Origin of the sequence: Sphingomonas sp. S-NIH.Pt3_0716 (assembly GCF_003950715.1) — a bacterium.
GTDB lineage: Bacteria > Pseudomonadota > Alphaproteobacteria > Sphingomonadales > Sphingomonadaceae > Sphingobium > Sphingobium yanoikuyae_A.
The window spans coordinates 1-55162 of sequence record NZ_QLJK01000012.1 but is presented as its reverse complement, the minus strand read 5'-3'; the positions used below and the strand labels follow the sequence as shown (position 1 = coordinate 55162).

Below are 55162 nucleotides of genomic sequence, written 5' to 3'. Positions count from 1 at the left end.
GGCTTTCGGCCTGGCTGGCTGCTGGTTGCCGTCGCCCTGGTCGCTGCCAATGACGCGCTGCTGACCCGCGCCTATCGCCATATCCCCGACCTCATCCCTGCTGCCGACTGGAACTGGCAGGGCAAGCTGCTAGCCCTCGCCCTCACTTTGCTGGTCGCATCCCTGCCCGCCTTCGGCTGGAAGCGGGTCGGCCTGACGCTGCGCCAGGCACGCGGCAGCCTGACCGCCGCCCTGCCCGTCGCCCTCGTCTATTGCGCCTTCTTCACCGCGCTCGCCCTTTATTTCCCCGACGATCCGAGCAGCGCGGAGGAAATCGCCTTCCAGCTCACCATGCCGGGGCTGGAGGAAGAACCTTTCTATCGCGGCATCCTGCTCTTCGCGCTCGATCGCGCCTTCACCCGGCGGGTCCGCTTCCTGGGCGTCGACTGGGGCTGGGGCGCTCTGTTGTCCTGCGGCCTGTTCGGCCTCGCCCATGCGTTCGGCTATTCGGGCGGCCATTTCAGCTTCGATCCGGTCGTGATGGCGCTTACCGCCATCCCCTCGCTGCTGGCTGCCTGGCTGCGCCTGCGTACCGGCAGCCTGCTGCTGCCGATCCTGCTGCACAATTTCGGCAATGCCATCTCGCTGATGCTATGAGTCGAACAAGGCATTGAAAAATCGCCATTTATGAACCGATATTCAGCTTAAATCGGGTTTTGATACAATTTCCGACAAAACTGCCCCACCCTTGGGACAGGCTTGCGACAAGCGCGGCCTATCTCTGTCTTCGACGCCGGAAGCGGCGCCCTCGATTGAAACAAGAGGAGTGAAGACATGTTCAAGAAGATCATCCTGGCCCTGACCGCCACCGCCGTTGCCGCCAGCCCGATCGTCACCGCCCAGGCCCAGGCCGCGCCCCATCGCGAGACCGTCCGGGTCGTGAAGGAAGGTCCGCACCGCACCGTCGTCCAGAAGAAGACGGTGGTGCGCAACGATCACCACTGGGCCAAGGGCCAGCGCTTCGATCGCCGCTATGCGACCAATTACCGGGTCGTCGACAATTATCGCGGCTATCGCCTGTCGGCCCCGCCGCGCGGTTACCACTGGGTCCGCTCGGGCAATGACGCAGTGCTGGTCGCGATCACCAGCGGGATCATCGGCGCGGTCGTCGCCGGCGCCATCCGCTAGAGCATTCTGAAGTCGGCTGGAACAGCCGACGACTCGCAGAATGCGGCAAACAAAAGGAAATTAGAGCATCCCCCCAATTCAACCTAATCGGAGGATGCTCTACCCCCCACTTCCTGAAAAGCGCCCTGGAGCCTTCGCTCCGGGGCGCTTTCGCGTTCACACCAGCCCGGTCAGATAATAGACGGCGATCACGACGAAGACGGTCATCGTCTTGATGAGGGTCAGCGCGAATATGTCCTTATAGGCCTGGCGATGGGTGAGGCCCGTCACCGCCAGCAGGGTGATGACCGCGCCATTATGCGGCAGGCTGTCCATGCCCCCCGATGCCATCGACGCAACCCTGTGCAGCACTTCGCGCGGTATACCCGCCTCATCGCCCGCCGCCACGAACTGGTCCGCCATCGCCGCCAGCGCGATCGACAGGCCGCCCGACGCCGATCCGGTGATGCCGGCCAGCGTCGTCACCGTAATCGCTTCGTTGATCAGCGGGTTGGGCACCGCCTTCAGCGTCCTTGACGACCAGGAAGCCGGGCAGCGCCGCGATCACTCCGCCAAAGCCATATTCGACCGCCGTGTTCATCCCCGCCAGCAAGGCGCCGCCGACCGCCGCCTTCGATCCTTCCGCAAAGCGCCGCGCCACGACCGGGAAAGCGAAGATCAGGATGGTGGCGATGCCCAGCAGCAGCGCCCCCTCCACCGCCCACAGCGCCGCCTGTTGTGCCACCTTCGCTGTCACCGGACCGGGCAGACCCGCCAGCCGAATGCTCACCGTCTCCGCCCCGCCGGTGATGCGCGGGATCAGCAGCGTCAACGCCAGATTGCCAAGCCCCACCACCAGCAGCGGCAGCAACGCGACCAGCGGGTGGACGGTCACCGCCTCTTCCTGCCGATCGGGTTCGTTGACCAGCGTCTCGGGCGCGCCATAGCCCTCCCCCGCGGCCGCCATCGCCCGGCGCCGCCAGTTGAGATAGGCAAGGCCCGTCGCCGCGATCACCACCGATCCGATCACGCCCAGCACCGGCGCCGCCCAGGCGGTGGTGCCAAAGAAGCTGGCCGGAATGACATTCTGGATCTGCGGCGTGCCCGGCAGCGCATCCATGGTGAAGGTCAGCGCGCCAAGACCGATGGTCGCGGGCACCAGCCGCTTGGGAATATCGGCGCGGCGGAACATCTCGGCGGCGAAGGGATAGACGGCGAACACCGCCACGAAGACCGAGACCCCGCCATAGGTCAGCAGCGCCGTTACGATCATGATCGCCGGGATCGCCCTTCCCGCGCCCACGAAACCGATCACCGCCGTCACGATCGCGCGGGAAAAGCCCGATATCTCGACCAGCTTGCCGAACAGCGCCCCCAGCAGGAAGACCGGGAAATAGAGCTTCAGGAAGGTGGCGACCTTGTCCATGAACAGGCCGGAAAAGGCGGTCGGCACCGCCGCCGGATCGGTCAGGAACACCGCCAGCATGGCGAGCAAAGGCGCCATCAATATGACGCTCATGCCGCGATAGGCCGCCAGCATCAGCAAGATCAGCGCCAGTGCCGCGATCGCGACCGCCATCCGTCTCTCCTTCTCTTTTTCTGGCAGGCAGGATAGAGACAGGTGAAGCCTGACTGCAAGCAGGGCCGCTGCCGCCCATGGCTGCACCGATGCTGCTTGCCTTTCCCCCGCTTTTCCGTCATAGGCGCGCCTTCGCTCGGCCCCGGATTCGGACGTCGGACGATTTCGAATGCTTGAGACGACAGCCGGAGGGGCGTTCCACATGGGGTGGGCGTCAGCGATCGGCCAACAGATGAGGCAATACCCATGGCTCTTTACGAGCATGTGTTCCTTGCGCGCCAGGATCTGGCACAGGCGCAGGTGGACGCTCTGGCGGAAACCGCCACCAAGATCGTCGAGGAAAATGAAGGCAAGGTGACCAAGGTCGAGACCTGGGGTCTGCGTTCGCTCGCGTACAAGATCGCCAAGAACCGCAAGGCGCACTACGTCATGCTGAACATCGACGCACCGGGCAACGTGATTGCCGAGCTGGAGCGTCAGACCCAGATCAACGAAGACATCATCCGCTACATGACCATCAAGGTCGAAGAGCTGGAAGCCGGTCCGTCGGTGATGATGCGCAAGCAGGAACGCGCCGAACGCGGCGACCGTGCCCCCCGTGGTGACCGTGGCCCGCGCCGTGAGCGCGAAGAAGCCCCGGCTGCCGAATAAGGAGATCTGAAACATGGCACGCCCGTTTTTCCGCCGCCGCAAGAGCTGCCCCTTCGCCGCCAAGGATGCGCCGAAGATCGATTACAAGGACGTCCGTCTGCTGCAGGGCTTCGTGTCCGAGCGCGGCAAGATCGTCCCCAGCCGCATCACCGCGGTGTCCGCCAAGAAGCAGCGTGAGCTGGCCCAGGCCATCAAGCGCGCCCGTCACCTGGGCCTGCTGCCCTACATCGTGAAGTAAGGGAGAAAGACCCATGGAAATCATTCTCCTTGAGCGCATCGAAAAGCTGGGCGCGATCGGCGACGTCGTCACCGTGAAGGATGGTTACGCTCGTAACTTCCTGCTGCCCAACAAGAAGGCTCTTCGTTCGAACGCCGCCAACAAGGCTGTGTTCGAAGCCAACCGCGCGAAGATCGAAGCCGACAACGCCGCTCGTCGTTCGGACGCCGAAAAGGCTGCCGAAGGCGTCAACGGCAAGCAGATCGTCCTGATCCGCCAGTCGTCGAACGCCGGCCACCTGTACGGCTCGGTCGCCGTCCGTGACGTCGTCGACGCGCTGCACGCCGATGGCGTGACCAACGTCTCCAAGGCGATGGTCGTGCTGGAGCGTCCGATCAAGACCCTGGGCGTCTTCGACGTCAAGGTCGCGCTGCACCCGGAAGTGGCCGTCACCATCACGGTGAACGTTGCCCGCTCGCCGGAAGAAGCCGAACTGCAGGCGCAGGGCGTCGACGTGATGGCCGACCTGTTCGAGAAGGACGAAGCCGGCTTCACCGAGGATTACGATCCGAACGCCGAGCCGGGCGAAATCGCCGTCGAGGCGGAAGAAGCCCCGGCCGAAGAAGCCTGAGCCTCTTCGCTCTGACAAACGAGAAAGCCGCCCGTCACCGGGCGGCTTTTTTTTTGCCTTGGGCGGCTGATCGAACGCTCATCGCGGCGGCTCCTGCTCACCGAGCTTGGCCTGTCGGTCCATGAGCAGTGCCGCATCGCCGTCACCGCCCCATTGCCCGATTTCCTGACGCTCTATCCCAAGGGCCACGTCCAGATCGTCGCGCTCGGGCGCGCTGGCGCAGCCGTTCCCGGAATGGCAGGCGCAGGAGGGGATCGTCCATCTCGTCTTCACCACTCGCACCGGGCTGCCGCCGCTGGTGCGCGCCTGGATCGATCATCTCGCCGCCCATTTCAGCAACGGCGATATCTTCTCGCCCTGATGTCAGCCCTGCACCCGGCGACGGCGCGTTTCCCAGCCCTTCTTCGCCGCAGCCGATCGATCCGCGGCCTTGCGCCGATCCGCGGCATGGCTGTCGGGCTTGCCCCGCCCCGATCCCGACAGGTTGCCCCCGCCCGAATCCTTGTTCACCGTGGCCCAGGCCCGCGCCTCTGCCTCGTCATGCGAGACACCGCGTTCTTCATAGCTTTGCGCGATATGCGCAGCCTTGCGCTTCTGCTTGTCGGTATAGCGGCGCTTGTCGCCTCTGGGCATGTCTGCCTCCTTTTTTCGTCCCATATCGGTTCAAATACCGAGAGGCATTTCCCGAGGATTGCCATTAAGTTGCATGGCGAGAAAATGAGGAACGGAGAGTCGCCATGAACGTTCCGGACATCATGGAGCAACGCACACTGCTTGAGCGCCTCGCCCGGCATCTCGCCGCCGGGGCAACGCATAACTGGCCCTATTGGGTCGAGGACGCCGCCAGCATATTGGCGATGCTCAAGGAGCCCGACCCCGCCATGCGCGAGACCGGCGACGTAACGGCCTGGCAGGCGATGATCGATACCGCCCTGCAACAGCGCTGGACCATCTTTCCGCCCGGCATGACCGGCGCCGACGAGGATCATGCCGGCAGCGCGGACGAAGAGGGCGAAATTCGCCTCTCGCCCGAGGCTATCGACCAGGACGCCGCCAAGTGGGTCCATCTCCACAGTGCGTCGAAGGAGACACCATGAAGGGATTGTTGAAGCTGGCCTTTCTGACCGGCCTTGGCGCCGTTGCCTGGAAGAGCCTGAAGGAACGGGCCGGCAAGGATGATGGTGCCGCGGCCGATGATCCGGACGATCGCGGCCCGGTCGGCTCGTCCGGCATCGTTCGCGACGCCGGGCCGCAGGCGGACGACAGCGATTGGGACATGGTCGATGAACAGTCCGACGAATCCTTCCCCGCCAGCGATCCGCCCGGCAATTACTGATATCGCCGACGCCCGGTCACGAACCGGCAATCATCGCTCCATTGCCCCCACCCTGCCCGCGCATTAAGAAGCGCGCACGGATGATATCCATCCGTTTCAACAGGGGAATTATTCAACCATGCCTTCGGGTCTGATCGCGCTGCTCGACGATGTTGCCGGTATCGCCAAGATGGCGGCCACGTCGCTGGACGATGTCGCCGCTGCCGCCGGCAAGGCCGGCACAAAGGCCGCCGGCGTCGTCATCGACGATACTGCCGTGACACCCAACTATGTCATGGGCCTGTCGCCCGACCGCGAACTGCCGATCATCTGGAAGATCGCGCGCGGATCGTTGCGCAACAAATTGCTGTTCCTGCTGCCGGCGGCGCTGGCGCTTAGCGCCTTTGCCCCCTGGCTGCTGCCGCCGCTGCTGATGCTTGGCGGCGCCTTCCTCTGCTTCGAGGCGGCAGAAAAGCTGCTGGAGGCGATCCAGGGCGGCCATGACGAGGTGGCGGATGCGGCCGCAACCCTGACCTCCAAGGAACTGGAGGACCAGAAGGTTTCCAGCGCGATCCGCACCGACTTCATCCTGTCGGGCGAGATCATGGCGATTGCGCTCGGCACTGTCGCCAGCGAACCGATCTGGGAACAGGCGATCATCCTGGTCGTCGTCGCCATCGCGATCACGGCCGGCGTCTATGGTGTGGTCGGCTTCATCGTGAAGATGGACGATATCGGCCTGCACCTCGCCCAGCGCAGCGGCGCGGCAACGCGCGCCATCGGCCGCGGCCTGGTGAAGGCGATGCCGGTCGTGATGAGTGTGCTGGGTGTGGTCGGTACGGCGGCGATGTTGTGGGTCGGCGGCGGCCTGATCGTCCATGGCCTGCACGAATTCCATTGGGATCTGATCCCCGGCACGATCCATCATCTGGCGCAAGGCGCCGCCCATGCCGTGCCCGCGATCGGTCCGGTGATCGACTGGCTGGTGAATGCGATCGGCGCGGGCATTGTCGGTCTGGTGATCGGCGGCATCATCGTTGCCGTGCTGCATCTGTTCAAGAAGCACTGAGGCGATTAAGGGGAGCGCCCGCGCCTTTTCCGGCGCTTCCCCAGCCCGGACGATCCACGTGACCCAATCTTCCCCCTGGCGCATCGAGGCGCGCGCGCTCGTCACGCTCGCCATTCCCATGATCGCGGGCAATGTCGCCTGGTCGGGGATTGCCGCGACCGATCTGCTGCTCGTGGGCCGGCTGGGCGCGGAAGCTGTCGCCGCCGGGGCGCTGGCGATCAATCTCTTCAACGCGCTGCTGATCTTCGGCCTTGGCCTCGTCACCGCCGCCGCGCCGCTGATCGCCAGCGAACGCGGCCGTCGCCGCCATTCGGTGCGCGACGTGCGCCGCACCGTCCACCAAACGCTGCGCGCCGCCGCCTTCTTCGTGCTGCCCGCCTGGCTGATCCTGTGGCATTGCGAGGCGATATTGCGCGCCATGGGCCAGGAGCCGGACCTGGCGCGCGAAGCCGGCCATCTGATGCGCGGCATGCAATGGGCACTGCTGCCCTTCCTCTGCTTCACCACGCTGCGCAACTTCATCTCGGCACTGGAGCGCCCGCTCTGGGGCCTCATCATCATGCTGCTCGGCATACCGTTCAACGTGCTGGTCGGCTGGGCGCTGATCTTCGGTCATCTCGGCCTGCCCGCGCTCGGCCTGCTGGGTGCCGGCATCGCCAGCACCCTGTCCTCGACCTTCCTGTTCCTGGGCCTGCTGACCGTCATCCTGGTCGATCGCCGATTCCGCCGTTATCGGCTGATGGGCCGCTTCTGGACGCGTGACCGCGACCGGCAGCGCGCCGTCTGGACGCTGGGCCTGCCGATCGCGATCACGCTGGGGTTGGAAGTCACGGTGTTCAATGCCTCTGCCTTCCTGATGGGGCTGATCGACCGGGAATCGCTCGCCGCCCATGCCGTGGCGATCCAGATCGCCTCGCTGGTCTTCATGGTGCCGATGGGCATTGGTCAGGCCGCGACCGTGCGCGTCGGCGTCGCCTATGGCCGATCCGATCCCGCCGCGATCGGTCGGGCCGGCTGGCTGGCGCTGATCGTCGGCACCGGCTTCGCCATGGCGGCTGCGCTGATGCTGGTCCTGATCCCGCGACCGCTGGTGTCGATCTTCCTCGACGTCCATGATCCGGCCAATCTCGCCACCGCCAATCTGGCGGTCAGCTTCCTGGCGGTTGCCGCGCTGTTCCAGCTGGTCGATGCTGCCCAGGCCGTCGGCGCCGGCGTGCTGCGCGGCATCCAGGATACCAAGGTGCCGATGATCTTTGCCCTTTTCGGCTACTGGATCATCGGTATCGGCGTCGGCGCCCTGCTCGCTTTCCCGATGGGGCTGCATGGCGTGGGCATCTGGTTCGGCCTGGCTGCGGGCCTCGGCACGGTGGCGATCCTGCTGATCGCGCGCTGGTCGCTGCGCGACCGGCTGGGGCTGGTTCTGCGCTAGGAAAACGGCCGCACAATTCGTCGTGAAAATCCGGCCGGTTGCACGGCAGGCACATGGTGCGACGCACAAAGCAATTGAAACGGGGCCGTGTTTCTTGATATGGGCGGCCCATCATGGACTCTCCGACCCCTATCTTCGAAGCGATCGCGCTTCAGAAGTGCCTCAAGGCGACCTATAACAAGATGGTCGTCACGTTGGCCCCGCACATCCTCTACACGCGCCATGACGAGATGTTCATGGACGCCGTGACCACGGACCGCGACGGCCGCCCGCCGCGCGAGCTGAAGCTGGGCACGTTCAAGCTGGCGGGCCTGAGCGATGTCGAGATTCTGGACGAGACGTTCGAGGCGATGCACGGCCTCTATGACCAGGGCGACGACAAATATAAGGGCGTGACCCTGTTCGCGGTCGATCCGCAGAGCGCCGCCGCCTGATCGGCACTGGCATCGCATCGACCCGAATGAAGAAGGGCGGCCAATGGCCGCCCTTTTCTTTTTTCGTTACTTCTTGAGCCGATAGCCGGTGCGGAACACCCAGGCGATGATGCCGAGGCATACCGCCAGCATGCCGCCCACGAACAACAGGCTGAACTCGATCCCGACATCGCCCCTGCCAAAGAAGGTCCAGCGGAATCCCGAGATCAGATAGACGATCGGGTTGAACAGGGTGATAGTGCGCCATGGCTCGGCCAGCATGTGGATCGAGTAGAAGGCGCCGCCCAGGAAGGTCATCGGCGTGATGATCAGCAGCGGGATCACCTGCAACTGCTCGAACCCCTGCGCCCAGATGCCCAGGATGAAGCCGAACAGGCAGAAGCTCACCGCAATCAGCAGCATGAAGCCGACCATGGCGAAGGGATGGGCCACCGGCAAATCGACGAACAGATGGGCCGTGGCAAAGATGATGAAGCCGACGATCAGCGCCTTGGTCGCCGCCGCCCCGACATAGGCGATCACCGTCTCCATCGCCGACACCGGCGCCGACAGCAGTTCGTAGATGGTGCCGGTGAATTTGGGCATGTAGATGCCGAAGCTGGCGTTGAAGATGCTCTCCGTGAACATCGACATCATGATGAGGCCCGGCACGATGAAGGCGGCATAGGGAATGCCGTCAATCTCGGTCATGCGTGATCCGATCGCCCCGCCGAACACGATGAAATAGAGCGAAGTGGTGATGACCGGCACCAGCAGGCCGGTCAGCCAGGTGCGCCGGAACCGGTGCAGCTCGAACTTGTAGATGGCGGCGACCGCGCGCAGATTGGGGCCGTTCATGCCGCTTTCTCCTGATGGACCAGGCTCACGAAAATATCCTCCAGGCTGCTCTGCCGCGTGTTGAGATCCTTGTAGCCGATACCGAGATCGCCCAGCTTGCGCAGCAGCGAGGAGACGCCGGTGCGTTCAGCGCGGGTGTCGAACAGATATTCGATCTCCTGCCCCTGCGCCTTCAGCGCCACATCCCAGTCGGCCAGTTCGGGCGGCAGCGCCTCGATCGGCTCGGCCAGCATGATCGACAGCGTCTTCTTGCCCAGCTTCTCCATCAGCGCGGTCTTGTCCTCGACCAGCATCAACTGGCCATGGTTGATGACGCCCACCCGGTCGGCCATCTCCTCGGCTTCCTCGATATAATGGGTGGTTAGGATGATGGTGACGCCGGTCTGGCGCAGTTCGCCGATCAGCTTCCACATGTCGCGGCGCAGTTCGACGTCGACGCCGGCGGTCGGCTCGTCGAGGAACAGGACGCGCGGCTCATGGCTCAGCGCCTTGGCGATCATAACCCGGCGCTTCATGCCGCCGGAAAGCTCGCGGATCTTGTTGTTACGCTTGTCCCACAACGACAGGTCGCGCAGCACCTTTTCGACATAGGCGTCGTTGCGCGGCTTGCCGAACAGGCCGCGGCTGAAGGTGACGGTGTCGATCACTCGCTCGAACTGGTCGGTATTGAGTTCCTGCGGCACCAGCCCGATTGCAGCGCGCGCGCCGCGATAGTCGCGGATGATGTCATGGCCGGCGACCGTCACGGTGCCGCCAGAGGGGCGGACATTGGCGCAGATGATCGAGATCATCGTCGTCTTGCCCGCGCCATTGGGGCCGAGCAGCGCGAAAATCTCGCCCTCCTCGATATTCAGGTCGACGCCCTTGAGCGCCTGAAAGCCCGACGCATAGCTTTTCGTCAGGCCCTTGATTTCGATGATGGATGCCATGCGGCAGCGCCCCCTTTCCTTGTGTCGGCAAGATAGGAGGCGGACCGCGCCATGCAACCGGCAGCGCGGCAAATAGCGAAGCAGGGCAACATATTGGAAAAAGATTGAAGCCGGTAATGAGCGCGCATAGGCTTGACGCCCCACCATGTGGAGAAGGCTATGAAAAAGGCAATTCTCTATCTGTCGATCGCGTTGATCGTCGTTCCCGATATCGCCATTGCCCAGCAGGGCGGCCGACCACCATCAGGCGGCGGCGCTCGACCATCTCCGTCCACGCGCCCTGCCCCCGCCCCCTCACGCCCCGGCGGATCAGTGCAGCCTTCCCGCCCCGGCGGTCCGTCGACACAGCCGTCCCGGCCCGGTGCTTCTCGCCCGCAACCGCCCCGCCCCGGACAGCCTTCGCCCGGTCCGGGCCAGCCAGGTGGACCGGCAGTTCAACCACCCCGTCCGGGTGGCCCTTCGCCCCAGCCGCCCCGTCCCGGTGGTCCCGGCGTCCAGCCACCACGGCCAGGCCAGCCGCATCGCCCCGGCGCCGGCCGTCCGCCCAATTTCCGGCCGATCCCCGGCCCGGCCTTCCGCTATCCCCATGGCTATCGCTATCGGCGCTGGACGGTCGGCCTGTTCCTGCCGGCGGTCTTCTTCTCCAGCTATTATTATTACAATGACTATTGGCGCCTGGGCCTGGGCGCGCCGCCTTATGGCTATCGCTGGGTGCGCTATGGCCCCGACCTGCTGCTGGTCGAGGTCCGGTCGCGCCGTGTGGTCGATGTCGTCTACGGCGCCTTCTACTGAGGCAGAAACAGGAAGGGCCGCATCATCCGATGCGGCCCTTTTCTCTTGCCCCGATCATTCGCCCCGTCGGGTGAAGCGGAAGACCGTCGCTGGCGGGAAATTGCGCACCGTATGGCCGGCGCGGACAACCTCCAAACCAAGCTGGTCCAGCACCACACGGCTGACCGGCGGCCGTGTCGAATAGGTGAACTGCACCAGGCTGCCGCCCGGCTTCAGCATGCGGAAGGCTTCCGACAATATGTCGATGTGCATCGCCCGGTCCATCGCCAGAAGCGGCAGGCCGCTTACCACGGTCTGATAGTCGCCGGGGCCACCGGCGGCCGCGACCGAGACGATCTGCGCCGGCGTCTCCAGGATCGAGACATGGGGGAAATGACGCCGCAGGCCGCGCGCGAAGGCGGGGTTGATCTCCACCACCTCCAGCTGGTCGGCGGCAAGTCCGGTTTCCAGGATGGCGCGGGTGAAGACGCCGGTGCCCCCGCCCAGTTCCAGCACGCGGCCGCCCTGCGGATCAATGTCGGCCACCATCAGCCGCGCCAGATAGCGGCTGCTGGGCACGACAGAGGCGGTCTGCCGGGGCTTCTTCACCCAGGCGGCGAGGAAATCGAGATATTCGGTGGCGCGGGCGCGAAACTCGCTGTTCGGCAGGGCGATTGCCCGGCTGCGCTTCGGCTTGTGCTGCATGGGCGAAATGCGACCGCTCCTTTCTGGTGCCGACTCCCCTTAGCGGGCCGGAACGCCCCCGTCGATTGGCTTAACAAGATTTCATGCCGGACCAGCCACGGCCGGTCCGGCACAAGTCCTTATTTCTGCTTGCCCGCCTCGGCCGCGGCCAGCACGCGCAGCACATTGCCGGACCAGATTTTCTGTACGTCAGCCTCGCTGTAGCCGGCCTTCAGCAGGGCGTCGGTGATCTTGGGCAGATCGACCACATCCTCCATGCCGACGACACCGCCGCCACCGTCCCAATCCAGGCCGATGCCGACATGATCGGGGCCAACGACCTTCAGCGCATGCAGCATATGCGCCATGAAATCGTCGAAGGTCGGCCGGTCGGTGTCGGGATAGAGCCGGTCGATCTCCTGCCGCTTGGCGAGCATCGCGGTCCGCGCCTCGGGCGAAACCTTGGCGTCCTCCCGCATCTGGCTGTAGAGCGCCATCAGCGCCTTCTGCCGTTCCGGATTGGGCTTGGACGCGCGCAGATAGGCGCCATAGGCATTCATCTGGATCACGCCGCCCTTGGCCGCCAGCGCTTTCAGATGATCGTCATCGATGTTGCGCGGATGGTCATAGACGGCCTTGCAGCCCGAATGGGTCAGCAGCACCGGCGTGGTCGACAGCGCCAGCAGATCGTCCAGCACCTGGTCTGAGCTGTGCGAGGCGTCGGGGACGATGCCGAGGCGGTTCATCTCCTTCAGCAATTCCTTGCCGAGCGGGCTGAGGCCGCCATAGCGCGGCTTCTTTGACGGATCGGTCGAGCTGTCGGCGAACTGGTTATGCGCGAAATGGGCAAAGCCCGACACCCGCACGCCCATGTCGTAGAATGTCTTGATCAGCGAGACATCCTCGCCGAGCGGATAGGCATTTTCGATCGACATATAGACGATGCGCTTGCCCGCCGCCGCGATCGGCGCGGCGTCCTTGGCCTGCAGCGCCAGCGTGAAATTGTCGGGGTCGGCGGCCACCATCGATCGGATCGACATGCCGCGCAGCAGCGCGAAATCGCGCGCCTTGCGGAAGCCCTCGATCGTCAGCGGCCCCTGCCCAGTGTAGATCGCCCAGAAACCGCCATCCAGGCCGCCCTTCTTCATCCGCGGCAGGTCGACCTGGGTATAGTCGCTATGGACGCCATGCTCCTCGTCGATCGACCAGTCCGGCAGGTCGAGCGAGGCCGGGGTATCGAGATGGCTGTCGAGCGTGATCAGCTTCTGGTGTAGCTGATAGACCTGTTTCGACACTGTTTTTGGTTGGGCCTGCGCCGCGATCGGGAGCAGCGCGACCAGCGCTGCCCCCATCAGATAAGCATTCCGCATCAGATTTCGCCCGAAATGGTGAACTGGAAGGTGCGTGGGGACAGCGGCCGGAAATTGCCGTCGCCCGTCACCGCCGGCGAGATATAGGACAGCGTGTCCTTGTCGAAGATATTGTCGAGGTTGAAGCGTGCCTTCACCCCCTTGACCGGGCCCAGCGTGATACCATCGCCAATGTCGACATAGGCGCTGAACACGGTGAAACCCTTGACGCTCGACCCGGCCGAATTGTCGAAGGTCGACCAGCGACGCGACGTATATTTGCCGCTGATATTACCCACCAGCCAGCTCGCCGGCTCGATGGTCACGCCGCCATTGACGATCCATTTGGCGCTGTCGGGAATATATTTTCCGTCGGTCCGGTATGTGGTCGCGGCCGTGACGATATCATCCTTGAACTTGGCGATATTATAGGTCGCGTTCAGGTTGAAATAGGCCAGGCCATTCAGGAAGCGCGGCTTGTAGGTGCCGCTGAATTCGGCGCCATAGGCAGAAACCCGACCGACATTCTGATAGAAGGTTTCGATGACGTTGGTCGTGCCCGGCAGGATCGACCCGATCGACTGGATGCGGTTCTTGAACTTGGTGTAATAGACCGCATAGGACGCGTAAAATTCGCCCTGATTGGTGCGGACGCCGGCTTCGAAATTCTGCGACCGTTCCGGTGCTGGCGCGGGCACGCCCGCCGGGCTGCTGTTCAGCGACACAGAGAAGACATCGTCCAGCCCCTTGGGCAGGGCCATATTGTCCGCATAGGATGCGAAGAACTGGCTCTGATTGTCGAACTTGTAGAGGACGCCGGCCATCGGCAGGAAACCATCGCTATAGCTGGTGCGCAATTGCTGCGGCCCCCAGCCCGGCACCCAGGATCCCGCGGTCGCGCCGGCACGATAATAATCGTTGAAATCGCGATAGCCGCCATAGCGATAATCGATGTTCAGCGCCTTGACGCCCAGGTCGAAGATCAGCCTGTCGTCCAGCAGAGCGACGCGATCCTTCAGGAAGGCCTGGGTCGTGTTGCGCTGGCTCTGATAATCGCGGCGAACATAGACCAGTTCATCCAGATTGGGCGCGCTGGCGGGCGAACCGTCCGTCGTGTTGTAGCGCGCCTGGGTGCGATTATAGGTGTCGACTTCGCCCCACAGCCCCACTTCCAGCGTATGCGCACCGATTTCCCAGTGCAGCTTGCTCGTCAGGCCATAGCGGTCGCCACCCACCGTAGACAGCCCATATTGCGTCCCCTTGGGGGCGAACAGGGCAATGCCGGCGGCCGACTGCCGCTGATATTGCAGCAGGCTGTTGGCATAGGTGTCCGGCGACACGCCATAACCGCCCTTGTCTTCATAATAGGCGGTCGCTTCGGCCCAGATGCCATCGGCGATGCCGGCATGGACGGTGCCGCCATACAGCTTGTCGTCGCGCACATTGATCGCCAGCGTATTGGTATAGGCATAGTTGGCGTTGCTATAGGCCGGGCCGCCCGGAACCGGCGCGAAGCCAGGCGTCGTGTTGGGCACGACCGAGATATAGCCGCGATCCCGGCCGCTCTTGCCGCCCACATCGGTGCCGGTCAGATACTGGCTGCGGCTGAGCGACGGGGAGTCGAAGTCGTTGAACTTGTTCGACACGAACTTGAACCGCGCCCAGCTGTCCCCACCCAGATCGGCGTGCAACATGCCTTCCCAATGTTCGCGGTCGACCGTGCCGTCGCCGCGCCACAGATCGGTGTCCAGCTTGGTGCGGCTGACATAGGCCCGGAACGGCCCCACCTGACCGGTGCTGGCGCGGATGAAGGTGCGCTTCATGTTGAAGTCGCCGAAGCTCTGGGACACGAACAGGCCCATCTCTTCCTGCGGCTTGATGCTGTTATACTGCACCACCGGGCCAAGCGTGGAGTAGCTGGGCAGGCCGACATCACCCGCGCCCACGGCCGCTTCCACCACGCCCAGATTTTCATTGTCGACATAGCGGAAGACCGGGCTCCCGCCAAAGGCGTCGCTGCGGCCGGTCGGGATGCCGTCCACCACGAAGCCGATCTGGTCCAGGTTGAAGGCGCGGGTCTGCACGCTGTTACCAAATTCATAAAGGCCCAGCGCGCCGTCGGTCTGCACGTTGAAGCCTGGCAACTGCTCCAGCATCTTGAGGCCCGAAATACCCGATGGCGCCGACAGCAGCGCCTCACGCGTCACCGCGACGACATTGCTGACCTTGTCCTCGCCGATGGCTTCGGCCGATTGCGAGATACGACGACCGGTCACGGTGATGCTGTCATTTTCGTCCGTTGGAGCAGCCTCCTGCGCAAAGGCGGCAGTGGATAAGGCACCCGCGCAGCAGGCAAGCAGCAGCGCAGCGCGAGACACGCGACGGACGGACGAAATCGAAGGCATAGAGGCTCCCTGTAGGCCCTGCAAAAGGGCAGTTCGCGCCAATCAGGAGCGCCCGCCCCTTCGGGCTATCGCGCCGTTCCTCTCCGGACCCTGGCCTGTCGATCATCCCTTCGGGCGAGCGCAGCCATGTCATCCATTTGTCATCTGAAACGAGCCCTTCGGGAAAATCCACCACGCGCTTATGATGATTTCTCAAGCGGAACGAGGCGCCTCAAAGCATTGAGATTTCGCAATCAATGCCCGCTTCCTCGCACACACGCACAAAAAATCCTTCCCAGGCCTGGCCTGGGGAGGATCAAAAATTGCATGCCCTCTTCTTTTCGAAGAAGGATCCCTCAGCGCCCCTTCCAGACGCCCGGACGCTTCTCGACGAAGGCGGTCATGCCTTCCTTCTTGTCTTGCGTCGCAGTCAGGATCTGGAACAGGCGGCGCTCGGTCAAAATGCCCTGGGCCAGATTGGTCTCGAACGCGATATTGACCATTTCCTTGTTCACCATCGCCGCCATCGGCGGCATCGCCGCAATGGCCGCAGCCGTCTTGAGCGCATCCTCCAGCAACTCGGCCGCCGGCACGATCCGCGCGACCAGACCGGCGCGCTCGGCCTCCTCGGCGCCCATCATCCGGCCGGTCAGGCACATTTCCATCGCCTTGGCCTTGCCCACCGCGCGGGTCAGCCGCTGCGACCCGCCCATGCCCGGCGCCACGCCCAGCTTCACCTCGGGCTGGCCGAACTTGGCGGTGTCGGCCGCCAGGATGAAGTCCGCCATCATCGCCAGTTCGCAGCCGCCGCCCAGCGCAAAGCCGGCAACCGCCGCGATCCACGGCTTGCGGGTGGCGACGACCTTGGTCTGCCAGTCGGAGAAGAAATCCTGCAGGAAGAAATCGGCCGCTTCCTTCTCAACCATCTCCTTGATGTCGGCGCCGGCGGCAAAGGCCTTTTCGCTGCCGGTCAGCACCGCGCAATGCTGGGTCGGGTCGGCATCATAGGCGGCAAAGGCCGCGCCCAGATCCGCCAGCACCTGGCTGTTGAGCGCATTGAGCGCCTGCGGCCGGTTGAGCGTGATGAGCGTCACCGCGCCCTGCTGTTCCACCAGGATCGTTTCATATGCCATTGCCGTCTCCCTAAGCTGTCAGCGCCGATCTATGTCGGCCAAAAACGGATCGCCAGCCTTTGAAGTGCGGCGATTTTGCCGATCCTATCGGCAAAGATGCATGAAATCCTGATCATAGCTGCGCATATGGGCGCCGCCATCGACATAGAGGGTCTGGCCCGTCACCGCCGTCGCGCCGGCGAGATAAAGCACCGCCTGCGCGATCTGCTCCGCCTGCGGCAGCCGCCCAAGCGGCATCAGTTGCTCCAGCCGCGCCATCTGTTCCGCATCATAGTCGGGCGTGGCGATGGTAAGGCCGGGCGCCACCGCATTGACCCGCACCTGCGGCGCCAGACTGCTGGCCGCCGTCTTCGTCAGGCCGGCCAGCGCCAGCTTGGACAGCGTATAGGCCAGCTGATCGCCATGGGGATGGTCGATCCGCTGGTCGAGGATATTGACGATGCAGCGATCGCCGGTCCCGGCCGGAACGGTCGCGAACGCCTTGGTCAGCATCGCGGGCGCGGCGCAATTGACCGCATAATGGCGCATCAGATCGTCGGCGGTGACGCTGTCGATCCGGTCCTGGCCGAAGATCGCCGCGCTGTTGACCAGCAGGTCGGGCGGCCGGCCGAACCGTTCGGCGACCTGCGCGACCAGTTCCTCGGCCGCTTCGGGATCAGCGAAGTCGACGACGAAACCTTCCCACTCGGCGCCATTTTCCTCCAGCGCGATCGCCAGATGAGAATCCAGCCGCGTGTCATGGCTGCCATGGATGGCGAGCGAATAGCCGGCCTGCGCCAGCGCCGCCGAAATGATGCCGCCCAGCCGGCGATGGCCGCCGGTCACGAGCGCCAGCCGGCGCGAGGCCAGCGGCAAGGGGCCAGTCGGCCCGGCATCCTTCTTCGCGCCGCCGATCGGGCGATAGACGGGCTCGGCGCCCTCCCCCTCTCCGGTCACATCATTCACGAGGCGATGAGCTTCAGCACTTCCTCGCGCGACTTTTCATCGTCGCGGAAGACGCCGAGCATGCGGCTGGTCTTCATGATGACATTGGGGGTGCGCACGCCGCGGCCGGTCATGCAGCCATGGGTCGCCTCGATCACCACGGCGACGCCCTGGGGCTTGAGGTTTTCCCAGATGCAGTTGGCGACTTCGGAGGTCAGCCGTTCCTGCACCTGCAGCCGGTTGGCATAGGCGTGCAGCACACGGGCCAGCTTGGAAATGCCGACCACATAATCGCCGGGCAGATAGGCGATGTGCGCGCGCCCGACAATCGGTGCCATATGATGTTCGCAATGCGACTGGAACGGAATATCCTTCAGCAGCACGACATCGTCATAGCCGCCCACCTCATGGAAGATGCGCGAAAGATGATAGGCCGGATCATCATTATAGCCCCGGCAATATTCGCGCCAGGCGCGCGCCACCCGCTCGGGCGTTTCCACCAGCCCCTCCCGCTCAGGCGCATCGCCCGACCAGCGGATGAGGGTGCGGATCGCCTCCGACACTTCGGCCGGGACCGGCTCCTTCGAGCCTTCGCCTACGGTTTCCGCATCGGGATCATATGCCATGAACTGGGCCACTCCATAATTGTTGGCCCCGGCATATGGCGACTGCGTGGCCGTCTGACCAGCCTTTTTGCCCCGGCTGGACACAACATCGCTGTGGTGGCAAATCACAGTCTAACGGGAACGCACCACATAAAAATGTCATTACAATCGCAAGATCATGCGCACTGAACGCATCGCCGCCGTCCTTCTGGCAGCCGGCATGTCGACCCGCTTCGGCGAGGAAGACAAGCTGATGGCTGACCTGCGCGGCAAGCCGGTTGCCGCGCACACGCTGGAAACCATCGCCTCCATGGCCTTTGCCGAACTGGTCGCCGTCGTGCGGCCCATCGAATTTGCACCGGTGCTGCACCGCAAGCTTGACCGGCGCGGCTTCGATATCATCGTCAACGAACGGCCCGAGGAAGGCCTGTCGAGCAGCATCCGGCTCGCGGTCGAACATGTGATGGACAAGCGCAAGGTGCGCGGCATCCTGATCTGCCTGGCCGACATGCCCGACGTGCCGCAGACCCATTATAACCATATCTGCATGGCGGCCGAGGACATAAGATCGGTCGTCGCCAGCACCGACGGCTTCTCCTCCTCCCCGCCCGCCTTCATCGGCCGCAAGCATTTCCCCGAATTGCTGGCATTGAAAGGCGACCAGGGTGCCCGCGCCCTGCTGAGCCATGGCATCCAGATCGAGACGATCGGCAATGTGCTGCACGACATCGATACGCCGGAGGATCTTGGCCGCCCCCCGGTGACACCGACCTGAGGCACAAAAGGGGCAGGCGAAGCCGCTTTGCCTTGCCCCGCTTCAGGTCGATCGCGTCGGATCGGTCAGACCGTCGCCCATTTCCCGCGGATCAGGGGCGCGACTGAGCGGCAGCGAGCCGGTCTGGCGTTCCAGCATGCGATGCACCACCGGCGGCTTGCCGCCGCTGTGCAGCGCGTGGATCGTGTCGCTGTTGGTGATGTCGGCGATGGTGCGCCGCTGGTTATGGCGGACATAGTCGAGCCAGGTCGACACATGATAGCGTTCGACCCAGAGTTCCGGATCGCCCAGGTCGCGCATCAGCGACCAGCCATGCGCGCCATCGCGCTTGCGGATGCGGCGGCGCTCGCTCATCGCGCTGAGGAAGGGGACGACCGACCCCACCGGTATGCGATATTCGATGGTGATGACCACCGGGCCGCTGCGCGGCTCGACCGGCACCGCCGTCTCCGGCTCGCGCCAGCGATTCTGGAGATCGAGATTGTCATCGCCGATCTGCGGCAGCGGACGAACGAAGCCGATCAGCGCGGCGACCAGTTGCACCGCGGCGGAGGCATAGAGGGCGTCCACCACGCCATGATCCTCGGCCAGATTGCCGAACAGCCAGGCGCCGATCGCCATGCCACCGAACGCCGTCATCTGATAGATGGCGACGGCGCGGGCGACGACCCAGCGCGGCGCCGACATCTGGACCGACACGTTGAAGGTCGACAGCGCCATGACCCAGCCCGCCCCGGCGAGCAGATAGCCGAGCAGCGCCAGCGCCAGATAGCCCGACATGGCGGTGATCGCCGTTCCCGCCGCCAGCGACAGGGCGGCGGACCGCACGATCGCCTCGATCGAGAAGCGCGCGCGCAGCCGCCGGGTGGAGAGCGCCCCGGCCACCGCGCCGACGCCGAAGGCGCCGCTGGTAAGGCCGAAGGTCAGCGCGCCGCCGCCCAGCACATCGCGCGCCACCAGCGGCATCAGCGCCGACACCGCGCTGGCACCAATGCCAAAGGCGCCGCCGCGCAGCAGCACGAGCTGGATCTTGGGCGACATCGAGACATAGCTGACACCGGCCCACATCGCGACGCCCAGCCGCTCTCGCGGCAGCAGTTTGGGCGGCAATTCCGGTCGCCAGCGCGCCAGCACCGCGACCAGGCCGATATAGCTGACCGCATTGGCCAGGAACGCCGCCGCCGCCCCCGCCGCCGCGACGATCACGCCGCCCAGCGCCGGGCCGGTGCTGCGGGCCAGGTTGAAGCCCATGCTGTTCATCGCGACGGCACTGGGCAGCACGCTGCGCGGCACCATGTCGCCGACCGATGCCTGCCAGGCCGGGCCGTTCACCGCCGTCGCGCAGCCAATGAGGAAGGTGAAGCCCAGCAGCGTCCAGGGCGTCAGCGCACCAAGCCAGGCGACCAGCGCAAGGGCGGTCGACACCAGCAGCATGAACAGCTGGCAGGCCATCATCACCTTGCGCCGATCCAGATTGTCGGCGACCGCGCCGGCCCAGAGCGAGAACAGCATGATCGGCAGCGTCGTGGACGCCGGCACCAGCGCCACCAGCACCGGCGAAGCGGACAGCGAGGTCATCATCCAGGCCGCACCGACCGACTGGATCAACCCGCCGAAATTGGACGCCAGGCTCGCGATCCAGATCGCGCGGAAGATGGGAATGGCAAAGGGCGAGGACGGCTGGGGGGACTCGGTGTCAGGCACGAAAACCATCAAGCGGATTTAGGAACGTCGGTCAAACCCGCGACTCGGCCTTTGGTTCACATCCGTCCGGTACGCAGTGCGCGTGCCCAGTCGGGCCGGCTGCGAGCATCGGCCGTGGCGGCCGCGCGTTCGCCGTCATAGGCGACCAGGACGATCTCCGCATGCCAGCCGTCGGCCATCCGCTCGACCAGTGCATAACGGGCTTCGGGCGATCCGGTCTCCACCTTGTGCGGCCAGGGCCGATCATCGTCATAGGCCGGCAGGCCGACGCTGCCTGGATTGACGATCAGCCCGCCATCGGCGCGACGATGGATGCGCGGCACATGGGTATGGCCGCACAGGATCAACGGCGCGACGACGCCCCCTGCCCGCGCCTCGACCTCCGCCTCGGTCGCGGCGCGCAGCCCGGTCGGCTCGACCGTTTCCAGCCAATAATCGATGTCGCTACCCGGCGTGCCATGGACCATCAATATCTCATCCGTCAGCCACAGCGTCTCGGGCAATCCATCAATCCAGTCGCGATGGCGCGGCGCCAGCAGATCATGGGTCGCCCGGTCCGACGCGCCCATCCGATCGGGCGCCAGCGTCAGCAATTGCCGCTCATGATTGCCCCGGATCGTCGGCATATCCAACGCCATAACCCGATCGGCGGTCTCGCAGGGGAAGAGCGGCCCCGACAGGATGTCACCGAGATTGACACATAGATCGACATTGCGCGCAGCCATATCCGCCAGCACGGCGTCGAGCGCATCGATATTGCCATGAATGTCGGAAAGAACCGCAATCTTCACCTGGTGCTTGTCCTGCTGCAATCGCGCCCCACATCAGGCCCGCACCTGACCTTACGGCAAGGCCATGTCGGCGGAAACCGACCATTTCAGGCTTGCACTTTACGTAAACGTAAATACATTCTGGGCCACTTCCGGTGCGCCAAAAGCCGCCAACGGAGAGGGAAAAGGAACCATGGAAGCCTATATCTACGACGCCGTCCGCACGCCCCGTGGCCGGGGCAAGAGCGACGGTTCGCTCCACGACATCACCCCCATCCAGCTTGCGACGCAGATGCTCGAAGCGGTGCGCGACCGCACCCAGATCGACACTGCCGACGTCGACGACGTGATCCTGGGCTGCGTCAGCCCGGTCGGCGAACAGGGCGCGGACATCGCGCGCGTCGCCGTGCTCAACGCCGACTATGCCCAGACCGTGCCGGGCGTGCAGATCAACCGTTTCTGCGCATCGGGCCTGGAAGCGGTCAACATGGCCGCCGCCAAGGTCTATTCGGGCGAAGCGATGTTCGCGATCGGCGGCGGCGTCGAATCGATGAGCCGCGTGCCGATGGCATCGGACGGCGGCGCCTGGGCGATGGACCCGGCGGTCGCCTACAAGACCTATTTCGCGCCCCAGGGCATCGGCGCCGACGTGATCGCCACCAAGTTCGGCATCAGCCGCGACGATGTCGACGCCTATGCCGTCGAGAGCCAGCGCCGCGCCAAGGCCGCCTGGGACGAAGGTCGTTTCAAGAAGTCGATCGTGCCGGTCCGCGACGTGATCGGCGGCATCGCGCTCGACCATGACGAACATATGCGCCCCGACGCGACGATGCAGTCGCTCGGCAGCCTGAAGCCCAGCTTCCAGGCGCTAGGTGAGGACATGCCCGGCTTCGATACCGTCGCCCTGCTGCGCTATCCCGAGCTGGAAAAGGTCAACCATGTCCATCACGCCGGCAACAGCAGCGGCATCGTCGATGGCGCCGCCGCCGTGCTGGTCGGCAACAAGGAAATCGGCGAGAAATACGGCCTTAAGCCGCGTGCGAAGATCAAGGCGATGGCCTCGATCGGTTCGGAACCGCTGATCATGCTGACCGGGCCGGAATTTGTCGCGGGCAAGCTGCTGGCCCGTGCTGGCATGACCACCGCCGACATCGACCTGTGGGAACTGAACGAAGCCTTCGCCTCGGTCGTGCTGCGCTACATGCAGGCGATGAACCTCGACCATAGCAAGATCAACGTCAATGGCGGTGCGATCGCCATGGGCCATCCGCTGGGCGCCACCGGCGCCATGGTGCTGGGCACCGCGCTCGACGAGCTGGAACGCTCGGGCAAGGGCACCGCGCTCATCAACCTGTGCGTCGGCGCGGGCATGGGCACCGGCATCATCATCGAGCGCGTGTAAGCGGCGGACGCAAGGAGAGACACACATGGAAACCATCCGCTTCGACATCGATGCCGACGGCATCGCCACCCTGACGATCGACGTGCCCGGCCAGTCGATGAACGTCATCGGCCCCGACTTCCTGGCTGACCTCGACACCGCCATCACCCGCATCGCGTCGGAAGAGGGCATCAAGGGCGCGGTCATCGCATCGGGCAAGGACAGCGGCTTCATGGCCGGCATGGACCTCAAATATTTCGGGTCGATGCTCGCCAGCGCCGATGGACAGCGCCCCGCCCCCACCGCGATCTTCGACAATGTGTTCGTGCTGAACCAGCTGTTCCGTCGCCTGGAAACCGCCGGCAAGCCGGTCGCTTGCGCGATCGAGGGCACCTGCGTCGGCGGCGGCTTCGAACTGGCGCTGGCCTGCCATCGCCGCTTCGTCGGCGACAGCCCCAAGACTCAGCTCGGCCTGCCCGAAATCCTGATCGGCCTGTTCCCCGGCGGCGGCGGCTCGCAGCGCCTGCCGCGCATCATGGGCGTGCAGGCGTCGCTGATGTACATGCTGCAGGGCAAGCTGTTCCGCCCGGCCGAAGCCGCGATGCTGAAGGTTGTCGACGGCGTGGTGCCGCAGGGCACGTCGCTCGCCGCCGCCAAGGACTGGGTCAAGGCGAACCCGACCGCCAATACCCAGCCCTGGGACGTCAAGGGCTTCAAGGTGCCCGGTGGCGCCGGCGGCTTCAACCCCGCCTTCGTCCAGACCATGGCCGGCGCCCTGCCGATGACGCTCAAGCAGACCCAGCGCAACATGAACGCGCCGATCGCTTTGCTGTCGGCGGTCTATGAGGGCATCACCTTGCCGATGGACCGGGCGATCCGGATCGAGAGCAAATATTTCGCGAAGGTCGCCGCCGATCCGCAGGCGTCGAACATGATCCGCACCCTGTTCGTCAACAAGCAGGCGGCCGAGCGCGGCGCGCGCCGCCCCAAGGACGAGCCCAAGGCGCCGACCATCAAGCTCGCCATGCTGGGTGCCGGCATGATGGGCGCGGGCATCGCCACCGTCGCGGCGCAGGCCGGCATGGACGTGGTGCTGTTCGACCGCGACCAGGCCTATGCCGAGAAGGGCAAGGCCCATGTCGAGGCGGTGCTGGCCAAGCGCCTGGGCCGTGGCATGACGCCCGAGAAGATGGCCGCCACCCTGGCCCGCGTCACGCCCACCACCGACTATGCCGCGCTCGCCGGCGCCGACTTCGTGATCGAAGCGGTGTTCGAGGATGTCGCGATCAAGGCGGAAGTGACCAAGCAGGTCGAAGCCGTGCTGGGCGCCGACACCATCTTCGGTTCCAACACCTCGACCCTGCCGATCACCAAGCTGGCCAATGCCTGGTCCAAGCCCGAGAATTTCATCGGCGTCCACTTCTTCTCGCCGGTCGAGAAGATGCCGCTGGTCGAAATCATCCTGGGTGAGAGGACCGGCCCGGCCGCGATCGCCAAGGCGCTCGACTTCGTGGCCCAGATCAAGAAGACCCCGATCGTCGTCCATGACAGCCGCGGCTTCTACACCTCGCGCAGCTTCGGCACCTATGTGCAGGAAGGCGCGGAGCTGGTCGGCGAAGGCATCAACCCGGCGCTGATCGAAAATGCCGGCAAGCAGCTCGGCATGCCGACCGGCCCGCTGGCGGTCAGCGACGAAGTGTCGATCGAACTGGGCGTCAAGATCATGACCGCCGCCAGGAAGGAACTGGGCGACGCCTATGTTCCCCAGGGGTCGGACGACATCATGCTCAAGATGGTCGAGGCCGATCGCCTGGGCCGCAAGAACGGCAAGGGCTGGTACGACTATCCCGAAGGCGGCAAGAAGCATCTCTCGCCGGTGCTCGGCGATCTGTTCCCGCGCGCCGACGCCCAGCCGGACGTCGAGGAAGTCAAGGAACGCCTCCTCTATCGCCAGTTGATCGAATGCGCCCGCTGCTTCGAGGAAGGCGTGCTGGAAACGCCGGAAGATGGCGATATCGGCGCGATCTTCGGCTGGGGCTTTGCGCCCTATACCGGCGGTCCGTTCAGCCATATGGACACGGTCGGCATCGCCCATGTCGTGGCCGTGCTGGACCGGCTGGCCGCTGCCCATGGCCCCCGCTTCGCCCCCACGGCGCAGCTGCGGGAAATGGCGGCCAACGGCGCGACCTTCTATCGCCCCGTTCCGTCTCGCGCTGCAGCATGAGCGATTTGTAAATCGTAACGCTTCTGTATTAGGTCTCCCCGGACATATTCGGGGAGACCTTTTCTTTATGAGCAAGCCAACGGTTCTGGTCACGGGCGGCGCCGGCTATATCGGCAGCCATGCGGTGCTGGCGCTGAAGGATGCCGGCTATGGCGTGGTGGTGATCGACAATCTGGTCACCGGCTTCCGCTGGGCCGTGCCGCAGGACGTCCCCTTCGTGCAGGGCGACATCGCAGACCAGGCGCTGGTACAGGCGACGCTGCGCGAACATGGCGTCCAGGCGATCATGCATTTCGCCGGATCGGTGGTGGTACCGGAATCGGTCGAAAACCCGCTCAAATATTATAACAACAACAGCGCCAAGACCCGCGACCTGCTGGAGAGCGCGGTCGCCGTCGGCGTTCCCCATTTCATTTTCTCCTCGACCGCCGCCACCTATGGCATACCGGAGGAAAGCCCGGTCAGGGAAACGACGCCGCAGCGACCGATCAATCCCTATGGCATGTCGAAGCTGATGACCGAATATATGCTGCGCGACGTTGCCGCCGCCCATGCCATGAACTTCTGCGCGCTGCGCTATTTCAACGTCGCCGGCGCCGATCCGCAGGGCCGCACCGGCCAGTCGACGGCCGGCGCCACCCACCTGATCAAGGTCGCGGTCGAGGCGGCACTGGGCAAGCGCAGCCATGTCAGCGTCTTCGGCACGGATTTCGCCACGCCCGACGGCACCGGCGTGCGCGACTATATCCATGTCAGCGATCTCGCCGCCGCCCATGTGCTGGCGCTCGAAGCGCTGATCGCCCACCCCGATCGCAATTACATGCTCAATTGCGGCTATGGCCGGGGCTTCTCCGTGCTCGAAGTGCTGGACGCGGTCGACCGGGTCACGAACATGACGATCGAGCGCCGGTTGGAAGGGCGCCGTGCGGGCGATCCCGATGCGCTGATTTCCGACAATAGCGCGCTGATGGCGGAATTTCCCTGGCAGCCGCGCTATGCCGACCTCGGCCAGATCGTCGACCATGCGCTCGCCTGGGAACGCAAGCTGAGCGACATCCAAAAGGCATGAGGCAGAAGGCATGAGCGAAGCCAGCGTTCGCGCCTTCTTCGCCGCGCAGGCGCCCGATGTCGTCATCATCGACCAGGGCGTCAGTACCGCCACGGTGATCGAGGCGGCAGCGGCGCTGGGCGTCGAACCCGCGCGTATCGCAAAGACCCTGTCGCTGCGCGTCGGCGATAGGGTGGTGCTGGTCTGCGCCCGCGGCGACGCCCGCCTGTCCAATGGCAAGGCGAAGGCGGCGCTGGGCGCCAAGCCGCGCATGCTGGGCGCGCATGAGGTGGAGGAGATTACCGGCCATCCGGTCGGCGGCGTCTGCCCCTTCGGCCTCGCAAGCGCCTTGCCCGTCTATTGCGATGTCTCGTTGCAGGCGTTCGACACCGTGTTTCCGGCGGCGGGATCGCGCACAGCCTCGGTCGAACTGACGCCCGATCGGCTTGCCGCCTTGACCGGGGCGCAATGGATCGACATCTGCACCCTTCCCGAAATCGTCGAGTGAGAGCCATGCCGACCGAACATATCTTTGCTACCGGGGCTGAGGCCGCCACCGATATCGCCGCCCGCATCGCCACCGTGTTGTCGAACGCCATCACCGAACGCGGTGTCGCGACGCTGGCCGTGTCGGGCGGCCGCTCGCCCCGCCCCGTGCTGGCAGCGCTGTCGAAGGTGCCGCTCGACTGGACGAAGCTGATCGTCACTTTGGTCGATGAACGCTGGGTCGATCCGGTCAGCGCCGACAGCAACGAGCGGCTGGTGCGCGAAACCCTGCTGCAGGGTCCGGCGGCGGCCGCCCGCTTCGTGCCGATGAAGAACAGCGCCGCCGACGCCTATGCCGGCCAGAGCGCGGTCGAGGCGGACTTTGCTGCCCTGCCCTGGCCGTTCGACATCATCCTGCTCGGCATGGGCGATGACGGCCATACCGCCTCGCTCTTCCCGGAGGGCGAGGAACTGGTCGAAGGGCTTTCCAGCCAGGCTTATACCATCGCCGCCACCCCGCCGGTCGCGCCGCACCAGCGCCTGTCGCTGACCGCGCATGCGATCCTGCAGAGCCGCCATATCTTCCTGCAGATCGGCGGCGCGGGCAAGAAGGCGGTCTATGACCAGGCGCTGGCTGGCGGCCCGGTGGAAGAACTGCCGATCCGCCTCGCCCTGCTGCAGGACAAGGTGCCGGTCGAGGTGTGGATCGCCGAAGCCTAAAAACTCCTCCCCTGCAAGGGGAGGGGGACCATTTGCGCAGCAAATGGTGGAGGGGTATCCCGCTTGCGATAGGGCGCCCCCCCTCCGTCACGCGCTTCGCGCGCGCCACCTCCCCTTGCAGGGGAGGATTATCGGTCGCGCACCGCATGTTTCGAGATCAGATAGCGCCACACGCCGACCGCGTTGATCGCCAACAGCGCGACATTCTGCCAGCCGATGCCCTCGCTGTCCTTGTCGAGAAAGCCCCAGCCGATCAGCGCGATTGAGCTGGTGACGAACAGCACGAACGCCCAGCCGGTGATCCGCCGCCCCAGGTTCAGCGACACCACCAGCGCCGCAAGGGTGGCGGCGCTGGCACCATAATATTGCAGGGCGGTGAGCAGCGCTTGGTTCATGCCAGACAGAACGTAGCGGCCATGGACATGGTTGCCCGCACAGAATAGGCACCCGGCATGATTGCCCAGATCGACCCCTTCCACGCCATCGCCATCAACCGCGAGGCCCATGCCCTCAAGGCTCAGGGCCGCTCCATCCTGCACATGGAGTTCGGCCAGCCCTCGACCGGTGCGCCCGCCGCCGCCATCGCGCTGGCGCATGAGGTGCTCGACACCGACCCGATGGGCTATTGGGAAAGTCCGGCGCTCAAGGAACGGATCGCCCGCCTCTATGCCGACCGGCACAATGTCGCCGTCGATCCCGAACAGGTGCTGCTGACCTGCGGCGCCTCGCCCGGCCTGGTGCTGGCGCTCACCAGCCTGTTCGCGCCCGGTGCCCGCGTCGCCACCGCGCGGCCGGGCTATGTCGCCTATCGCAACACGTTGAAGGCCCTCTATCTGGAGCCGGTCGAGATCGCCTGCGGTCCGGCCGAACGCTATCAGATCAGCGCCGACGCGCTGGCCGCCATCGAGCCAGCGCCAGACGGCCTGATCCTTGCCAGCCCGGCCAACCCGACCGGCACGATCATCCCGGCCGACGAACTGGCAGCGATCGCCAAAGTGTGCGCGACACGCGGCATCCGCATCATCTCCGACGAAATCTATCATGGCCTCAGCTTCGGCGAACCGGCCCGGTCGATGCTGGAATATGCCCCCGACGCGGTGATCGTGAACAGCTTCTCCAAATATTTCAGCATGGCCGGCTGGCGGCTAGGCTGGATCGTCGTGCCTACAGACCTGATCGGCGCGGCGCGGGCGCGGATGGGCAATCTGTTCCTGACGCCCCCGGTGCTGGCGCAGCAGGCGGGGCTGGCCGCCTTCGACTGCACCGACGAGTTGGAAGGCCATGTCGACACCTATCGCCGCAACCGGCAATTGCTGCTCGACGCCCTGCCCGCGCTCGGCCTCGCCAGCATCGCGCCGCCCGATGGCGCCTTCTATATCTATGCCGACATCAGCCATCTCACCAATGACAGCCTGGCCTTCTGCCAGAAGCTGCTGCGCGAGACCGGCGTAGCCACCGCGCCAGGGATCGATTTCGATCCGGTCGACGGCCATCGCTTCATCCGCTTCAGCTTCGCCGTCTCGACCGACCGGGTCGAGGATGCGATCGCGCGGATGATCCCCTGGTTCCAGGCGCAGCCGGCCCGCTGAAAGGCAGCGGGCCTAAAAAGGTCCGTAACGCCATCTGCAATTTACGAGGAATAGGCGAGGCCGCAAATGGCGGCGCCTGAGGCCAATCAAATATGGTGCGGGCGGTCGGAATCGAACCGACACTCCTTGCGGAACCGGATTTTGAGTCCGGCGCGTCTACCAGTTTCACCACGCCCGCATCTGATCGTGGAAGGGGGCACCTAGCAGGTCATGCACCGGCTGCAAAGCCCCCAAAATCACTCCCGCAACAAAGCCGCCAGGCAGGCGAAACAAGGGCCTAGCGGCGAGCCCGCAACCGAGCGCGCAAGGCGAGGCCATAGCCGATCGTCACGGCCATCCCCGCCCCCACCGCGATGCAGCCGCCGAGGACCGCCACCGGTATCGGCGCGAACGCCCAGAAGCCGGCATAGATAATGCCGCTGAGCGCCATCGACCAGCCGCCAACCCGCACCACCTGCCGCGCGCAGGCGTCGGGCAGGAAAGCCTTGGGCATGCGATTGCCATACCAGGCGATCATCAACCCGTTGGCGCCGATCACCAGCCGCGTGACCATGTCACTGTCCAGCCAGTCGAGCTTGCGCCCCTGACTGGCGGCCAGCGCCAGCAGCAGGATACCGCCGCCCCAGAGCAGGCCCGCCTTCAATTCCCTGTCCATCCTGCCTTCTCCCGATGCTGATCCGGCGCCTCCACGCCGATGCCGAACGACTGGGCAAAGCCCAGCAGCGCCTCTTCCAGCACCGACAGCTTGAGATGATAGATGACCGACTTGCCGGCCTTTTCGGCATGGACCAGGTCGGCCTCCTTCAGCACCGCGAAATGCGCCGACATGGTCGGTTTGGAGACATCGAACTGGTCGCTCAGTTCGCCCGCGCTCATCGGCCCCTGGCGCAGCAATTGCAGCACCCGGCGACGGGTCGGATCGGACAAGGCGCGGAAGACCTGGCTCATGATGAGATAATTAGCTAAATATCAAAATGAGTCAAGCGGCCATGACGATCGCCGTGGCGCTGCCGCGCCGGCTGCGATAGGGAGCGGCCAAAGTTTCCTTCAATCCAGGCAGAGACATGGCCCGCAAATATTCCAAACATGGCCCTTATGAAGATGTACATCGCGAGGAAGCGGAAGCGCCGCCCCCGCCGCCCTGCTGGCTATGCGGGCGTCCAACGGGCACGACCATCGTGTGGCACCATCCCGTTCCCAAGAGCAGGGGCGGCCGCGACGTCGTGCCGATGCACGGCATCTGCCAGCAGACGCTGATCGCCAATTTCACCAATTCCGAATTGCAGCGCCACGGCATGGACGTGGAAGGCCTGCTGCTCCATCCGCCGATCCGCAAGTTCGTCGACTGGGTGGCGAACAAAGATCCCGATTTCACCGCGACCATCACCAAGAAGCAGCGCTGATCGCAGTCAGCGCTGCCACCTGATCGATTGACCGGTCAGAACAGACCCGGCACCTCGCGCTGGGCCGGATTGGGCCGCTGCGGCGCCAGCAATTCGCGCGGGGCGGACACCGGCGACGTCACCGCCTTGCGGCTGAGCGTCGCCACCGCGCCGCCGATCGGCGTACAACTCCGCCCGGCGATGAAGTCCAGCGCCTGCCGGGTCGCCGCCTCGCGCGGATCGCCCAGCGGATAGCTGATATCGTCCCATGCCTGGCAACTGGCCTTGATGCTGCTCGCCAGTCCATCATAATAATCGGCATTGCCCGCGCTGTTCTGGGTGGCGAAGGCCACCACGCGCAACCGGTCGTCACAGGCTTCGCGATCGATCGCGATCTGCCCAACCGGCTTGCCATAGGTGTTGGCGCCGATCAGCGCCGCCTGCGCACCCAGATAGGGGATGAAGGCGTTGATCACCAGTTCGCTCGCCGATGCCGTCCCGCCGCTGCCGATGAAGGCGATGCGCGTGGGCGCCACCGATTGCGCCAGCGGCTCGAAATTATAGGTCTCGTTCTCCGCGCTCTTTTCCGGGCGGAAGGTCATGCGGGTGAAGACGTCGGTCGACGCCCGGTTCGCGCCCATCAGATCGCCCAGAACCTTGGCCGTCGAAACGAGGCCGCCGCCATTATAGCGCAGGTCGAGGATGATATCGGTCACGCCCTGCGCCTTGAAACCGGCGAACGCGTCGCGCAGCGGCTGCTCCGCCGACAGGATGAAGGTGCGCAGATTGACATAGCCGACACGGCGGCCGCCATCGTCGATCACCCGCGCGCCATAGCGGTTCGATACCGGCATCAGGTCGAAGTCGCGCTTGGTCACGGATACGGTCCGCGTGCTGGTCGCATCGGCGATGCGCAGCAGCCGGGTCGTGCCGGCACTGTCCGGCCCCATCGCATCGGCCACGGCATCGGCACCGCCCGACGCGAACAGCGACGATATGCTGCGCATGTTGGTGATGCTGGTGCCGATCTCCAATATCTCCGCGCCGCGATCGATGCCGGCGGCGAGCGCCGGGCCGTTCTCGAACGATTCGATGACGAACAGGCGGGTGACCCCGCTGTCGGTCGCGAAGCGCAGGCCGAAGCCGGCGCTCGACCCCGACTGATAATAGGCATTCTCCGCCTTGATGGAGGTGAGATAGGTGAAATAGCGATCCCGTCGCTGCGACCGCGCGCCCTGTGTCAGCGCGTCGATATAGCTGTCGACACTGGCATAGCCGGCCGGGCTGAGCGCGGACGGCAGGGTTTCAGGGAAAAGATACCATTCCTTGAGCGTCGCCGCCGCCCAATCCTGCCGCTCCCGCACCGAACAGGTGGCGGTCGGCGTGGGTGTGGGCGTCGCCGTCGGCGGCGCAGTGCCTGCGCTGTCGGACCCGCCACCACCACAAGCCGCCAACATCGCCAGCCCACCCGCCAGCAACGCCAGGCGCGCAACCCCATGCTTCATCACTATTCCCCCCAAAGACCGCAGACGGGATAGGCCGCGCTCCGCAGCACGGCAAGATAGCGTTGAAACAAAAGCGCTTTCTGCGCCGTCAACCAATCGCCCCGGCAACGCCTTCCGTCCCCCCGCCCTTGACTTCCCATGCCCCCATATCGATATGGCCGGGGAAAATGTAACATTATATCATTTAGGAAAAATCATGCCCCATTGCGAAGCGCCGGAACCTAATCCGGCCGGCCGCCCCCGCTCCTGGCTCGACGGCTTCGCCATCTGCGCCTCCGCGCTCTGCACCGTCCATTGCCTGGGCCTGCCGCTGCTCTTCGCCTTGCTGCCGACCATCGCCACGCGGATCGATCCGGGCGAATCCTTCCACCTGCTGATGCTCGCCATCGCCGTGCCGACCAGCCTGTTCGCGCTGTTGCAGGGCTGGCGCCGCCACCGCGCCGCGCTGCCGCTCGGCATCGGCCTGGCCGGCCTGTCCCTGATGGCCGTGGGCGCGCTGCTCGCCCGCACCCCATTGAGCGAAGCGATCTGGACCGTCGGCGGCAGCGCCCTGCTGGCCGGGGCGCATATCCTCAACTGGCGCCGGGGCCTGCGCGCCGCCTGCTGATCGACACCATAGACCGCCCCGCCTTCCCGCGAGTCGTTCGCAGTTGCAGCATCATTTTCCTGCCTATAGCCTGCTTGCGTAACGAAGCACGGCCGGTATAAGAGCCGCATCGTGCAGACATAGATAACTAACGGAGAAGGACTGTCCTTTGACCGAACCGTCTGCCACGTTCCTGTTGTTCGGTGCCACCGGCGATCTTGCCCGGCGCATGATTTTCCCATCGCTCTACAATCTTCTGTCGGACGGCCTGCTGCCCGACGACTTCCTGATCATCGCTTCGGCCCGCACCGAAATGGATGACGAAGCCTTTCGCGAGGAAGTCTGCGCGGCGCTCAAGCAGTTCCTGCCGGCCGACCGCTACGATGCCGACATCGCCGCGCGTTTCCGCGCGATGATCCTCTATCAGCCGGTCGATTCCAGCAACGGCGCCCATTTCGCTGAGCTGGCCGAGCGCGTCGATGGACGCCTGGAACGCGGCATTTCCGTCTATCTCTCCACCCCGCCCTCACTGTTCGGCCCGACCGCCCAGGGGCTGGCCGACGCCGGCCTGCTGACGCCCAGGACGCGGATCGCGATGGAAAAGCCGATCGGCAAGGATCTCGCTTCCTCCAAGGTCGTGAACGACAGCATCGGCCACCTGTTCGCTGAAGAGCAGATTTTCCGCGTCGACCATTATCTGGGCAAGGAAACCGTTCAGAACCTGCTGGCGCTCCGCTTCGGCAATGTCATGTTCGAACCGCTGTGGAACGCCACCGCGATCGACCATGTCCAGATCACCGTCGCCGAAACGGTGGGCCTCGAAGGCCGCGTTTCCTATTATGACGGCGTCGGTGCGCTGCGCGACATGGTGCAGAACCATATCCTCCAGATCCTTTCCATCCTGACGATGGAGCCGCCCGCGCGGATGGACCCCACGGCCGTGCGCGACGAGAAGGTGAAGGCGCTGCGTTCGCTGCGTCCGATGACGGCGGAAACGGTCAAGACCCACAGCGTGCGCGGCCAATATACGCCCGGCGCCGTCGGCGGCCAGATCGTCACCGGCTATGCCGACGAACTGGGCCAGCCGTCCGACACCGAAACCTTCGTCGCGCTGAAGGCGCATATCGACAATTGGCGCTGGCAGGGTGTGCCCTTCTACCTGCGCACCGGCAAGCGGCTGCCCGCGCGCCAGTCGGAAATCATGATCCAGTTCAAGCCGGTCCGCCATTCGATCTTCGGCCGTGACGGGCATGGGTCCGGGCTGGAACCGAACACGCTGGTGATCCGCCTGCAGCCGGAAGAATATATCCGCCTGACCATCATGTCGAAGCGGCCGGGACTGGAGCGTCAGGTGCAGTTGGAGGAAGTGACGCTCGACGTGTCGCTGACCGCCGCCTTTGCCGGCCAGCGTCGCCGCATCGCCTATGAACGACTGATCCTCGACCTGCTCGCTGGCGACCAGACCTTGTTCGTCCGCCGCGACGAGGTGGAAGCCCAATGGGCCTGGATCGATTCCATCATCGACGGATGGAAGGAGGCGCACATGAAGGTGTCGACCTATTCCTCCGGGAACTGGGGGCCGTCCTCGGCCATTGCCCTAATTGAACGCGACGGAGCCAGCTGGCATGACTGATCTTCACCCCGTGATCGCCAAGGTCACAGAACGCATCACAGAACGCAGTGCGGCGACGCGCCTCAAATATCTCGACCTGATCGAGCGGGGCCGCGACGCCGGCACCAATCGTGCCCAGCTGTCCTGCGGCAATCTCGCCCATGGCTTTGCCGCCAGCGGCGAGGACAAGGCTGTCATCCGCACCGGCCGGGCGATGAACATCGGCATCATCACCGCCTATAATGACATGCTCTCGGCCCATCAGCCCTATGGCCGCTACCCCGAGCAGATCAAGATCGCCGCACGCGAGATCGGCGCCACGGCGCAGGTGGCGGGCGGCGTGCCAGCCATGTGCGACGGCGTGACCCAGGGCCAGGCCGGCATGGACCTCTCCCTTTTCAGCCGCGACACCATCGCCCTGTCGACCGCCGTGTCGCTCAGCCATGCGATGTTCGAAGGCAATCTGATGCTCGGCATCTGCGACAAGATCGTGCCCGGCCTGCTGATCGGCGCACTGCGTTTCGGCCATCTGCCGACCATCCTGATCCCCGCCGGACCGATGCCCTCGGGCCTCGCCAACAAGGAAAAGGTGCGCATCCGCCAGCTCTATGCCGAGGGCAAGGTGGGTCGCGACGAACTGCTGGAAAGCGAAAGCGCCTCCTATCATGGCGCGGGCACCTGTACCTTCTATGGCACCGCCAATAGCAACCAGATGATGATGGAAGTCATGGGTCTGCACATGCCCGGCGCCGCCTTCGTCAATCCAGGCACGAAGCTGCGCAGCGAACTGACACGCGCCGCCACCCATCGCATCGCCGACATCGGCTGGGACGGCAACGACTATCGCCCGCTCGGCCACTGCATCGATGAAAAGGCGATCGTCAACGCGATCATCGGCCTGATGGCCACCGGCGGTTCGACCAACCATGCGATCCACCTGCCCGCGATCGCGCGCGCGGGCGGCATCCATATCGACTGGACCGACTTTGCCGAACTGTCGGACGTGGTGCCGCTGCTGGCGCGCGTCTATCCCAATGGCTCGGGCGACGTGAACCATTTCCACGCGGCGGGCGGCATGGCCGTCATCATCCGCGAACTGCTCGACGCCGGCCTGCTCCACCGCGACATCATGACCGTCGCGCGCCAGGATCTGACCGATTATGGCAAGGAACCGGTGCTGCAGGATGACGCGCTGGTCTGGCAGGATGTCCCCGCCAGCCGCGACGAGGCGATGCTGCGTCCGGCCTCCAACCCGTTCCAGGCCGATGGCGGCATGAAGCTGCTGCAGGGCAATCTTGGCCGCTGCGTGATGAAGGTCAGCGCGGTCGACAAGGAACGCTGGACGATCGAGGCGCCGGCCGCGATCTTCCACGATCAGGACGATGTGCTGCGCGCCTTCAAGGCGGGCGAACTGGAACGCGACGTCGTCGTCGTCGTCCGCTTCCAGGGCCCGCGTGCCAACGGCATGCCCGAACTGCACAAGCTGACCCCGGCGCTGGGCGTGCTACAGGATCGCGGCTTCAAGGTCGCCTTGTTGACCGACGGCCGAATGTCGGGCGCATCGGGCAAGGTGCCTGCCGCCATCCATCTGTCGCCCGAGGCGCTGGGTGGTGGCCCGATCGGCAAGCTGCGCGATGGCGACCTCGTCCGCGTCTGCGCGGAAAGCGGTCAGGTCGAGGCGCTGGTCGATGCTGCCACCTGGGACGCGCGCGACATTCCCGCCGCCCCGCCGCCACCCTATGACACCGGCCGCGAACTGTTCGCGCTGTTCCGCCATAATAGCGACCTTGCCGAACAGGGCGCTTCCCCGATCCTCGCCGCGATGGACGCCGAACTCGCGATATAAGCACAGCCATTCGTGCCGGCGCACTCGGATGCGCTGGCGCGAATGTCCGGAGAGAGAGACAAATGACCGACATCATCGCCGCTGACATTGGCGGCACCAATGCGCGCTTCACCCGCGCCTCGCTGGACGACAAGGGCGTGCCGACACTCGGCACCGTCCGCAAATACAAGGTCGCCGACTATCCCAGCCTCCAGGCCTGCTGGGGCGCGTTCGTCGAAGACGAAAGCAAGGATAGCGACACCCCGCTGCCCGACGCCGCCTCTATCGCCTTTGCCACCGCCATCGGCCGCGAAGTCATCAAGCTGACCAACAGCAACTGGGTCATCCGCGCCGACACGCTGGCGGAGGATCTGGGCCTGCGCACCGTGCGCCTGGTCAATGATTTCGAAGCGGTCGCCCACGCCGTCTCGCGCCTGCCCGACGAAAATCTGCCCCTGTTGTTCGGCGAGGATCGCCCCTTCCCGCGCGACGGCGGCGTCACCGTGGTCGGCCCCGGCACCGGCCTTGGCGTCGCGATGATCGCCTATGATGATGGCCATCCCCATGTCATCGCGACCGAGGGCGGCCATCTCGACTTCGCCCCGCTCGACCAGATCGAGGTGAAGATCCTCGACTATCTGCGCGACAAGTTCCTGCGCGTCTCGACCGAGCGGATCGTGTCGGGTCCGGGCCTCAACTATATCTACAAGGCGCTCGCCACCATCGGCCATGACCGGGTCATGCTGATGGAAGACCCCGAATTGTGGCAGGCCGCGCTCGACGGCAGCGACGAGTTCGCCCGCCGCGCGCTCGACCGCTTCTGCCTCTGCTATGGCTCGGTCGCGGGCGATCTGGCACTGGCGCACGGCCCCCATGCGGTGGTACTGGCCGGCGGCCTCACCCAGCGGATGAAGGATTTTCTCGAACAGAGCGGCTTCCACACCCGCTTCAAGGCCAAGGGCCGGTTCGAGAGCCTGATGGCGACCGTGCCGATCCGCTGTGCGATCCATGAAGAAATCGGCCTGTTCGGCGCTGCCGCGGCCTTTAGGGAGAAGAATGCATGAGCTTGACCGTCGAACAGGTGATGGAACTGGCCCCGGTGATCCCGGTGCTGGTGGTCGATCGGGTCGAGGATGCGCTCCCCATTGCCCAGGCGCTGGTGAAGGGAGGCCTGCCCGCGCTTGAAGTCACGCTGCGCACCCCCGCCGCGCTCGACGTCATCCGCGAGATGGCGAAGGTCGAGGGCGCGGTCGTCGGCGCCGGCACGGTGCTGAACCCGGCCCAGCTTGACGCCGCGATGGAGGCGGGCGCCCGCTTCATCGTCAGCCCCGGCCTCACCGAACCGCTGGGCAAGGCCGCGATCGCCGCCAACATCCCGTTCCTGCCCGGCACCGCCACGGCCGGCGACATCATGCGCGGCATGGACATGGGCCTGTCCCACTTCAAATTCTTCCCGGCGGAAACCTCGGGTGGTCTTCCGGCGCTCAAGGCGCTGGCCGCGCCACTGCACACCGCCCGCTTCTGCCCGACCGGCGGCATCACCGCCCAGAGCGCGCCCGAATGGCTGGCCCAGCCCTTCATCAAATGCGTCGGCGGCAGCTGGGTCGTGCCCAAGGGGCCGGTCGATCCCGACAAGATCGAGGCACTGGCGCGCGAAGCTGCCGCCCTGCCCCGCTAATCTATCGCGCGGGACCGGACAGAGGGCCATTGCACCCCGTTCGGTCCCGCCCTAGATGCAGATCATGATCACGCGCCGCTTCCTTCCCACCATCGCCCTGATCCTGTCGGGCTGCGCCGGCGCGCATGAAAGCTATCCCTCGCTTGCCAAGCGCCCGGTCGAAAGCGCGCCGATGGCCGAGGCGCCCGCCGCCCCGCTCCCCGCGCCGGCCGACGACAAGCTCAAGGCCCAGATCAGCCAGCTCACGAGCCAGGCCCAGAGCGGCGGCGCCAATTTCGACAAGGCCTATGCCAGCGCCGACCGCGCCGTGAACAGCGCCGGCCGGGCATCGGTATCAAGCGATGCCTGGGTCGCCGCACAGGTTGCGATCAGCGCCGCCGAATCCGCGCGCAACGACAGCGTCTCCGCCCTCGCCAGCCTCGACACCCTGTTCATCGAACGCTCCAACGCGGTCGCCGATGGATCGGAAAAGGGCGGCGTCGCGGATATCGACGCGGCACGCGCCAGCGTCCTGTCGATGGTCGACAGTCAGAATGACCGCATCGACGCGCTGAAGAACCGCCTGCCCCAGCCCTGACCGGAGCATTGGGCATTAGCCCATCTGTCAGCCCGCCAGCCCCGGCAGGCAGGATTTCGCCGACACCGTCGTCGGCAGCGGCACGAGCTGGCTGATCGGCGAGCTGAACGGCTTGTTGATCTCGACCATGCTGGCCTGGCCGACACCGCGACACGCCACATTGGCCTGAATGCTGACATTGGCCGCAGCAATGACGATGCCGTTCGCCTTGGCCCGCGCCACGGCATAGCTGATCTGCTGCTGCGTGGTGCCGCATGCGCTGTCATTGACCATATGGCAGCGCGCCGTGCTGTAGGCGGCCTCGCGCAGCGCCTGCTTGGTCCAGGCCAGCCGCCCCAGTTCGATCACGCCGAACAGGCAGGCAAAGAAGACCGGCGCCAGCAGCGCAAATTCGATTGCAACTGCGCCCGTCTGGTTCGATCGGATAGGGTTCAGCCATCGGGTCATTGCAGGCGCACCGTCGTCTTCTGAGTGATGACCGCCTTTTCCGCGAGCGAGGCCGGGACGAATTGCGGGTTGAACTTGTAGCTCGCGACGATGTCGAGATAATAGCCCGACCGGCTGTTCGCGCTCGCGCCGCTGCCACAGCTCTGGCCGCAACTGTTGGTCGGAATGAAGCTGCCCGTCTGGCTGAGGCAGGCGCAGACGCGGGAACTGTTCGTGCAATTGCCCGTCCCGCCATTGCAGCCGACGGTGACGGTGATCGGGCTTTGCCCCGGCGCCGCCGCCATCGCCTGGACATAGGCGGGAATGGACTGGAACTGCACCGCGTCGCGTGTCTTGAAGGCCGACAGCGATGCACCGCTGACCGCTTCGGCCAGCCGCCCACGCTGGATGGTGAACTGGGCGATGTCGATCGCGACCAGGCTGATGGTGAAGAACAGGGTCAGCCACAGCGCGAACTCGACGGTGGCAACGCCCCGTTCCGAGCGGCGCAGCGTTCGCAAGCCGCCGATCATGCCACCAACTCCACATCGCCGCCGCTGCCGCCGACCAGATCGCTGATCGACTTGCAGGCGGTGCCCGCATTGGCGCCGCCGCTTGCCGTGACGCGATAGGCGATCAGGGTGAAGCACTGGCCCGCCGACAGGCTGTTGTTGCCGCCCGACATGGTCACGGCCGAATTGGGCAGATGGACCACGCCGGAAAAGACATTCTGCGATCCTGCGCCCCAGTTGGTCGCCTGCGATGTCAGGCTGTCGACCAATATGTCGGCGATGGCCGCCCCTTCGACGGTACTGGTGGGGGCGATCAGCTTGGTCTTGGCCCCGCCGGCCAGGTTGATGGTCCCGCCCAGGATGAAGCTGACATTGACGCCGGCCATGTCATAGCCGGACACCGATACCCCCTCCAGCGTCTGGCCCCAGCTCTGGTTGGTGATCGGCGACGTATAGGGCCAGGTGGTGCCACCGGTGCCGTTGGTCAGGCCGCCGCTCACCGTGTAGCGCCCGGCGCCGAACAGCACCGATCCGGCGATCGACAGATTGCCGTTGATCAGGTGATTGGCGGTCTTGCCGAAGACCAGGCGACTGCCACCGGCCGTCACGATATTGCCATTGGCGCTGAACAGCCCGTCGCCCATGAAGAAGCGGCCGCTACCGCTCAGCGTGATGGCGTCGCTGCCGGCATTGGCCAGGGTGTAGTTGCCGGTGCCCGCGATCAGGGTGGAATCGCCATCGATCCTGATCTGGCCGGCAACGTCCAGATCGCCATCGCCCAGCGTCATCCAGCTGCCGCCGCCGACGCTGATCCCCTTGAAGCCGTGACTGCCCGCGCCCACCGCTAGGGACGTGCCGCCCGACAGCGTGATGTTGGCGGCGATCGAGACAGGGCCGGCGCCGATCCGGTTGGTGCCCGCAAAGCTGACCGTGCCGGCGCCGATCGACACTTCGCCATTGCCGAAGGTGACGCCGCTCGATCCACTGTTGAAGCCGCCATTGATCCGCCAGACATTGTCACCGAAATTGACAGTCGAACCGCCACCAACCGACACGCCATTGGCGACGGTGACGGTGGAGCCAGCCTGGAAGGTGACAGTGATGCCACCGTCGATCGTGATCCGCGACAGGCAGTAATTGCCGGCGGGCACGGTGAATTTGGCGCTATTGCCCTGACGGAAGGGCGCCACGCCGGCCGAGGGAGAATTGCCGAACGTCCATATGTCGGCGCAGGCCGGTGTCACCGGATTGGCGATGGTCCGCGGCGTGCGGAAGGTGCCGAGCAATTGCCGCGCGGTGGCGAGATCCATCGAATTGGCGAGCGGGTCGCTGATCGCGGTCGACTGGTTGATCCGCTTGTCCGCCGCCGGGACATTGCCGTTCCAGCTGGGATTGGAAAAGCTGCCGGCATAGCGCAGCAGATCGGCCGACAGCGTGCCATAATTGTTGATGATGTCGGCCGCGCCCGAGACGATTTCCTTGGCCGTGATGCCCGACCCGCCATTGTTGACCGATCCGGCGCCGACCACCGAACAGTCGGTCGCGTTGATTGTCGCGCCGCCCTGTGTCTCGACCGCATTGCCCGACGAGGCGAGGCCCAGAATGCAGGGCGTGGCCGACGCGCTGCCGGCCAAGCGCGCCATCGCGCTAACCTTCACCGGCATGGTCGCCGCAGCGCCCAATATGCGGCTGAGGCTGAGCGGCAGCGGCGTCGTCAGTTCGACGCGCACTGCCTTGGCGCCGGCTTCGGGCGTGTCGGCCAGCAGCGCGACTTCGATCGTCGCATCAGTGATGCCATGGGCGGTGACCAGGTCGACCGCGGTGGGCCGCAATATCGCCTGCGATCCGTCCGCCTTGTAGGCGACGGCTGCGGCCAGCGCCGCCATGTCGGCCACGCGCTGGGTCGCGATCCGCCGCTCATAGCCGCGATTGAGATCGACAGCGAGACCCGCCATGCCAATGACGCCGATCAGCGACAGGGCAGCGACGACACTGACACTACCGTCATGCCTCAGAAATAAATTGCGGAATTTCATAGACAATCCCGAATGAAATGTCGGGACTGCCATTCCGCGCAAAAACTTGATTAATTGCTAATTCACGCAATTTTCGCAAAATAATGTCGGACAATTGGTTGACGACGACGGATCGCCAGAAACCGGAAATGCGCCGATTTTTCAGCCCATCTGGCGCACCGCGCCCTTATGCGCCTTGCCATTATGAACATAATGGTCGACGCCTTCGCGCATGGTGATGATCGCCTCGTCGGTCAGGTCGCGCATATATTTCGCCGGGCGCCCGGCCCAGAGCTGCCGGTGCAGCACCGTCTTGCCGGGCGACAGCAGCGCGCCGGCCGCCAGCATCGCGTCGCTCTCCACGGTGCAGCCGCTCATCACGATCGCGCCCAGCCCCACGAACGCGCGGTCCTCCAGCACGCAGCCATGGACCATCGCCATATGGCCGATCAGCACATCCTCGCCGATGATGGTGGGATAGCCCTCCGCCGGATAGCCCGGACGGCCGTCGCCGGGGCTGTCGCAATGGACAACCGTGCCGTCCTGGATATTGGTGCGCGCGCCGATGCGGATATGGTTCACATCGCCCCGGATCACGCAATTATACCAGATGCTGGCATCCGCGCCGATCTCGACGTCGCCGATGATCCGGCATCCCGGCGCGATGAAGGCGCTGGGGTGGATCAGCGGCGCCTTGCCGTTCAGCGGGATGATCGAAACATCAGGATGGTCGGCGGGATGATCGTTCATCTGCGCCTCAACCATTCAGCAGCCGCGCCGCGTGCAGCGCATGATAAGTCAGCACGCCCGAACAGCCGGCCCGCTTGAACGCCATCAGCGTTTCCAGGATCAGCGCATCGCGGTCCCCCGACCCGGCGGCGGCGCCATGTTCGATCATCGCATATTCGCCCGACACCTGATAGGCGAAGACCGGGACGGAGAAACGATCGCGCACCCGCGCGACGATATCCAGATAGGGCAGGCCCGGCTTCACCATCACGCTATCCGCGCCCTCGGCCAGGTCCAGCGCGACCTCGCGCAGCGCCTCCTCGCCATTGGCCGGGTCCATCTGGTAATTTTTCTTGTCGCCCTTCAGCAGCCCGCGCGATCCCACCGCGTCACGGAACGGACCATAGAAGGCGCTGGCATATTTGGCGGCATAGGCCATGATCTGGACATTGGCGTGGCCGGTTTCCTCCAGCGCCTCGCGGATCGCGCCGATCCGGCCGTCCATCATGTCGCTGGGCGCGATGATGTCGGCGCCTGCCGCCGCCTGGTTGAGCGACTGGCCGATCAACATGTCGATCGTCGCGTCATTGATCACATAGCCGGTCTCGTCGAGCAGCCCGTCCTGGCCATGGGCGGTATAGGGATCGAGCGCCACGTCCGTCAGCACGCCGATATCGGGCACCGCATCCTTGATCGCGCGGATCGCCCGACACATCAGGTTATCGGGGTTCAGCGCCTCGGCGCCATCGTCGCTGCGGCGGTCGGCCTGGGTATTGGGGAACAGCGCCAGACAGGGAATGCCGGCGTCGCGCGCTTCCTTGGCCCGCGCCACCATCAGGTCGACCGACCAGCGCGACACGCCGGGCAGCGCCGCGATTGGCTCCTCGACGCCGTCCCCTTCGGTCACGAAAAGGGGCCAGATGAAATCGCTGGGCGACAGGCGGTTTTCGGCATGCATCGCCCGGCTCCAGGCGGTGGCACGGGTGCGGCGCATGCGCAGCGCCGGATAGGAGGCAATAGTCATGCCGCGGGTGTAGGCCGCAGCCCCAAGCGGATCAAGCCGGACCGATTGTCCTGCCCTTGGCGGGAATGGGTGGAAACAAGACATTCCTCCCCGGCACGGGGAGGGGGACCGCTCGCGTAGCGAGTGGTGGAGGGGCACAGGCCGGATAACGCAGCGCCAAGAGGCACCTGCCCCTCCGTCAGCGCTTCGCGCTGCCACCTCCCCGTGCCGGGGAGGAATGTCCGCTTCTGCTAGATACCCGGCCTACGCCGCCTCAGCGCCCGTCGTCGTCCGCGCCGGCGCTGCCACCGATAACCGTTCGGGTATAATCGATGCGGATGCGGACCCAGGCGCCGACCTGGGGCTTGCCGTCGACGCGGGGCGGCCGCACCAGGAATTGCCAGGCGGCCAGGCGCACGGCGCGGCCAAAGCCCGATCCGGTCGGATATTCGCTGATCATCTGGCAATTTTCGACATGATAATGGTCGATCGTCTTGCACGCGACCAGGCCATAGCCCTGCGCTGGCGCATTGGCGGGCAGATAGGTCGACAATTCGGCATGGGTCGGCCGGCGATACCATTCCGCCTCGAACAGTTGCACGCCGCCCGGCCCCTCGCCCGGCCCGACAATCGCCTTGGCATTGCCGGTGCCGCTGTCGCCGACGCCGGCCGTCTTCTTTTCCATCTTGCCGATGTCGGCCGCCGCCATCTGGCGGCTGTCGAGCGTGATGAAGGGGAAAGGCGATGGCGGCTGCACGCTCGGCGTCTCGACCGGCCGGGGCGGCGTCACCACCGGTTCGCTCTTCTGCTTGGGCGCGGCGGTATCCCGCTCGCGCTTTTCCGCCTTCTGCGCCTTGGACTTCTCCTTGTTCGCCTGCTTGGCCGGCTCGATATCGAAGCTCACCGGATTGCGATCCTCGACCTTCTTGGGATCGATATGCGGCGCCATCGTCAGCAGCGCCAGCAGCAGGATCGCGTTCAGCACCAGCGCGAATGCCAGGCCGCCGGCCCGCTGCCGCAACTTGTCCCAGGGAATATGCGAAATTATCAAGCGTGCCGACCGGTCTGAACAGGAAGTGGGTCATGCCCAGACGGCGCCGGACAGTCAACGCCGTGGCAGCTGACAAATCGGTAATATGGTGGGATTGGCCGCCCGACGCCCTGCCCGTCAGCAGACATCCTCTTCGCGCACCACCGGCCGGCTCTCGCGCGTGGCGCGCATCCGGCTGGCCTTGTCGTCGACATCGGAGGTCAGCACCACATGATCGTCATGCACTTCCAGCAGCACCCCGGCAAAGGGAAATCCCTCCAGGCTGCCGGTCACCCGATAGCTGACCGAATCGCCGACCTTGAAGCTGGCCGGGTCCATGTTGAAGCTGAAGGGGCAACTGCCCTCGCCCATGTCCTGCATGTCACTCTCCTCTTTGACGCCGATCCTATCGCGGCCAGCGCATCCCGATCAAGCATCGCCGCGTCCATTCTTCAGGGCTTTTGCAGCCATCGCCGGCCCGCTAAAGGCGGGGCCATGGATATCTGCCTTGCCGCCCCCGCCGACCTGCCCCTGCTCCACCGCGTGATCGAGCGCGCCTATCGCGGCGACGAGGCGCGGGCCGGCTGGACATTCGAGTCCGACCTGCTGACCGGAGCCCGCACCGATATCGAGGAATTGCAGGAGATCCTCGCCAGCCCGACCGACCGCCTGCTGGTCGCGATCGACGACAAGGGCATGCCCATCGGCTGCGTCCAGATCAGCAAGCGCGACGAGGGCATCGCCTATCTCGGCCTGCTCTGCATCGATCCGCAGCTTCAGGCCGCCGGTCTTGGCCGGCGCATGATCGCTGCGGCGGAGGATCAGGCCGCCCGCGATTTCGGCGCGACCATGATCGAGATGACGGTGATCGACCGGCGGCCCGAGCTGATCGCCTATTATCAGCGGCGCGGCTATGTGCTGACCGACGAGAAGCGCCCCTTCCCCGTGCCGCTCGATCCGCCGCTGAAAATGGTCGTCCTGGCAAAAGCGCTGGCGGCTCCCGTGCAACTGAGCTAGGCCCGCTCGCGATGCTCACCAAGCTCTATCAGTGGATGCTGGCCAAGGCCGCTCACCCGCACGCCGAACGTTGGCTGTTCGCCTTCAGTTTCATGGAATCCAGCTTCTTTCCGATCCCGCCGCATCCGCTGCTGGGCCTGATGTGCCTGGCGCGGCCGGAAAAGGCGATCCGCTATGGCCTCATCTGCACCATCGCTTCGGTGCTGGGCGGCCTGCTCGGCTATGGCATCGGCCATTTCCTCTATCAGGCGGTCGGTGCGCAGATCCTGCATTTCCTTGGCCTGTCGGCGAAATTCCCGGTCGCGGCCTGCTATCTGCGCGACTATGGCGCGGAGATCATCCTGATCAAGGGCGCGACCCCGATCCCGTTCAAGCTGATCACCATCACCGCCGGCTTCATCGGCTTGTCGCTCTTCACCTTCCTGTGGGCCAGCATCCTGTCCCGCGCCTTCCAGTTCATGATCGTCGGCTTCCTGTTCTGGAAATTCGGCCGCCCGATCAAGGCGTTCATCGAGAAATATCTGGCACCGCTGTCGGCGCTGTTCCTGGTGCTGGTGGTCGGCGGTTTCGTCGCGGCATCGATGCTGTCGGGCGGCGGGCAAAAGAGCGATCGCTGCTCCAACGCCACCATGGCCACCATCTCCTGATCCGCCGCAAATGAACGCCCTGCTTGCGCGCCATCCCCGGCTTGCTGCCCTGCTCGCCGGCTTCCTCTCGGCGACCGGTTTCGAGCCGCTGAAACTCTGGCCGGTCACCATCGCCTGCCTCGCGCTGCTGATCCTGCTGATCGAGCGCGCGCCCGATCGCCGCGCCGCCTTTCTGCGCGGCTGGCTGTTCGGGGTCGGCCATTTCACCCTGGGCCTCAACTGGATCGCCCACGCCTTCACCTATCAGGACGCGATGCCGCACTGGTTCGGCTATGGCGCGGTGGTCCTGCTCTCGCTCTATCTCGCCGTCTATCCCGGTCTCGCGACCTTGGGCGCATGGTGGGCCGGGCGCCGTTTCGCCTTAACCGGCCCGGCCTTCCTGCTGCTGTTCGCCGGCTGCTGGATCGCCAGCGAATATGCGCGCGCCACCATCTTCACCGGCTTTGCCTGGAACCCGCTGGGCGTCACCCTGCTGCCGACCGGCGCCGCCATCGCCGCGACGCTGATCGGCACCTATGGCCTTGGCGCGCTGGTGCTGCTCGCTGCCGGCGCCAGCCTGCTGGCCGCGCGCCGCCAGTATCGCCCTGCCGCCGCCATCGCCGTGCCGCTCGTCGTCCTCGCGCTCTGGGGCCAGTTCTCGCCTGCGCCGACGACGCCCGCCGGTGCGCCGCTGATCCGCGTGGTCCAACCCAATATCGGCCAGGACGAGAAATATTCGGCCGAACTGGAACAGACGCATTTCCGCACCCTCGCCACCTTATCGGGCAAGCCGCGTCCCGCCCCGCGCCTGATCTTCTGGCCGGAGGCGGCGATCCCCGCCTATCTCGACATGGAACCCGAATGGCGCTGGCGCCTCGCCGACCTGATGGGGCCGGGCGACTTGCTGATGACCGGCGCGACCAAGGTCTATTTCAAGGACAAGGGCGCCTATGGCACGACCGAACTGGCCGGCGCCAACAACAGCCTGTTCGTGGTCACGCCCGATGCCCAGCTTGCCGCCCGCTACGACAAGGCGCATCTCGTCCCCTATGGCGAATATCTGCCGATGCGCAGCATTCTCCAGCCGATCGGTCTGTCGCGGCTGGTGCCGGGTAACGTCGATTTCTGGCCCGGCCCCGGCCCGCAGAGCCTGACCCTGCCCGCCACCCTTGGCCGCCCCGCGCTCAAGATGGGCGTGCAAATCTGTTACGAGATCATCTTCTCGGGCCAGGTGGTCGATCGCGCCCATCGGCCCGATTTCCTGTTCAACCCGTCCAATGACGCCTGGTTCGGCAACTGGGGGCCGGTCCAGCATCTGGCCCAGGCCCGTCTGCGCGCGCTGGAGGAAGGGCTGCCGATCATCCGCGCCACGCCCACCGGCGTTTCCGCCATCGTCGATGCGCGCGGCCATGTGCTGCATTCACTGTCCAGCCATCGCGCCGGCTATCTCGACAGCCGCCTGCCGCCGCCGCTGCCTGCCACCCTGTTCGCGCGGCTGGGCAACTGGGCGCCCTTTGCCTTCCTTCTGATCCTGCTCGGGACGGCCCTTGCCTTGCGCAGAGGCAAAAGCTAATAGCCACATAAAGTTTTCTTTATGTTCATTCGTCCGCAAGCACCTTACGGGAGTCTCATGCGTAACCAATTCCTCTTCACCTCGGAATCCGTTTCCGAAGGCCACCCCGACAAGGTCGCGGACCAGATTTCCGACTCGATCGTCGACCTGTTCCTGTCCAAGGATCCCGAAGCCCGCATCGCGTGCGAAACCCTGACCACGACCCAGCTCGTCGTCCTGGCCGGCGAAATCCGCTGCAAGGGCGTCTATGAAAATGGCGAATGGGCACCGGGCGCCAAGGAAGAAATCGAAGCGACCGTCCGCGCCACCGTGAAGCGCATCGGTTATGTGCAGGACGGCTTCCACTGGGAAACCTTCCGCTTCGAGAACAACCTGCACGGCCAGTCGGCGCACATCGCGCAGGGCGTTGATGAAAGCGGCAACAAGGACGAAGGCGCCGGCGACCAGGGCATCATGTTCGGCTATGCGTCGGACGAAACCCCTGACCTCATGCCCGCCACCCTCTATTATTCGCACAAGATCCTGGAACGCATGGCGGCCGACCGCCATGGCAAGGTCGTTCCCTTCCTGGAACCCGATGCCAAGAGCCAGGTGACGCTCGAATATATCGATGAAAAGCCGGTCCGCGCGACCGCGCTGGTCGTGTCGACCCAGCATGCCGCCGGCATGGACAATGACGACAGCCGCGCCGAGCTGCGCGCTTACGTCAAGGGCGTGATGGCCGATGTCCTGCCCGAAGGCTGGCTGCCGGGCGACGAAAGCATCTACGTCAACCCGACCGGCCTGTTCGAAATCGGCGGCCCCGACGGCGACGCCGGCCTCACCGGCCGCAAGATCATCGTCGACACCTATGGCGGCGCTTCGCCCCATGGCGGCGGCGCGTTCAGCGGCAAGGATCCGACCAAGGTCGACCGTTCGGCCGCCTATATCACCCGCTACCTCGCGAAGAACATCGTTGCCGCCGGCCTCGCCCGTCGCTGCACGATCCAGCTCAGCTACGCCATCGGCGTTGCAGAGCCGCTCTCGCTCTATGTCGACCTGCACGGCACCGGCACCGTCGAAGCTTCGGCGATCGAAGCCGTGCTGCCGACCCTGGTGCGCCTGACCCCCAAGGGCATCCGCACCCATCTCGGCCTCAACAAGCCGATCTACCAGAAGACCGCCGCCTACGGCCATTTCGGCCGCACGCCCGACGGCGACTATTTCCCCTGGGAAAAGACCGATCTGGTCGACGCGCTCAAGGCGAAGCTGGCCTGAGGCCTGCGGTCTGACGACCAATAGCAAGGGGCGCGGAGAGCTATGCTTTCCGCGCCCTTTTCGCATGTCCGTCACAAGTTGTTACCGGCCTGTCGAAATAAGACGATTTTCCATCGCATTGTCATGACTCGGGGTTATGATGCAGTGCGGTCAGGAATGGGGGTCCGCCGCGACGTCTGAACGCGTTTCGGAAGGCCAGCCATGCCCAGGACGACCAGCGAACCCACAACATCCACCGCTTCCACCCCGCTTTGGCCGCCGCTCGACTGGTTCGGTCAGGCCTTCGACTATGGCGTCGACGCGCTGCAACGCGCCGTCCTGTTCGCCGACGTCAAGCGCCAGCGCGGCGACCAGTATAAGGCGCATCTGGCCGAACGCGTGCCCCATGTGCTGAATTTCGATGGCGAGATCATCCTGTCCGGCGCCGACCTGCCTCGGCCGGTCAACTATGGCCTGGTCCGCATCACCCCGCCGGAGGGCCTGCCGGTCGATCCGGCCAAGCGCCCGGTCATCGTCGTCGATCCGCGCGCCGGCCATGGCCCCGGCATTGGCGGCTTCAAGCCCGACAGCGAGATCGGCGCCGCCCTGCGCGAAGGCCATCCCTGTTATTTCATCGGCTTCACTCCCAATCCGGTCGCGGGGCAGAGCGTCGAGGATGTGATGCGGGCGGAGGCCGCCTTCGTCGCCCATGTCGGCGAACTCCACCCTTCCGCCGACGGCAAGCCGGTGGTGATCGGCAATTGCCAGGCCGGCTGGCAGATATTGATGACCGCTGCGGTCTGGCCCGACCTGTTCGGCCCGATCATCATCGCCGGCGCCCCGCTCTCCTATTGGGCGGGCGACAATGTCATGCGCTATGGCGGCGGCCTGATGGGCGGCAGTTGGGCGACGGCGATGACCGGCGACATGGGCGCCGGCCGCTTCGACGGCGCCTGGCTGGTGCAGAATTTCGAAAATCTCGATCCCGCCAACACGCTCTGGAAAAAGGATTACACCCTTTATTCCAAGGTCGATACCGAAGCCCCACGCTATCTCGGCTTCGAGAAATATTGGGGTGGCTATGTCTATCTCAACGATGTCGAGATGCAGTATATCGTTGACAATCTCTTCATCGGCAACCGGCTCGCCACCGCCCAGTTGCTGACCTCGGACGGCATCCGCATCGACCTACGCAACATCCGCTCGCCGATCCTGGTCTTCTGCTCGCATGGCGACAATATCACGCCGCCACCGCAGGCCCTGGGCTGGATCACCGATCTCTACCGCAACGATGCCGAAATCGTCAGCCATGACCAGACGATCATCTATGCCACCCATGACAGTATCGGCCATCTCGGCATCTTCGTCTCGGCCAGCGTCGGGCGGAAGGAGCATCGCGAATTCGTCAGCGCCATCGACCTGATCGATGTGCTGCCCGCCGGCCTCTATCAGGCGACGGTGCAACAGGATCCCGACGGCGCCCTGCCCGGCGCGGTCGATGATGACGGCCAGTATCTGGCGATCCAGCGGCGCGGCATCGCCGATGTCCAGGCAATCGTGCAGCAGGATTTCGACAGCGAACGGCGTTTCGTCGCCGCCCGCCGTGCGTCGGAAGCCAATCTGGAACTGTATCGCCGCTTCGCCCAGCCGCTGGTGCAGGCGATGGCCAGCCCGCAACTGGCCGACTGGCTGGCGCAATGGCACCCGATGCGCCTGTCCTACAGCTGGTCGAGCGACCATCCCATGGCGCAACTGATCGAGGGCTGGGCCGGGGTCGTGCGCGACAATCGGCGCCCGGTCGCGCCCGACAATGGCTTCCTGGCCGGCCAGACCATGGTGTCGAACATGATGGTCGGCGCGCTCGACGCCTATCGGGATGCCCGCGACAGGCTCCAGGCATTGAGCTTCGATACGATCTATGGCGCGCCGCTGGTTCAGGCCGCCATGGGCGTCGCCCCGCAGGATGGCCGCCCGCCCCGTCATCACCCCGGCGACACGCCGGAACATCGCGCCTTCGTTGCCGAGGAAATGGCCCATCTCAGCGCCGAACTGCATGAAGGCGGCCTGCTGGAGGCGCAGTTGCGGGCGATCTTCCATGTGCTGCGCACCCGCGAACAGACCGACGCCCGCCGGTTCGAGGAGGCACGCCGGCTGCATATCGACATGCTGCCCGCGGGCATGACCCTGCCGCTGTTCCGGGCGCTGGTGCGCGAGCAGGCCAAGCTGCTGCGCCATGATCCCGATGGCGCGATTGCCGGCATTCCCGAACTGCTCGCCCGCGTCGATCCCGATGCGGTCCGCGCCGGCGGGCAAAAGCTTGCCGCATTGTTCGACCGGGACGAAGGGCTGACACAGGAGGAGGCCGCCCGGCTGGGCGCCATGCTCGACCTGTTCAATGCAGCGGCCGATGCCGACCGTGGCTGAGCCATCCTGTCCGGAACATGACGAAAAGTTCATTGGCCTGCGCCCGCGGAACCGCGCATAGAGAGGGCGTCGGGCTCGCACCCCTGTCGAGCCCGGCACCCTCCACCCAGGGCAACGCCATGACCCGTCCTCTTGCTACCGCCTTCATCAGCCTTGCATTTCTGGTTGGCAGTGCCGCTCCTGCACTGGCAGCTCCCTGCAAGGATGCGAAGGGCAAGTTCGTCAAATGTCCGCCAAAGGCGGCCCCGAAAAAGGGCCCCTGCAAGGACGCCAAGGGTCGCTTCGCCAAGTGCAAGTGACCTGACGAACTGGACAGACCGGTCGGGCCTTGCCTCCCGGCCAGCCTTCGGGTCGCACCACGGCTAGCCAGCTTCAAGGGCCATCCTGCCGCTCTCCCCTGTTCGGCATCCCATGGCCCTTGTGCTCTGCCCCCTTCCCGCTACCTTGCCTGCATGCATAGCGGGAGGGGGCAGATATTCATGTGGTTGCGGATAGTTGGCGGCTTTGCGATGGCAACAGCCCTGCCCCTTGCCCCGTCCGCGCAGGCCCAGCCGAGCCCCATCGCCGTAAAGACCGACAAAAGCTGGACACACAAGCCGTCCGGTATTGCCTTCCCGTCGAAGATTGACGGTTTTGCTCGCAGTGCGGTCGAGGATCTGAGCAACGGCGCGCTCCTCGATACATCGATCGCCTATGACGATCCGATCAGTCGCACCCATGTGAATGTCTATGTCTATCATGCCGCCATGCCGGCCACCGCCATCTGGTTCGATGTCGCGGCCACCATGATCGCGACCAATGACAAGTTCGGGCGCCCCGCAGCCCTGGGCGATCCTGTGGCTTTTGCCCTTCCGGGCAGTTCAGTGCAGGCCGGACTGCGCCAGAGCTTCGACATCACCCAGGTCGGCCGCAGCAGCGGCGTTGCCGTCATCGCGATCGGGGAATGGGTGGTAAAGCTGCGCGTCACCTCGCCCGTCCATGATGCGTCCCAGCTTGATGCCCTGTTGGATCGGATGATAGCCCAGATCGGCTGGCCCCGCGCGCTACCGCCGCTCGCGGCGGCCGTTCCGCTCCAACCCTGCCCCCAACCGCTTGTCTTCGGCGCGCCTGCGGACAAGGTGACAAAGGACGGCGCGTCCGTCATTGCCGGCGCGATGATGGGCAATATCGACCGCAGCGTCAGGGAAAAGGCGGCGAAGAATAGAGAAGGCCCGGCCGCCCCGGCCTATTGCGTCCACCCCGATCGGATACAGGGCCGCCTCCCCATCTATCAGGGCGAGACGAATGAGGGCAGCTATGCCATCCCGCTCGGCGACTCGGGCACCATGCTGGTCATCGCCCGAGACACGCTGACCGCCTTGCTCGGCGGCAAGGATGAAAGCAGCGCGCCTTGGACGATCACCGTCCGCAAGCTTGACCAATGGCTGCAATATCCCAGCTATGCCAGCGCGCCGCCGCCGGCCCAGGCGATAGAGATCGTCCAGTCGGAAAAGCCGCTGTCGACCACCAGCGTCTATGGCAAGCAAAGCCAGATAAGCCTGTCGCCGGACGCCGTCGCCAACTGATAGGGCGCACGCCGCTTGCTCCCTCGGCCTGCCCCCGCTATCGGCCCAACCCATGACCGCGCATAAATCGGGCGACCCGACCACCCTCAACCGCCTTTATGGCCGCCAGTCCGGGCCCAAGCTTCGCAAGGGCCAGCAGGAACTGGTCGACACGCTGCTCCCCGCCGTATCGGTGCCGGCCGAAGGCGACGTCACGGCCGCCGACCTGTTCGGCTATGACCGCCCGCTCCATTTCGAGATCGGCTTCGGCGGCGGCGAGCATATGGCCTATCGCGCCGACATGTTGCCCGACCATGGTTTCATCGGCTGCGAGCCGTTCCTGAACGGCGTGGTCCAGGCGCTCGGCCATATCCGCGACGGCGCGCTCGGCAATGTCCGGCTGCACATGGGCGATGCGCTCGACGTTCTCAGCCGCATCCCCGACGGATCGCTCAGCTTCGTTTATCTGCTCCATCCCGATCCCTGGCCCAAGGCGCGCCATGCCAAGCGGCGGATGATGAACCCCGGCCCGGTCGACATGATCGCGAAGAAGCTCAAGCCCGGCGGCGAGTTCCGCTTCGGCACCGATCATCCGGTCTATCTGCGCTGGGCGCTGATGGTGATGAACGGCCATCCCGAATTCGATTGGCTGGCAAGCGATCCCAAGGATTTCCTGACCCGTCCAGGCGGCTGGCCCGAAACCCGCTATGAGGCCAAGGCCCGGCGCCTGGGCCATGAGGTCTGGTATTTCCGGTATCGGCGCATCTAGTGGTCCGAAAAGATTTTGACATTTGCAGCCCCATCCCCGCCGACGGGGGATGCACATGTCAAAATCAATCCACTAGTCAAAGACCCGAGAAAATTAGAGATATTCAAGATAGTTAAATCTACCACCGTGCGAAGCGATGGCCGAAATTTTCCGCAACGGTGATTATTTTCGTGGTGCCTGAAATCTTGCCATCGCCACCGGAAAGTCAGCAAGCGAACGCGAGGTCCACGCCTCTCTGGGCAGGTTGCCGCTTTCCAAGGGACGAGGGCCTGCAGGGTTTTGGTCGATAATCGCAGCCGGCGTACGAACACGGGAGCCGCTCTGACGCGGCCCCATTTACCATCGCTGCAAGCGAACAAAGTCCACGAAAGCCCGCAAGGGCGCCGGCAAATAACGGCGCCCGGAATAATAGAGCCGGGGACCAGAGAAGGTCTGGCACCAGTCGTCGAGAACGGATTCGAGCGCCCCACTCGCGATATACGGTTTAAGCCAATCCTCGAACAGATGCACAATTCCAAGGCCAGCCACGGCAGAATCGATCAGCAATTCGCCCGCCAGACCAGGCTGCACCACCAGCGGCCCGGTCGGATCGACAACGAGAATTTCCCCCTCTCTCTCGAATTCCCATCCCGGCATGGCCCCGCCGGAAAAACGGCCGCGCAGGCAATTATGGCCCAACAGTTGCTGTGGGTGCGAGGGGCGCCCATGATGATCGAAATAGGCTGAAGATCCAGCCGTAACCAACCGCTGCGTCGCTGGGCCGATGGGGATCGCGATCATGTCCTGTTCAAGCCGCTCCTCATAACGGATCCCGGCATCCGCACCGGATTTCAATATGTCGACAAACCCATCCTCCACCGTCACCTCCACTCGAATATCGGGATAGACCCGAAGGAATGATGGGAGGATCGATGGGAGCACGGTGCGGGCGACATTAGCTGGAACATTCAGGCGCAATGTTCCAGCGGGTCTGTCACGGAAGATGTTGACGACATCGAGCGCGTCGCGGATTTCCGAAAGGGCCGGCGACAGCCGCTCGAATAGCCGCGCGCCCGCTTCGGTCAGGGCCATGCTGCGCGTCGTGCGGTGGAGGAGACGAACGCCTAGCCGGGCTTCCAGCCGCCTGAGCGCGTCGCTCATCCCAGATGCCGAGGTGCCCGAAATACGGGCTGCATCTCGGAAGCCTCCTGCCCGCACTACTTCCACGAAGGTGGCAAGATCATCGAGTTCCGTCGCCATTGTTCGATTATCCGTACAGCCTGTTCTGATTACTACGACTTATCGTTCGCTGGCCACAAGCCCATATCGCGGTCTCCAAATGAGGAGACAGGACATGATGGATCTTCGCAAAGCCGGCACCTTCAAGCTGGGCGATCATCTCGTGAACCGCATGGGCTATGGCGCGATGCAACTGGCTGGGCCTGGCGTCTTTGGCCCGCCCAAAGATCGCGATGCCGCCGTCGCGGTTCTGCGCGCGGCAGTTGCGGCGGGCGTGAACCATATCGACACAAGCGATTTCTACGGCCCTCATGTGACCAACCAGATCATCCGCGATGCGCTTCATCCCTATAGCGACGATCTCCTGATCGTGACCAAGGTGGGCGCGATCCGCGGCAAGGACGCCTCATGGCTGCCGGCACAAAGTGCCGCCGAATTGCAGCAGGGCGTCGAAGACAATCTGCGAAACCTTGGCCGCGACACTCTCGACCTGGTCAACATGCGCATTATGGGCGACATCCACGCGCCGTCGGAAGGGTCGATCGAGGCGCAGATCGTCGCCCTTGCACAGCTGCGCGAGACAGGACTGGTTCGACATATCGGCCTCAGCAACGTGACAGAGAGCCAGGTTGCGGAGGCCCAGCGCATCGTCCCGATCGCGTGCGTCCAGAACCAGTATAACCTGGCGCACCGCGCGGATGACGCGCTGATCGACAGCTTGACGAGCCAGGGCATCGCCTATGTCCCATTTTTTCCGCTCGGAGGCTTTTCGCCCATCCAATCGCAGGCATTGGCCCATTTGGCGGATCGCCTAGGCGCTACGTCGATGCAGCTGGCGCTTGCATGGCTGTTGGCGCGCGCACCGAACATGCTGTTGATCCCCGGCACGTCCAATGTCGCGCATCTGACCGAGAATTTGGCAGCAGTGGAGCTGGATCTGTCGCAGGAGGTCAAGGCCGCACTCGAAGCCATTGCGTTCGATCCGGCCCACTGAACCTCGATGATGGGCGCATTCCCGACTGCGGAATGCGCCCATCATCGAGGTTCAGTGGGCCGGATCGAACGCAATGGCTTCGAGTGCGGCCTTGACC

The 55162-nt window shown here is 64.9% G+C and carries 57 protein-coding genes, 1 tRNA gene and 1 pseudogene (1 of these 59 cut by a window edge); 33 read left to right on the top strand and 26 right to left on the bottom strand.

Annotated features, from left to right (window positions below):
• Positions 1 to 636, top strand: the 3' portion of a protein-coding gene (locus BRX37_RS11610) for a CPBP family intramembrane glutamic endopeptidase, BDIM_20840 family (RefSeq protein ID WP_125987096.1). 81 nt of this gene lie to the left of the window's left edge; only the last 636 of its 717 coding nucleotides appear in the window; the start codon falls outside the window, past its left edge; the stop codon is at positions 634 to 636.
• Positions 637 to 813: 177 nt separating this feature from the next.
• The gene (locus BRX37_RS11605; protein WP_125987094.1) at positions 814 to 1167 is read left to right on the top strand and encodes an RcnB family protein; all 354 of its coding nucleotides are present in this window, start codon (positions 814 to 816) and stop codon (positions 1165 to 1167) included.
• A gap of 156 nt (positions 1168 to 1323) precedes the next feature.
• Here the strand turns inward: BRX37_RS11605 and BRX37_RS11600 are convergent.
• Positions 1324 to 2725 (bottom strand): annotated as a pseudogene (locus BRX37_RS11600) (GntP family permease).
• A gap of 246 nt (positions 2726 to 2971) precedes the next feature.
• On the opposite strand from BRX37_RS11600, the gene rpsF reads away from it, so the two are divergent.
• From rpsF to rplI, 3 genes are read left to right on the top strand one after another with little or no spacing between them, the layout of a single operon-like run.
• Entirely contained in the window at positions 2972 to 3376 is a 405-nt protein-coding gene (gene rpsF / locus BRX37_RS11595) for a 30S ribosomal protein S6 (RefSeq protein ID WP_004212077.1), read from the top strand.
• A gap of 13 nt (positions 3377 to 3389) precedes the next feature.
• Positions 3390 to 3614, top strand: a complete 225-nt coding sequence (gene rpsR, locus BRX37_RS11590) for a 30S ribosomal protein S18 (RefSeq protein ID WP_004212076.1) — start codon at positions 3390 to 3392, stop codon at positions 3612 to 3614.
• Positions 3615 to 3627: 13 nt separating this feature from the next.
• The gene (gene rplI / locus BRX37_RS11585) at positions 3628 to 4224 is read left to right on the top strand and encodes a 50S ribosomal protein L9 (RefSeq protein WP_004212072.1); all 597 of its coding nucleotides are present in this window, start codon (positions 3628 to 3630) and stop codon (positions 4222 to 4224) included.
• Between the two features lie 78 nt (positions 4225 to 4302).
• Here rplI and BRX37_RS11580 read toward each other — a convergent pair whose 3' ends face one another.
• A complete protein-coding gene (locus BRX37_RS11580; protein ID WP_125987092.1) occupies positions 4303 to 4497 on the bottom strand; it encodes a hypothetical protein in 195 nt (64 codons plus the stop codon).
• A gap of 90 nt (positions 4498 to 4587) precedes the next feature.
• On the bottom strand, positions 4588 to 4857 hold the full coding sequence (locus tag BRX37_RS11570; RefSeq protein WP_125987090.1) for a plasmid stabilization protein: 270 nt from the start codon (positions 4855 to 4857) through the stop codon (positions 4588 to 4590).
• A gap of 104 nt (positions 4858 to 4961) precedes the next feature.
• Between BRX37_RS11570 and BRX37_RS11565 the strand changes: the two genes are divergently transcribed.
• From BRX37_RS11565 to BRX37_RS11545, 5 genes are all read left to right on the top strand, one after another.
• Positions 4962 to 5321 (top strand): hypothetical protein, encoded by a 360-nt coding sequence (locus tag BRX37_RS11565; protein WP_017501193.1) that lies wholly within the window; start codon positions 4962 to 4964, stop codon positions 5319 to 5321.
• Entirely contained in the window at positions 5318 to 5560 is a 243-nt protein-coding gene (locus BRX37_RS11560; RefSeq protein WP_037507886.1) for a hypothetical protein, read from the top strand. Before BRX37_RS11565 ends, BRX37_RS11560 begins: the two co-directional genes overlap by 4 nt.
• A 118-nt stretch (positions 5561 to 5678) precedes the next feature.
• Positions 5679 to 6608, top strand: a complete 930-nt coding sequence (locus tag BRX37_RS11555) for a DUF808 domain-containing protein (RefSeq protein WP_097382726.1) — start codon at positions 5679 to 5681, stop codon at positions 6606 to 6608.
• 118 nt (positions 6609 to 6726) lie between these two features.
• Positions 6727 to 8037, top strand: coding sequence for an MATE family efflux transporter (locus tag BRX37_RS11550; RefSeq protein ID WP_069336822.1), 1311 nt, complete (start codon positions 6727 to 6729; stop codon positions 8035 to 8037).
• Between the two features lie 113 nt (positions 8038 to 8150).
• Positions 8151 to 8471, top strand: coding sequence for a WYL domain-containing protein (locus BRX37_RS11545; RefSeq protein WP_004212065.1), 321 nt, complete (start codon positions 8151 to 8153; stop codon positions 8469 to 8471).
• A 66-nt stretch (positions 8472 to 8537) separates the two neighbouring features.
• On the opposite strand, the gene BRX37_RS11540 is transcribed toward BRX37_RS11545, so the two are convergent.
• Entirely contained in the window at positions 8538 to 9308 is a 771-nt protein-coding gene (locus BRX37_RS11540) for an ABC transporter permease (RefSeq protein ID WP_125987088.1), read from the bottom strand.
• Positions 9305 to 10237, bottom strand: a complete 933-nt coding sequence (locus tag BRX37_RS11535; RefSeq protein ID WP_125987086.1) for an ABC transporter ATP-binding protein — start codon at positions 10235 to 10237, stop codon at positions 9305 to 9307. Before BRX37_RS11535 ends, BRX37_RS11540 begins: the two co-directional genes overlap by 4 nt.
• A gap of 159 nt (positions 10238 to 10396) precedes the next feature.
• Here BRX37_RS11535 and BRX37_RS11530 point away from each other — a divergent pair, with 159 nt between their 5' ends.
• The gene (locus BRX37_RS11530; protein WP_125987084.1) at positions 10397 to 11029 is read left to right on the top strand and encodes an RcnB family protein; all 633 of its coding nucleotides are present in this window, start codon (positions 10397 to 10399) and stop codon (positions 11027 to 11029) included.
• A 54-nt stretch (positions 11030 to 11083) separates the two neighbouring features.
• Here the strand turns inward: BRX37_RS11530 and BRX37_RS11525 are convergent, their stop codons facing one another.
• The 6 genes from BRX37_RS11525 to folE all read right to left on the bottom strand — a co-directional run bounded on the left by BRX37_RS11525 (position 11084) and on the right by folE (position 18108).
• Positions 11084 to 11713, bottom strand: a complete 630-nt coding sequence (locus tag BRX37_RS11525) for a class I SAM-dependent methyltransferase (protein ID WP_125987082.1) — start codon at positions 11711 to 11713, stop codon at positions 11084 to 11086.
• A gap of 119 nt (positions 11714 to 11832) precedes the next feature.
• Positions 11833 to 13062, bottom strand: a complete 1230-nt coding sequence (locus BRX37_RS11520; protein WP_125987080.1) for a dipeptidase — start codon at positions 13060 to 13062, stop codon at positions 11833 to 11835.
• Complete coding sequence (locus BRX37_RS11515) at positions 13062 to 15446, bottom strand: TonB-dependent receptor (protein ID WP_125987078.1); 2385 nt, start codon at positions 15444 to 15446, stop codon at positions 13062 to 13064. The genes BRX37_RS11520 and BRX37_RS11515 overlap by 1 nt, the downstream gene beginning before the upstream one ends.
• Positions 15447 to 15781: 335 nt before the next feature.
• Positions 15782 to 16558 (bottom strand): enoyl-CoA hydratase-related protein, encoded by a 777-nt coding sequence (locus BRX37_RS11510; RefSeq protein WP_125987076.1) that lies wholly within the window; start codon positions 16556 to 16558, stop codon positions 15782 to 15784.
• Between the two features lie 84 nt (positions 16559 to 16642).
• Positions 16643 to 17503 carry an SDR family oxidoreductase gene (locus tag BRX37_RS11505; protein ID WP_125987074.1) on the bottom strand — a complete coding sequence of 287 codons (861 nt, stop codon included), beginning with the start codon at positions 17501 to 17503 and terminating at the stop codon, positions 16643 to 16645.
• Positions 17500 to 18108 (bottom strand): GTP cyclohydrolase I FolE, encoded by a 609-nt coding sequence (gene folE / locus BRX37_RS11500; protein ID WP_037507879.1) that lies wholly within the window; start codon positions 18106 to 18108, stop codon positions 17500 to 17502. The genes BRX37_RS11505 and folE overlap by 4 nt, the downstream gene beginning before the upstream one ends.
• Before the next feature lie 157 nt (positions 18109 to 18265).
• Between folE and BRX37_RS11495 the strand changes: the two genes are divergently transcribed.
• Complete coding sequence (locus BRX37_RS11495) at positions 18266 to 18862, top strand: nucleotidyltransferase family protein (protein ID WP_125987072.1); 597 nt, start codon at positions 18266 to 18268, stop codon at positions 18860 to 18862.
• Positions 18863 to 18904: 42 nt separating this feature from the next.
• Here the strand turns inward: BRX37_RS11495 and BRX37_RS11490 are convergent, their stop codons facing one another.
• Together BRX37_RS11490 and BRX37_RS11485 are read right to left on the bottom strand one after the other, a co-directional pair.
• Positions 18905 to 20575: an MFS transporter gene (locus BRX37_RS11490; protein ID WP_004212052.1), complete on the bottom strand. Its 1671-nt coding sequence runs from the start codon at positions 20573 to 20575 to the stop codon at positions 18905 to 18907.
• 47 nt (positions 20576 to 20622) lie between these two features.
• Positions 20623 to 21357, bottom strand: a complete 735-nt coding sequence (locus tag BRX37_RS11485) for a metallophosphoesterase family protein (protein ID WP_234831985.1) — start codon at positions 21355 to 21357, stop codon at positions 20623 to 20625.
• Positions 21358 to 21529: 172 nt separating this feature from the next.
• On the opposite strand from BRX37_RS11485, the gene BRX37_RS11480 reads away from it, so the two are divergent.
• The 5 genes from BRX37_RS11480 to pgl all read left to right on the top strand — a co-directional run bounded on the left by BRX37_RS11480 (position 21530) and on the right by pgl (position 27195).
• Entirely contained in the window at positions 21530 to 22738 is a 1209-nt protein-coding gene (locus tag BRX37_RS11480; RefSeq protein ID WP_037507876.1) for an acetyl-CoA C-acetyltransferase, read from the top strand.
• A 25-nt stretch (positions 22739 to 22763) separates the two neighbouring features.
• Complete coding sequence (locus tag BRX37_RS11475; protein ID WP_125987068.1) at positions 22764 to 24941, top strand: 3-hydroxyacyl-CoA dehydrogenase NAD-binding domain-containing protein; 2178 nt, start codon at positions 22764 to 22766, stop codon at positions 24939 to 24941.
• Between the two features lie 67 nt (positions 24942 to 25008).
• Positions 25009 to 26010, top strand: coding sequence for a UDP-glucose 4-epimerase GalE (gene galE, locus BRX37_RS11470; RefSeq protein ID WP_125987066.1), 1002 nt, complete (start codon positions 25009 to 25011; stop codon positions 26008 to 26010).
• Between the two features lie 10 nt (positions 26011 to 26020).
• A complete protein-coding gene (locus BRX37_RS11465; RefSeq protein ID WP_125987064.1) occupies positions 26021 to 26497 on the top strand; it encodes a YbaK/EbsC family protein in 477 nt (158 codons plus the stop codon).
• A gap of 5 nt (positions 26498 to 26502) precedes the next feature.
• Complete coding sequence (gene pgl / locus BRX37_RS11460) at positions 26503 to 27195, top strand: 6-phosphogluconolactonase (protein ID WP_125987062.1); 693 nt, start codon at positions 26503 to 26505, stop codon at positions 27193 to 27195.
• A 128-nt stretch (positions 27196 to 27323) separates the two neighbouring features.
• On the opposite strand, the gene BRX37_RS11455 is transcribed toward pgl, so the two are convergent.
• Positions 27324 to 27590, bottom strand: coding sequence for a hypothetical protein (locus tag BRX37_RS11455; protein WP_125987210.1), 267 nt, complete (start codon positions 27588 to 27590; stop codon positions 27324 to 27326).
• 57 nt (positions 27591 to 27647) lie between these two features.
• On the opposite strand from BRX37_RS11455, the gene BRX37_RS11450 reads away from it, so the two are divergent.
• Positions 27648 to 28784 (top strand): pyridoxal phosphate-dependent aminotransferase, encoded by a 1137-nt coding sequence (locus tag BRX37_RS11450; protein WP_125987060.1) that lies wholly within the window; start codon positions 27648 to 27650, stop codon positions 28782 to 28784.
• A 93-nt stretch (positions 28785 to 28877) separates the two neighbouring features.
• Here the strand turns inward: BRX37_RS11450 and BRX37_RS11445 are convergent.
• From BRX37_RS11445 to BRX37_RS11435, 3 genes are all read right to left on the bottom strand, one after another.
• Positions 28878 to 28962, bottom strand: a tRNA-Leu gene (locus tag BRX37_RS11445).
• Positions 28963 to 29061: 99 nt separating this feature from the next.
• Complete coding sequence (locus BRX37_RS11440; RefSeq protein ID WP_318276672.1) at positions 29062 to 29439, bottom strand: ammonium transporter; 378 nt, start codon at positions 29437 to 29439, stop codon at positions 29062 to 29064.
• Complete coding sequence (locus BRX37_RS11435) at positions 29424 to 29732, bottom strand: autorepressor SdpR family transcription factor (RefSeq protein ID WP_004212039.1); 309 nt, start codon at positions 29730 to 29732, stop codon at positions 29424 to 29426. The genes BRX37_RS11440 and BRX37_RS11435 overlap by 16 nt, the downstream gene beginning before the upstream one ends.
• A 116-nt stretch (positions 29733 to 29848) precedes the next feature.
• On the opposite strand from BRX37_RS11435, the gene BRX37_RS11430 reads away from it, so the two are divergent.
• Entirely contained in the window at positions 29849 to 30187 is a 339-nt protein-coding gene (locus BRX37_RS11430; protein ID WP_017503721.1) for a hypothetical protein, read from the top strand.
• 35 nt (positions 30188 to 30222) lie between these two features.
• Here BRX37_RS11430 and BRX37_RS11425 read toward each other — a convergent pair whose 3' ends face one another.
• Positions 30223 to 31671, bottom strand: coding sequence for a S41 family peptidase (locus BRX37_RS11425; RefSeq protein WP_125987058.1), 1449 nt, complete (start codon positions 31669 to 31671; stop codon positions 30223 to 30225).
• Positions 31672 to 31867: 196 nt separating this feature from the next.
• On the opposite strand from BRX37_RS11425, the gene BRX37_RS11420 reads away from it, so the two are divergent.
• From BRX37_RS11420 to BRX37_RS11395, 6 genes are all read left to right on the top strand, one after another.
• Positions 31868 to 32278 carry a MerC domain-containing protein gene (locus BRX37_RS11420; protein ID WP_017502336.1) on the top strand — a complete coding sequence of 137 codons (411 nt, stop codon included), beginning with the start codon at positions 31868 to 31870 and terminating at the stop codon, positions 32276 to 32278.
• Positions 32279 to 32426: 148 nt separating this feature from the next.
• A complete protein-coding gene (gene zwf, locus BRX37_RS11415) occupies positions 32427 to 33890 on the top strand; it encodes a glucose-6-phosphate dehydrogenase (RefSeq protein WP_125987056.1) in 1464 nt (487 codons plus the stop codon).
• A complete protein-coding gene (gene edd, locus BRX37_RS11410) occupies positions 33883 to 35715 on the top strand; it encodes a phosphogluconate dehydratase (protein WP_125987054.1) in 1833 nt (610 codons plus the stop codon). Before zwf ends, edd begins: the two co-directional genes overlap by 8 nt.
• 62 nt (positions 35716 to 35777) lie before the next feature.
• Complete coding sequence (glk, locus tag BRX37_RS11405) at positions 35778 to 36758, top strand: glucokinase (RefSeq protein ID WP_125987052.1); 981 nt, start codon at positions 35778 to 35780, stop codon at positions 36756 to 36758.
• Positions 36755 to 37372 carry a bifunctional 4-hydroxy-2-oxoglutarate aldolase/2-dehydro-3-deoxy-phosphogluconate aldolase gene (gene eda / locus BRX37_RS11400; RefSeq protein ID WP_017502334.1) on the top strand — a complete coding sequence of 206 codons (618 nt, stop codon included), beginning with the start codon at positions 36755 to 36757 and terminating at the stop codon, positions 37370 to 37372. Before glk ends, eda begins: the two co-directional genes overlap by 4 nt.
• Before the next feature lie 55 nt (positions 37373 to 37427).
• On the top strand, positions 37428 to 37949 hold the full coding sequence (locus BRX37_RS11395; protein ID WP_125987050.1) for a hypothetical protein: 522 nt from the start codon (positions 37428 to 37430) through the stop codon (positions 37947 to 37949).
• Positions 37950 to 37976: 27 nt separating this feature from the next.
• Here BRX37_RS11395 and BRX37_RS11390 read toward each other — a convergent pair whose 3' ends face one another.
• From BRX37_RS11390 to BRX37_RS11360, 7 genes are all read right to left on the bottom strand, one after another.
• The gene (locus BRX37_RS11390; protein ID WP_125987048.1) at positions 37977 to 38396 is read right to left on the bottom strand and encodes a TadE/TadG family type IV pilus assembly protein; all 420 of its coding nucleotides are present in this window, start codon (positions 38394 to 38396) and stop codon (positions 37977 to 37979) included.
• A complete protein-coding gene (locus BRX37_RS11385) occupies positions 38393 to 38908 on the bottom strand; it encodes a TadE/TadG family type IV pilus assembly protein (RefSeq protein ID WP_125987046.1) in 516 nt (171 codons plus the stop codon). The genes BRX37_RS11390 and BRX37_RS11385 overlap by 4 nt, the downstream gene beginning before the upstream one ends.
• A complete protein-coding gene (locus tag BRX37_RS11380; protein ID WP_125987044.1) occupies positions 38905 to 40923 on the bottom strand; it encodes a pilus assembly protein TadG-related protein in 2019 nt (672 codons plus the stop codon). The genes BRX37_RS11385 and BRX37_RS11380 overlap by 4 nt, the downstream gene beginning before the upstream one ends.
• Positions 40924 to 41064: 141 nt before the next feature.
• Entirely contained in the window at positions 41065 to 41652 is a 588-nt protein-coding gene (locus BRX37_RS11375) for a gamma carbonic anhydrase family protein (protein ID WP_125987042.1), read from the bottom strand.
• A gap of 7 nt (positions 41653 to 41659) precedes the next feature.
• A complete protein-coding gene (hemB, locus tag BRX37_RS11370; protein WP_010337968.1) occupies positions 41660 to 42655 on the bottom strand; it encodes a porphobilinogen synthase in 996 nt (331 codons plus the stop codon).
• Positions 42656 to 42908: 253 nt separating this feature from the next.
• On the bottom strand, positions 42909 to 43685 hold the full coding sequence (locus BRX37_RS11365; protein ID WP_125987040.1) for a hypothetical protein: 777 nt from the start codon (positions 43683 to 43685) through the stop codon (positions 42909 to 42911).
• Positions 43686 to 43802: 117 nt separating this feature from the next.
• Entirely contained in the window at positions 43803 to 44045 is a 243-nt protein-coding gene (locus BRX37_RS11360; RefSeq protein ID WP_004212020.1) for a reeler domain-containing protein, read from the bottom strand.
• 114 nt (positions 44046 to 44159) lie between these two features.
• On the opposite strand from BRX37_RS11360, the gene BRX37_RS11355 reads away from it, so the two are divergent.
• From BRX37_RS11355 to trmB, 7 genes are all read left to right on the top strand, one after another.
• Positions 44160 to 44681, top strand: coding sequence for a GNAT family N-acetyltransferase (locus BRX37_RS11355; RefSeq protein ID WP_125987038.1), 522 nt, complete (start codon positions 44160 to 44162; stop codon positions 44679 to 44681).
• A gap of 11 nt (positions 44682 to 44692) precedes the next feature.
• Positions 44693 to 45328 (top strand): YqaA family protein, encoded by a 636-nt coding sequence (locus BRX37_RS11350; RefSeq protein WP_004212017.1) that lies wholly within the window; start codon positions 44693 to 44695, stop codon positions 45326 to 45328.
• 10 nt (positions 45329 to 45338) lie between these two features.
• Complete coding sequence (gene lnt / locus BRX37_RS11345; RefSeq protein ID WP_125987036.1) at positions 45339 to 46880, top strand: apolipoprotein N-acyltransferase; 1542 nt, start codon at positions 45339 to 45341, stop codon at positions 46878 to 46880.
• Positions 46881 to 46937: 57 nt separating this feature from the next.
• Positions 46938 to 48137, top strand: a complete 1200-nt coding sequence (gene metK, locus BRX37_RS11340; protein ID WP_125987034.1) for a methionine adenosyltransferase — start codon at positions 46938 to 46940, stop codon at positions 48135 to 48137.
• Between the two features lie 201 nt (positions 48138 to 48338).
• On the top strand, positions 48339 to 50540 hold the full coding sequence (locus BRX37_RS11335; RefSeq protein WP_125987032.1) for a DUF3141 domain-containing protein: 2202 nt from the start codon (positions 48339 to 48341) through the stop codon (positions 50538 to 50540).
• Positions 50541 to 51049: 509 nt separating this feature from the next.
• Positions 51050 to 52105, top strand: a complete 1056-nt coding sequence (locus tag BRX37_RS11325) for a hypothetical protein (protein ID WP_125987030.1) — start codon at positions 51050 to 51052, stop codon at positions 52103 to 52105.
• Positions 52106 to 52157: 52 nt separating this feature from the next.
• Positions 52158 to 52853 carry a tRNA (guanine(46)-N(7))-methyltransferase TrmB gene (gene trmB / locus BRX37_RS11320; RefSeq protein WP_017502318.1) on the top strand — a complete coding sequence of 232 codons (696 nt, stop codon included), beginning with the start codon at positions 52158 to 52160 and terminating at the stop codon, positions 52851 to 52853.
• Between the two features lie 336 nt (positions 52854 to 53189).
• On the opposite strand, the gene BRX37_RS11315 is transcribed toward trmB, so the two are convergent.
• Complete coding sequence (locus tag BRX37_RS11315; protein WP_125987028.1) at positions 53190 to 54092, bottom strand: LysR family transcriptional regulator; 903 nt, start codon at positions 54090 to 54092, stop codon at positions 53190 to 53192.
• Positions 54093 to 54186: 94 nt separating this feature from the next.
• Between BRX37_RS11315 and BRX37_RS11310 the strand changes: the two genes are divergently transcribed.
• The gene (locus tag BRX37_RS11310) at positions 54187 to 55065 is read left to right on the top strand and encodes an oxidoreductase (protein WP_125987206.1); all 879 of its coding nucleotides are present in this window, start codon (positions 54187 to 54189) and stop codon (positions 55063 to 55065) included.
• The last annotated feature ends 97 nt before the right edge of the window (positions 55066 to 55162 follow it).

Bases quoted from the DNA above. Each gene is read 5' to 3' on its own strand.
- BRX37_RS11605 (WP_125987094.1), top strand. From the start codon at position 814: ATGTTCAAGAAGATCATCCTGGCCCTGACCGCCACCGCCGTTGCCGCC.
- rpsF (WP_004212077.1), top strand. From the start codon at position 2,972: ATGGCTCTTTACGAGCATGTGTTCCTTGCGCGCCAGGATCTGGCACAG.
- rpsR (WP_004212076.1), top strand. From the start codon at position 3,390: ATGGCACGCCCGTTTTTCCGCCGCCGCAAGAGCTGCCCCTTCGCCGCC.
- rplI (WP_004212072.1), top strand. From the start codon at position 3,628: ATGGAAATCATTCTCCTTGAGCGCATCGAAAAGCTGGGCGCGATCGGC.
- BRX37_RS11570 (WP_125987090.1), bottom strand. From the start codon at position 4,857: ATGCCCAGAGGCGACAAGCGCCGCTATACCGACAAGCAGAAGCGCAAG.
- BRX37_RS11565 (WP_017501193.1), top strand. From the start codon at position 4,962: ATGAACGTTCCGGACATCATGGAGCAACGCACACTGCTTGAGCGCCTC.
- BRX37_RS11560 (WP_037507886.1), top strand. From the start codon at position 5,318: ATGAAGGGATTGTTGAAGCTGGCCTTTCTGACCGGCCTTGGCGCCGTT.
- BRX37_RS11555 (WP_097382726.1), top strand. From the start codon at position 5,679: ATGCCTTCGGGTCTGATCGCGCTGCTCGACGATGTTGCCGGTATCGCC.
- BRX37_RS11550 (WP_069336822.1), top strand. From the start codon at position 6,727: ATGATCGCGGGCAATGTCGCCTGGTCGGGGATTGCCGCGACCGATCTG.
- BRX37_RS11545 (WP_004212065.1), top strand. From the start codon at position 8,151: ATGGACTCTCCGACCCCTATCTTCGAAGCGATCGCGCTTCAGAAGTGC.
- BRX37_RS11540 (WP_125987088.1), bottom strand. From the start codon at position 9,308: ATGAACGGCCCCAATCTGCGCGCGGTCGCCGCCATCTACAAGTTCGAG.
- BRX37_RS11535 (WP_125987086.1), bottom strand. From the start codon at position 10,237: ATGGCATCCATCATCGAAATCAAGGGCCTGACGAAAAGCTATGCGTCG.
- BRX37_RS11530 (WP_125987084.1), top strand. From the start codon at position 10,397: ATGAAAAAGGCAATTCTCTATCTGTCGATCGCGTTGATCGTCGTTCCC.
- BRX37_RS11525 (WP_125987082.1), bottom strand. From the start codon at position 11,713: ATGCAGCACAAGCCGAAGCGCAGCCGGGCAATCGCCCTGCCGAACAGC.
- BRX37_RS11520 (WP_125987080.1), bottom strand. From the start codon at position 13,062: ATGCGGAATGCTTATCTGATGGGGGCAGCGCTGGTCGCGCTGCTCCCG.
- BRX37_RS11515 (WP_125987078.1), bottom strand. From the start codon at position 15,446: ATGCCTTCGATTTCGTCCGTCCGTCGCGTGTCTCGCGCTGCGCTGCTG.
- BRX37_RS11510 (WP_125987076.1), bottom strand. From the start codon at position 16,558: ATGGCATATGAAACGATCCTGGTGGAACAGCAGGGCGCGGTGACGCTC.
- folE (WP_037507879.1), bottom strand. From the start codon at position 18,108: ATGGCATATGATCCCGATGCGGAAACCGTAGGCGAAGGCTCGAAGGAG.
- BRX37_RS11495 (WP_125987072.1), top strand. From the start codon at position 18,266: ATGCGCACTGAACGCATCGCCGCCGTCCTTCTGGCAGCCGGCATGTCG.
- BRX37_RS11490 (WP_004212052.1), bottom strand. From the start codon at position 20,575: ATGGTTTTCGTGCCTGACACCGAGTCCCCCCAGCCGTCCTCGCCCTTT.
- BRX37_RS11480 (WP_037507876.1), top strand. From the start codon at position 21,530: ATGGAAGCCTATATCTACGACGCCGTCCGCACGCCCCGTGGCCGGGGC.
- BRX37_RS11475 (WP_125987068.1), top strand. From the start codon at position 22,764: ATGGAAACCATCCGCTTCGACATCGATGCCGACGGCATCGCCACCCTG.
- galE (WP_125987066.1), top strand. From the start codon at position 25,009: ATGAGCAAGCCAACGGTTCTGGTCACGGGCGGCGCCGGCTATATCGGC.
- BRX37_RS11465 (WP_125987064.1), top strand. From the start codon at position 26,021: ATGAGCGAAGCCAGCGTTCGCGCCTTCTTCGCCGCGCAGGCGCCCGAT.
- pgl (WP_125987062.1), top strand. From the start codon at position 26,503: ATGCCGACCGAACATATCTTTGCTACCGGGGCTGAGGCCGCCACCGAT.
- BRX37_RS11455 (WP_125987210.1), bottom strand. From the start codon at position 27,590: ATGAACCAAGCGCTGCTCACCGCCCTGCAATATTATGGTGCCAGCGCC.
- BRX37_RS11450 (WP_125987060.1), top strand. From the start codon at position 27,648: ATGATTGCCCAGATCGACCCCTTCCACGCCATCGCCATCAACCGCGAG.
- BRX37_RS11440 (WP_318276672.1), bottom strand. From the start codon at position 29,439: ATGGACAGGGAATTGAAGGCGGGCCTGCTCTGGGGCGGCGGTATCCTG.
- BRX37_RS11435 (WP_004212039.1), bottom strand. From the start codon at position 29,732: ATGAGCCAGGTCTTCCGCGCCTTGTCCGATCCGACCCGTCGCCGGGTG.
- BRX37_RS11430 (WP_017503721.1), top strand. From the start codon at position 29,849: ATGGCCCGCAAATATTCCAAACATGGCCCTTATGAAGATGTACATCGC.
- BRX37_RS11425 (WP_125987058.1), bottom strand. From the start codon at position 31,671: ATGAAGCATGGGGTTGCGCGCCTGGCGTTGCTGGCGGGTGGGCTGGCG.
- BRX37_RS11420 (WP_017502336.1), top strand. From the start codon at position 31,868: ATGCCCCATTGCGAAGCGCCGGAACCTAATCCGGCCGGCCGCCCCCGC.
- edd (WP_125987054.1), top strand. From the start codon at position 33,883: ATGACTGATCTTCACCCCGTGATCGCCAAGGTCACAGAACGCATCACA.
- glk (WP_125987052.1), top strand. From the start codon at position 35,778: ATGACCGACATCATCGCCGCTGACATTGGCGGCACCAATGCGCGCTTC.
- eda (WP_017502334.1), top strand. From the start codon at position 36,755: ATGAGCTTGACCGTCGAACAGGTGATGGAACTGGCCCCGGTGATCCCG.
- BRX37_RS11395 (WP_125987050.1), top strand. From the start codon at position 37,428: ATGCAGATCATGATCACGCGCCGCTTCCTTCCCACCATCGCCCTGATC.
- BRX37_RS11390 (WP_125987048.1), bottom strand. From the start codon at position 38,396: ATGACCCGATGGCTGAACCCTATCCGATCGAACCAGACGGGCGCAGTT.
- BRX37_RS11385 (WP_125987046.1), bottom strand. From the start codon at position 38,908: ATGATCGGCGGCTTGCGAACGCTGCGCCGCTCGGAACGGGGCGTTGCC.
- BRX37_RS11380 (WP_125987044.1), bottom strand. From the start codon at position 40,923: ATGAAATTCCGCAATTTATTTCTGAGGCATGACGGTAGTGTCAGTGTC.
- BRX37_RS11375 (WP_125987042.1), bottom strand. From the start codon at position 41,652: ATGAACGATCATCCCGCCGACCATCCTGATGTTTCGATCATCCCGCTG.
- hemB (WP_010337968.1), bottom strand. From the start codon at position 42,655: ATGACTATTGCCTCCTATCCGGCGCTGCGCATGCGCCGCACCCGTGCC.
- BRX37_RS11360 (WP_004212020.1), bottom strand. From the start codon at position 44,045: ATGCAGGACATGGGCGAGGGCAGTTGCCCCTTCAGCTTCAACATGGAC.
- BRX37_RS11355 (WP_125987038.1), top strand. From the start codon at position 44,160: ATGGATATCTGCCTTGCCGCCCCCGCCGACCTGCCCCTGCTCCACCGC.
- BRX37_RS11350 (WP_004212017.1), top strand. From the start codon at position 44,693: ATGCTCACCAAGCTCTATCAGTGGATGCTGGCCAAGGCCGCTCACCCG.
- lnt (WP_125987036.1), top strand. From the start codon at position 45,339: ATGAACGCCCTGCTTGCGCGCCATCCCCGGCTTGCTGCCCTGCTCGCC.
- metK (WP_125987034.1), top strand. From the start codon at position 46,938: ATGCGTAACCAATTCCTCTTCACCTCGGAATCCGTTTCCGAAGGCCAC.
- BRX37_RS11335 (WP_125987032.1), top strand. From the start codon at position 48,339: ATGCCCAGGACGACCAGCGAACCCACAACATCCACCGCTTCCACCCCG.
- BRX37_RS11325 (WP_125987030.1), top strand. From the start codon at position 51,050: ATGGCAACAGCCCTGCCCCTTGCCCCGTCCGCGCAGGCCCAGCCGAGC.
- trmB (WP_017502318.1), top strand. From the start codon at position 52,158: ATGACCGCGCATAAATCGGGCGACCCGACCACCCTCAACCGCCTTTAT.
- BRX37_RS11315 (WP_125987028.1), bottom strand. From the start codon at position 54,092: ATGGCGACGGAACTCGATGATCTTGCCACCTTCGTGGAAGTAGTGCGG.
- BRX37_RS11310 (WP_125987206.1), top strand. From the start codon at position 54,187: ATGATGGATCTTCGCAAAGCCGGCACCTTCAAGCTGGGCGATCATCTC.